At 68.2% G+C, this 57671-nt stretch carries 45 protein-coding genes and 1 pseudogene (1 of these 46 only partly in view); 33 read left to right on the plus strand and 13 right to left on the minus strand.

Annotation, left to right across the window (positions count from 1 at the left end):
• From treY to ABIB26_RS06960, 4 genes are all read left to right on the plus strand, one after another.
• Positions 1–2092, plus strand: partial view of a malto-oligosyltrehalose synthase gene (gene treY / locus ABIB26_RS06945; protein WP_354240806.1) — the 3' portion only. Its footprint begins 233 nt before the window's first position; the window shows 2092 of its 2325 coding nt (coding positions 234–2325); its start codon lies off the left edge, out of view; it ends in the stop codon at positions 2090–2092.
• Positions 2093–2133: 41 nt separating this feature from the next.
• Positions 2134–3978: a malto-oligosyltrehalose trehalohydrolase gene (treZ, locus tag ABIB26_RS06950; protein WP_354240808.1), complete on the plus strand. Its 1845-nt coding sequence runs from the start codon at positions 2134–2136 to the stop codon at positions 3976–3978.
• 57 nt (positions 3979–4035) lie between these two features.
• Complete coding sequence (mgrA, locus tag ABIB26_RS06955) at positions 4036–5073, plus strand: L-glyceraldehyde 3-phosphate reductase (RefSeq protein ID WP_354240810.1); 1038 nt, start codon at positions 4036–4038, stop codon at positions 5071–5073.
• Positions 5074–5242: 169 nt separating this feature from the next.
• Entirely contained in the window at positions 5243–6328 is a 1086-nt protein-coding gene (locus ABIB26_RS06960; RefSeq protein ID WP_354240812.1) for an inositol-3-phosphate synthase, read from the plus strand.
• Between the two features lie 266 nt (positions 6329–6594).
• On the opposite strand, the gene ABIB26_RS06965 is transcribed toward ABIB26_RS06960, so the two are convergent.
• The 3 genes from ABIB26_RS06965 to mshA form a co-directional block, all read right to left on the minus strand.
• On the minus strand, positions 6595–7542 hold the full coding sequence (locus tag ABIB26_RS06965) for a hypothetical protein (RefSeq protein WP_354240814.1): 948 nt from the start codon (positions 7540–7542) through the stop codon (positions 6595–6597).
• A gap of 192 nt (positions 7543–7734) precedes the next feature.
• On the minus strand, positions 7735–9468 hold the full coding sequence (locus tag ABIB26_RS06970) for a formate--tetrahydrofolate ligase (RefSeq protein ID WP_354240816.1): 1734 nt from the start codon (positions 9466–9468) through the stop codon (positions 7735–7737).
• 74 nt (positions 9469–9542) lie between these two features.
• Positions 9543–10829 (minus strand): D-inositol-3-phosphate glycosyltransferase, encoded by a 1287-nt coding sequence (mshA, locus tag ABIB26_RS06975; RefSeq protein WP_354240817.1) that lies wholly within the window; start codon positions 10827–10829, stop codon positions 9543–9545.
• A 140-nt stretch (positions 10830–10969) separates the two neighbouring features.
• On the opposite strand from mshA, the gene ABIB26_RS06980 reads away from it, so the two are divergent.
• Positions 10970–11506, plus strand: coding sequence for a GNAT family N-acetyltransferase (locus ABIB26_RS06980; protein WP_354240819.1), 537 nt, complete (start codon positions 10970–10972; stop codon positions 11504–11506).
• A gap of 90 nt (positions 11507–11596) precedes the next feature.
• Here ABIB26_RS06980 and ABIB26_RS06985 read toward each other — a convergent pair whose 3' ends face one another.
• Positions 11597–13000 (minus strand): family 4 glycosyl hydrolase, encoded by a 1404-nt coding sequence (locus ABIB26_RS06985; protein WP_354240821.1) that lies wholly within the window; start codon positions 12998–13000, stop codon positions 11597–11599.
• 122 nt (positions 13001–13122) lie between these two features.
• Between ABIB26_RS06985 and ABIB26_RS06990 the strand changes: the two genes are divergently transcribed.
• Positions 13123–14214, plus strand: coding sequence for a carbohydrate kinase family protein (locus ABIB26_RS06990; RefSeq protein WP_354240823.1), 1092 nt, complete (start codon positions 13123–13125; stop codon positions 14212–14214).
• A 552-nt stretch (positions 14215–14766) separates the two neighbouring features.
• Positions 14767–15975: pseudogene (gene alr / locus ABIB26_RS06995) on the plus strand (alanine racemase); the annotation flags it as partial.
• Here alr and ABIB26_RS07000 read toward each other — a convergent pair.
• Complete coding sequence (locus ABIB26_RS07000; protein ID WP_354240824.1) at positions 15957–16100, minus strand: pentapeptide repeat-containing protein; 144 nt, start codon at positions 16098–16100, stop codon at positions 15957–15959. The pseudogene alr and the gene ABIB26_RS07000 overlap by 19 nt on opposite strands.
• On the opposite strand from ABIB26_RS07000, the gene tsaE reads away from it, so the two are divergent.
• From tsaE to tsaD, 4 genes are read left to right on the plus strand one after another with little or no spacing between them, the layout of a single operon-like run.
• Positions 16044–16739 carry a tRNA (adenosine(37)-N6)-threonylcarbamoyltransferase complex ATPase subunit type 1 TsaE gene (tsaE, locus tag ABIB26_RS07005; protein WP_354240826.1) on the plus strand — a complete coding sequence of 232 codons (696 nt, stop codon included), beginning with the start codon at positions 16044–16046 and terminating at the stop codon, positions 16737–16739. The genes ABIB26_RS07000 and tsaE overlap by 57 nt on opposite strands.
• Positions 16739–17410, plus strand: a complete 672-nt coding sequence (gene tsaB / locus ABIB26_RS07010) for a tRNA (adenosine(37)-N6)-threonylcarbamoyltransferase complex dimerization subunit type 1 TsaB (RefSeq protein WP_354240828.1) — start codon at positions 16739–16741, stop codon at positions 17408–17410. Before tsaE ends, tsaB begins: the two co-directional genes overlap by 1 nt.
• 53 nt (positions 17411–17463) lie before the next feature.
• Positions 17464–17940 carry a ribosomal protein S18-alanine N-acetyltransferase gene (gene rimI / locus ABIB26_RS07015; RefSeq protein WP_354240950.1) on the plus strand — a complete coding sequence of 159 codons (477 nt, stop codon included), beginning with the start codon at positions 17464–17466 and terminating at the stop codon, positions 17938–17940.
• Positions 17937–19052 carry a tRNA (adenosine(37)-N6)-threonylcarbamoyltransferase complex transferase subunit TsaD gene (gene tsaD / locus ABIB26_RS07020; protein WP_354240830.1) on the plus strand — a complete coding sequence of 372 codons (1116 nt, stop codon included), beginning with the start codon at positions 17937–17939 and terminating at the stop codon, positions 19050–19052. The genes rimI and tsaD overlap by 4 nt, the downstream gene beginning before the upstream one ends.
• Positions 19053–19121: 69 nt before the next feature.
• Here the strand turns inward: tsaD and ABIB26_RS07025 are convergent, their stop codons facing one another.
• Entirely contained in the window at positions 19122–20273 is a 1152-nt protein-coding gene (locus tag ABIB26_RS07025) for a glutamate--cysteine ligase (RefSeq protein WP_354240832.1), read from the minus strand.
• Positions 20274–20512: 239 nt separating this feature from the next.
• Here ABIB26_RS07025 and ABIB26_RS07030 point away from each other — a divergent pair, with 239 nt between their 5' ends.
• Positions 20513–21352, plus strand: a complete 840-nt coding sequence (locus ABIB26_RS07030; protein ID WP_354240834.1) for a shikimate 5-dehydrogenase — start codon at positions 20513–20515, stop codon at positions 21350–21352.
• Between the two features lie 597 nt (positions 21353–21949).
• On the opposite strand, the gene ABIB26_RS07035 is transcribed toward ABIB26_RS07030, so the two are convergent.
• Positions 21950–23182 (minus strand): THUMP-like domain-containing protein, encoded by a 1233-nt coding sequence (locus ABIB26_RS07035; protein ID WP_354240836.1) that lies wholly within the window; start codon positions 23180–23182, stop codon positions 21950–21952.
• Between the two features lie 56 nt (positions 23183–23238).
• Here ABIB26_RS07035 and ABIB26_RS07040 point away from each other — a divergent pair, with 56 nt between their 5' ends.
• The 3 genes from ABIB26_RS07040 (at position 23239) to groL (ending at position 25969) form a co-directional block, all read left to right on the plus strand.
• Positions 23239–23700, plus strand: a complete 462-nt coding sequence (locus ABIB26_RS07040; RefSeq protein WP_354240837.1) for a hypothetical protein — start codon at positions 23239–23241, stop codon at positions 23698–23700.
• 285 nt (positions 23701–23985) lie between these two features.
• Positions 23986–24282, plus strand: coding sequence for a co-chaperone GroES (gene groES, locus ABIB26_RS07045; RefSeq protein WP_354240839.1), 297 nt, complete (start codon positions 23986–23988; stop codon positions 24280–24282).
• Positions 24283–24358: 76 nt separating this feature from the next.
• Complete coding sequence (groL, locus tag ABIB26_RS07050) at positions 24359–25969, plus strand: chaperonin GroEL (protein ID WP_354240841.1); 1611 nt, start codon at positions 24359–24361, stop codon at positions 25967–25969.
• 79 nt (positions 25970–26048) lie between these two features.
• Here the strand turns inward: groL and ABIB26_RS07055 are convergent, their stop codons facing one another.
• On the minus strand, positions 26049–27017 hold the full coding sequence (locus ABIB26_RS07055) for a DUF389 domain-containing protein (RefSeq protein ID WP_354240842.1): 969 nt from the start codon (positions 27015–27017) through the stop codon (positions 26049–26051).
• 292 nt (positions 27018–27309) lie between these two features.
• Between ABIB26_RS07055 and ABIB26_RS07060 the strand changes: the two genes are divergently transcribed.
• The 3 genes from ABIB26_RS07060 (at position 27310) to ABIB26_RS07070 (ending at position 33051) form a co-directional block, all read left to right on the plus strand.
• On the plus strand, positions 27310–29310 hold the full coding sequence (locus ABIB26_RS07060; RefSeq protein ID WP_502913632.1) for an acyltransferase family protein: 2001 nt from the start codon (positions 27310–27312) through the stop codon (positions 29308–29310).
• Positions 29311–29509: 199 nt separating this feature from the next.
• Positions 29510–31021 (plus strand): IMP dehydrogenase, encoded by a 1512-nt coding sequence (guaB, locus tag ABIB26_RS07065; RefSeq protein WP_354240844.1) that lies wholly within the window; start codon positions 29510–29512, stop codon positions 31019–31021.
• Positions 31022–31200: 179 nt separating this feature from the next.
• Entirely contained in the window at positions 31201–33051 is a 1851-nt protein-coding gene (locus tag ABIB26_RS07070; RefSeq protein WP_354240846.1) for an ABC transporter ATP-binding protein, read from the plus strand.
• Between the two features lie 59 nt (positions 33052–33110).
• On the opposite strand, the gene ABIB26_RS07075 is transcribed toward ABIB26_RS07070, so the two are convergent.
• Both ABIB26_RS07075 and ABIB26_RS07080 read right to left on the minus strand, forming a co-directional pair.
• The gene (locus ABIB26_RS07075; protein ID WP_354240848.1) at positions 33111–33818 is read right to left on the minus strand and encodes a DUF305 domain-containing protein; all 708 of its coding nucleotides are present in this window, start codon (positions 33816–33818) and stop codon (positions 33111–33113) included.
• Positions 33815–34459: a thioredoxin-like domain-containing protein gene (locus ABIB26_RS07080; RefSeq protein ID WP_354240850.1), complete on the minus strand. Its 645-nt coding sequence runs from the start codon at positions 34457–34459 to the stop codon at positions 33815–33817. The genes ABIB26_RS07075 and ABIB26_RS07080 overlap by 4 nt, the downstream gene beginning before the upstream one ends.
• Before the next feature lie 260 nt (positions 34460–34719).
• On the opposite strand from ABIB26_RS07080, the gene ABIB26_RS07085 reads away from it, so the two are divergent.
• The 8 genes from ABIB26_RS07085 to ABIB26_RS07120 all read left to right on the plus strand — a co-directional run bounded on the left by ABIB26_RS07085 (position 34720) and on the right by ABIB26_RS07120 (position 48650).
• Positions 34720–35856, plus strand: coding sequence for a GuaB3 family IMP dehydrogenase-related protein (locus tag ABIB26_RS07085; protein ID WP_354240852.1), 1137 nt, complete (start codon positions 34720–34722; stop codon positions 35854–35856).
• A gap of 74 nt (positions 35857–35930) precedes the next feature.
• A complete protein-coding gene (locus ABIB26_RS07090) occupies positions 35931–37682 on the plus strand; it encodes a glycerol-3-phosphate dehydrogenase/oxidase (protein WP_354240853.1) in 1752 nt (583 codons plus the stop codon).
• 77 nt (positions 37683–37759) lie between these two features.
• A complete protein-coding gene (locus ABIB26_RS07095; RefSeq protein WP_354240855.1) occupies positions 37760–38248 on the plus strand; it encodes a PTS sugar transporter subunit IIA in 489 nt (162 codons plus the stop codon).
• Positions 38249–38840: 592 nt separating this feature from the next.
• Complete coding sequence (locus tag ABIB26_RS07100; RefSeq protein ID WP_354240857.1) at positions 38841–40688, plus strand: HNH endonuclease signature motif containing protein; 1848 nt, start codon at positions 38841–38843, stop codon at positions 40686–40688.
• Positions 40689–40830: 142 nt separating this feature from the next.
• The gene (locus ABIB26_RS07105) at positions 40831–41709 is read left to right on the plus strand and encodes an SURF1 family protein (RefSeq protein WP_354240859.1); all 879 of its coding nucleotides are present in this window, start codon (positions 40831–40833) and stop codon (positions 41707–41709) included.
• Positions 41706–42218, plus strand: coding sequence for a DUF3817 domain-containing protein (locus ABIB26_RS07110; RefSeq protein ID WP_354240861.1), 513 nt, complete (start codon positions 41706–41708; stop codon positions 42216–42218). The genes ABIB26_RS07105 and ABIB26_RS07110 overlap by 4 nt, the downstream gene beginning before the upstream one ends.
• Positions 42219–42453: 235 nt before the next feature.
• A complete protein-coding gene (guaA, locus tag ABIB26_RS07115; protein WP_354240863.1) occupies positions 42454–44043 on the plus strand; it encodes a glutamine-hydrolyzing GMP synthase in 1590 nt (529 codons plus the stop codon).
• A 296-nt stretch (positions 44044–44339) separates the two neighbouring features.
• Complete coding sequence (locus ABIB26_RS07120) at positions 44340–48650, plus strand: AAA family ATPase (RefSeq protein ID WP_354240865.1); 4311 nt, start codon at positions 44340–44342, stop codon at positions 48648–48650.
• 41 nt (positions 48651–48691) lie between these two features.
• Here ABIB26_RS07120 and ABIB26_RS07125 read toward each other — a convergent pair whose 3' ends face one another.
• Positions 48692–49528, minus strand: coding sequence for an RcpC/CpaB family pilus assembly protein (locus tag ABIB26_RS07125; RefSeq protein ID WP_354240866.1), 837 nt, complete (start codon positions 49526–49528; stop codon positions 48692–48694).
• A 417-nt stretch (positions 49529–49945) separates the two neighbouring features.
• On the opposite strand from ABIB26_RS07125, the gene ABIB26_RS07130 reads away from it, so the two are divergent.
• The 3 genes from ABIB26_RS07130 (at position 49946) to ABIB26_RS07140 (ending at position 52866) form a co-directional block, all read left to right on the plus strand.
• Positions 49946–50170, plus strand: coding sequence for a hypothetical protein (locus ABIB26_RS07130; RefSeq protein WP_354240868.1), 225 nt, complete (start codon positions 49946–49948; stop codon positions 50168–50170).
• Positions 50171–50266: 96 nt separating this feature from the next.
• Positions 50267–52048, plus strand: a complete 1782-nt coding sequence (locus ABIB26_RS07135) for a glycoside hydrolase family 15 protein (RefSeq protein ID WP_354240870.1) — start codon at positions 50267–50269, stop codon at positions 52046–52048.
• Between the two features lie 173 nt (positions 52049–52221).
• Positions 52222–52866 (plus strand): NADPH-dependent F420 reductase, encoded by a 645-nt coding sequence (locus ABIB26_RS07140; RefSeq protein WP_354240872.1) that lies wholly within the window; start codon positions 52222–52224, stop codon positions 52864–52866.
• Positions 52867–52929: 63 nt separating this feature from the next.
• Here the strand turns inward: ABIB26_RS07140 and ABIB26_RS07145 are convergent, their stop codons facing one another.
• Positions 52930–53193 carry an FmdB family zinc ribbon protein gene (locus ABIB26_RS07145; protein ID WP_354240874.1) on the minus strand — a complete coding sequence of 88 codons (264 nt, stop codon included), beginning with the start codon at positions 53191–53193 and terminating at the stop codon, positions 52930–52932.
• Positions 53194–53332: 139 nt separating this feature from the next.
• The gene (locus ABIB26_RS07150; protein ID WP_354240876.1) at positions 53333–53971 is read right to left on the minus strand and encodes a 5-formyltetrahydrofolate cyclo-ligase; all 639 of its coding nucleotides are present in this window, start codon (positions 53969–53971) and stop codon (positions 53333–53335) included.
• Positions 53972–54080: 109 nt separating this feature from the next.
• Here ABIB26_RS07150 and galU point away from each other — a divergent pair, with 109 nt between their 5' ends.
• From galU to ABIB26_RS07170, 4 genes are all read left to right on the plus strand, one after another.
• Positions 54081–54998, plus strand: a complete 918-nt coding sequence (gene galU / locus ABIB26_RS07155; protein WP_354240878.1) for a UTP--glucose-1-phosphate uridylyltransferase GalU — start codon at positions 54081–54083, stop codon at positions 54996–54998.
• A 5-nt stretch (positions 54999–55003) separates the two neighbouring features.
• Positions 55004–55624 carry a GNAT family N-acetyltransferase gene (locus tag ABIB26_RS07160; protein ID WP_354240880.1) on the plus strand — a complete coding sequence of 207 codons (621 nt, stop codon included), beginning with the start codon at positions 55004–55006 and terminating at the stop codon, positions 55622–55624.
• Positions 55625–55787: 163 nt separating this feature from the next.
• Positions 55788–56753: a hypothetical protein gene (locus tag ABIB26_RS07165; RefSeq protein ID WP_354240881.1), complete on the plus strand. Its 966-nt coding sequence runs from the start codon at positions 55788–55790 to the stop codon at positions 56751–56753.
• A 99-nt stretch (positions 56754–56852) separates the two neighbouring features.
• Entirely contained in the window at positions 56853–57653 is an 801-nt protein-coding gene (locus tag ABIB26_RS07170; protein WP_354240883.1) for an SDR family oxidoreductase, read from the plus strand.
• Positions 57654–57671: the final 18 nt, after the last annotated feature.

The raw sequence follows: 57671 nt of genomic DNA on the forward strand, positions 1-57671 counted from the left end.
GGAGGCCGGGATGGGGGTGCTTGTGGACATCGTGCCCAACCATGTCGGAGTGGCAACCCCCGCCCAGAACCCCTGGTGGTGGTCCCTCCTCAAGGAGGGCCGGCAGTCCCGCTACGCCCAGGCGTTCGACGTCGACTGGGACTTTGGCGGCGGCCGCATCCGGATCCCTGTGCTCGGCGAAGACTCTGACCTTGACGCGCTGGAGGTCCGGGACGGGGAGCTGCGGTACTACGACCACCGCTTCCCGCTCGCCGAAGGCAGCTACACCGAAGGCGATCACCCCCGCGGGGTCCACGACCGGCAGCACTACGAGCTGATCGGTTGGCGTCGGGCGGACAACGAGCTGAACTACCGCCGGTTCTTTGCCGTCAACAGCCTGGCCGGCATCCGGGTCGAGGTTCCGGAGGTCTTCGACGAGGCCCACGAGGAGATTGTGCGCTGGTTCCGCGAGGGGCTGGTGGACGGGCTGCGGATCGACCACCCGGACGGCCTGGCCGATCCGCAGGGCTACCTGCGCCGGCTGCGGGACGTCACGGGCGGAAGCTACCTGCTGATCGAGAAGATCCTCGAGCCCGGGGAAGTGCTGCCGCCCGGCTTCGAATGCGAGGGCACCACCGGGTACGACGCCCTGGCGGACGTGGACCGGGTCTTCGTCGACCCCGCAGGCCAGGGCGCCCTCGATGCGCTGGACACCGGACTGCGCGGCGGCCAGGCCGCGGACTATGAGGCCATGATCCGCGGCACCAAGCGCAGGATCACGGACGGGATCCTGCACTCCGAGATGCTCCGGCTGGCCCGCCTGGTGCCGGCCGACGCCGGCCTCACGGTCGAGGCTGCCGCTGACGCGCTGTCCGAAATCATTGCCGCGTTCCCGGTGTACCGCAGCTACCTGCCGGAGGGTGCAGACGTGCTCAAGGAAGCCTGCGAACTCGCGGTCCGCCGACGCCCCGAACTGGAAGACGCCGTCGGCGTGCTCCTGCCGCTGCTGCTGGATGCTGGTCCGGAAGCCGGCGCGGAGCTGGGGCGCCGCTTCCAGCAGACCTCCGGGATGGTGATGGCAAAGGGAGTGGAGGACACCGCGTTCTTCCGCTACACCCGGCTGGGCACCTTGACCGAAGTGGGGGCGGATCCCACGGAGTTCGCCGTGACGCCGGCGGAGTTCCACCACCGGATGGCCCGCCGCCAGGCGGAGCTGCCGCTGTCCATGACCACCCTCAGCACCCACGACACGAAACGCAGCGAGGACACCCGCGCGCGGATTTCGGTGCTCGCGGAACTGGCCCCGGAATGGAAAGCGTCCCTGGCCCGGCTGCAGGAACTCGCTCCGCTGCCGGACGGCCCGCTGGCGAATCTGCTGTGGCAGGCCATCGCCGGAGCGTGGCCCGCGGACCGTGGCAGGCTGCAGTCCTACGCGCAGAAGGTCGCCCGCGAGGCCGGAAATTCGACCAACTGGACGGACCCGGACGCGGGCTTTGAGGACAAGCTCTCCGCCGCCGTCGACGCGGCCTTCGACAATGCCGGGGTCCGCGCTGAACTGGCGGCGCTGGTGGCGCTGCTGGAACCGTACGGCGCCGCCAATTCGCTCGGCGCCAAGCTGGTGCAGCTGACCATGCCCGGGGTCCCGGACGTCTACCAGGGCACGGAATTCTGGGACCGCTCGCTTACCGATCCGGACAACCGCCGGCCGTTCAGCTTCGATGCCCGGAAGCGCGCCCTTGCCGCGCTCGACGCCGGCGAGCGGCCGGCGTCGTTCCTCGACGAAACGGCGAAGCTGCTGGTGACCTCGCGGGCGCTGCGCCTGCGCCGGGACCGGCCGGAACTGTTCGCCGGCTACGCGCCGGTTACGGCCACGGGCACCGCCGCTGCGCACCTGCTCGCCTTTGACCGTGGAACCGCCACTGTAGGGGCGCTCACGCTCGCGACCCGGTTGCCCCGCGGGCTGGAGCACAAGGGCGGCTGGCAGGACACCGCCATCAGCCTGGCCGCCGCCATGACCGACGAGCTGACGGGCCGTTCCTTTGGCGCGGGCCAGGTACGCGTGGCCGACGTCCTGGCGAGCTACCCCGTTGCGCTCCTGGTGCCCACCGCCTAAGCAGTCCTTGAAGTACCGACATTGGGGAACGGAAGAATGCCATGACCTTGCCTGCACACGGAACCGAACGCTTCGATCTCTGGGCGCCCGAAGCCCAGGCGGTCACGCTCCTCGCTGACGGCCGGAAGTATGACATGAACCGCCGCGGCGGGGAGGCGCCCGGCTGGTGGACAGCCGCCGGCGCTCCGGCAGCCGGCGCTCCGGCAGCCGGCGCTCCCGCCGCCGGCGAGGTGGACTACGGCTACCTGGTAGACGGGGACACCATCCCGCTGCCGGACCCGCGGTCGAGGCGCCAGCCCGAAGGCGTCCATTCCCTCTCGCGGACCTTCGACGCCGGAAGCCACCAGTGGTCGGACGGTCAGTGGCAGGGCCGCGGGCTGGAAGGCGCCGTGATCTACGAGCTGCACGTGGGCACCTTCACCCCCGAAGGCACCCTGGACGCGGCCGCCGGGAAGCTGGGCTACCTCGCGGATCTCGGCGTCGACTTCGTGGAACTGCTCCCGGTCAACGGCTTCAACGGTACCCACAACTGGGGCTACGACGGCGTGCTCTGGTACGCCGTGCACGAGGGCTACGGCGGACCCGCCGCGTACCAGCGATTCGTCGACGCGGCCCATGCTGCCCGCCTTGGCGTCATCCAGGACGTGGTCTACAACCACCTCGGCCCCAGCGGCAACTACCTTCCGCGGTTCGGGCCTTACCTGAAGTCGGGGGAGGGCAACACGTGGGGCGACTCGATCAACCTGGACGGCCCCGGCTCCGACGTCGTGCGCGAGTACATCCTGGACAACGCCGCGATGTGGCTGCGGGACTACCATGTGGACGGGCTGCGCCTCGATGCCGTGCACGCCTTCAAGGACGAGCGGGCGGTCCACCTGCTGGAGGAGTTCGGCGCGCTCGCGGACGAAGTGTCCGCGGAGACCGGCCGCCCCGCCACCATGATCGCCGAATCCGACCTGAACAATCCCCGGCTGCTCTATCCCCGGGACGTCCACGGCTACGGCCTGGCGGGACAGTGGAGCGATGACTTCCACCACGCCGTCCACGTCAACGTCAGCGGGGAGGCCACGGGCTACTACGCAGACTTCGCATCGCTCGGGGCGCTGGCCAAGGTCCTGCGCTCGGGGTTCTTCCACGACGGCAGCTACTCCAGCTTCCGGGAGCGGCATCACGGCCGGCCCATCGACACCGCCCTGGTCCATCCCGCGGCCCTCGTGGTGTGCAGCCAGAACCACGACCAGATCGGCAACCGGGCCACCGGTGACAGGCAGTCCCAGTCGCTGGCGTACGGGCAGCTGGCGCTCGCCGCCGTCGCCACCCTGACCTCGCCCTTCACCCCGATGCTGTTCATGGGCGAGGAATACGGGGCCAGCACACCGTGGCAGTTCTTCACCTCGCACCCGGAGCCGGAACTCGGCAAGGCCACCGCCGAGGGCCGGATCAGGGAATTCGAGCGCATGGGCTGGGACCCCGCCGTCGTGCCTGATCCCCAGGATCCGGAGACGTTCACCCGTTCCAAGCTCGACTGGTCCGAAGCCGCGGACGGGGAGCACGCCCGCTTGCTGGAGCTCTACCGCGCGCTGATTGCGCTGCGCCGTTCGACGCCGGAGCTCGCCGGCCTCGGCTTCGCAGACACCGCCGTCGAGTACAGCGAAGCGGACCGCTGGCTGGTGCTGCGGCGCGGCCGAGTCCAGGTGGCGATGAACTTCTCCGCCGAGCCGCGCCGGGTCGCCGTCCGCGGCACCTCCCTGCTGCTCGCCACGGACGCCGGCGCCGTGCTCGACGCCGGTTCCCTGCTCGACGCCGGCTCCGCCGGTCCTGCCGGCCAGGAGGCCGCCGGACGCCTCGACCTGCCCGGCCACAGCGCGGCCGTTGTCTCCGACTAAGTATTCCGAATAAGCGCTGTTTCCGGATAAGCGTTCGAATCAGACAGGATAGTACGTATGACTTATGTTGCGGCTGAGAACCGATATGACTCCATGCCCTACCGCCGCGTGGGCCGCAGCGGCCTGAGACTCCCGGCGATTTCGCTGGGCCTGTGGCACAACTTCGGCGATGACTTGCCCTTCGAGACGCAGCGGGCCATCCTGCGCCGCGCGTTCGACCTCGGCGTCAACCACTTCGACCTGGCCAACAACTACGGCCCGCCGGCGGGCTCGGCCGAGACCAATTTCGGCCGCCACCTGCGCGACGACTTCGCCCCGTACCGGGACGAGCTCATCATCTCCACCAAGGCCGGCTACAACATGTGGCCGGGCCCGTTCGGAGAGTGGGGTTCCCGCAAATACCTGCTCGCCAGCCTGGACCAGTCGCTGAACCGCATGGGCCTGGAGTACGTGGACATCTTCTACAGCCACCGTCCGGACCCGGAGACGCCGATGGAAGAGACCATGGGCGCCCTGGACCAGGCCGTCCGCTCCGGCAAGGCCCTCTACGCCGGCATCTCCTCCTACACCCCGGAGCAGACCCTGGAAGCGGCCCGGATCCTGAAGGAACTCGGCACCCCGCTGCTGATCCACCAGCCCAGCTACTCCATGCTGAACCGCTGGACCGAAAACGGCGGTCCCAACCTGTACGAGGCACTGGAGCAGGTGGGTGCCGGCTGCATTGCGTTTTCCCCGCTGGCGCAGGGCATGCTCACCGACCGGTACCTCAACGGCATCCCGGCCGATTCCCGCGCCGCCCAGGACAAGTCCCTGAACGAAGCGATGATCACCGGGGACAAACTGAACCGCGTGCGCGGGCTGCAGCGGATCGCGGAGAGCCGGGGGCAGTCACTGGCGCAGATGGCCATCGCCTGGATCCTGCGGGACCAAGACAAGGGCTCCCCGGTGACGTCCGCGCTCGTCGGGGCCTCCAGCGTCCGGCAGCTCGAGGACACGCTGGCCGCCATCAAGCAGCTCGACTTCACCGCCGGGGAACTCACGTCGATCGACGAGTTCGCCGTCGAATCCGAAATCAACCTCTGGGCCCAGAAGTAGCGGGCCGTCCCTCGTAACAGAGGCGCCGGGGCCGTCGGGAACAACCGGGGCCCCGGCGCCGTTGACTTAGAATGCTAAGGGCGCCGTATGGCGCCGTGCCCGCCTGCCGCCGTCGCACATCAGCGTGCGTCCGCGCCGGGCACATGAAGTTTGTTCTCAAAGGAGTTCCGTGTCTTCAAATCCGATTCGTGTTGCAATCGTAGGCGTAGGTAACTGTGCCGCTTCGCTGGTCCAGGGTGTCCAGTACTACCAGGATGCTGATCCCCAGGCCACGATCCCGGGTCTGATGCACGTGGAGTTCGGCAAGTACCACGTCAAGGATGTGGAGTTTGTGGCCGCTTTCGACGTCGACGGCAAGAAGGTGGGCCTGGACCTCGCCGACGCCATCAGCGCCAGCGAAAACAACACCATCAAGATCGCCGATGTTCCGCCGAGCGGCGTCACCGTGCAGCGCGGCCCGACCCTCGACGGGCTCGGCAAGTACTACCTCGAAACCATCGAGCAGTCCGCCGAGGAGCCGGTGGATGTCGTCCAGGTCCTCAAGGACGCCAAGGTCGACGTCATGGTCTGCTACCTGCCCGTCGGGTCGCAGGAGGCCGCCGAGTTCTACGCCCAGGCCGCGATCGACGCCGGCGTGGGCTTCGTCAACGCCCTGCCGGTCTTCATCGCCGGCACCAAGGAATGGGCCGACAAGTTCACCGCCGCCGGTGTCCCGATCGTGGGCGACGACATCAAGAGCCAGATCGGTGCCACCATCACGCACCGCGTCATGGCGAAGCTCTTCGAAGACCGCGGCGTCACCCTGGACCGCACCTACCAGCTGAACGTCGGCGGCAACATGGACTTCAAGAACATGCTGGAGCGCGACCGCCTCGAATCCAAGAAGATCTCCAAGACGCAGGCCGTCACCTCCAACGTGGAAGCCGACATTGCGCCGCGCGACGTGCACATCGGCCCGTCGGACTACGTGCAGTGGCTCGATGACCGCAAGTGGGCCTTCGTCCGCCTCGAGGGCCGCAACTTCGGCGATGCCCCCGTCTCGCTGGAGTACAAGCTGGAGGTCTGGGACTCGCCCAACTCCGCCGGCGTGATCATCGACGCCATCCGCGCCGCCAAGATCGGCCTGGACCGCGGCATCGGCGGCCCGCTGCTCTCGGCGTCGAGCTACTTCATGAAGTCCCCGCCGGAGCAGTTCAACGACGACCTCGCCCGCGAAAAGGTCGAGGCCTTCATCCGCGGCGACGTGGAGCGCTAACCACCGGAGGCTCCCTCACCTCTGGTGGGCTGAGACGGAACGCTCCCTCACCTCTCGTCGGGTGAGGCGGAACGCTCCCTCACCTCTGGTGGGCTGAGACGGGACGCTCCCTCACCTCTGGTGGTTGGGCGGAACGCTCCCTCACCTCTCGTCGGGTGAGGCAGAACGCTCCCTCACCTCTGGTGGGGGAGCGTTCTGGTTCGGGACGCTTCACGAGGGAACCGAGACCCTCCCTCACCTTTCGCAATCGTTAGCGCAGCGCTCCTTCAGATCGCGCGGGAGAATCCGGCTGCCGCCGCGGGGCTGAGGTAAGCGGTGCGAAGTATTCCCTTGATCCTTGCCATCGCCTTCCCGAAGCCGTCCGCAAGGTCGTCTTTTGTCAGGACGAGTACCGTCCATCCCGCTGACTCGAAGGCCTTGTCACGCCGGCGGTCGCTGAAGATCTGGGTGGGGAGCAGATGGTGGCCGCCGTCGTACTGGACGGCGAACCTCCGTCGGCGATACCCAAGGTCTGCCGTCGGGGAACCTGGGCTCTCCGGGCGCAGCGGGAGCTGCAGCTCCGGCTCCGGGAGACCGGCGTCGCACATCGCCAGGCGCAGCAGTGTTTCCGGTCCCGAGTCGGATCCCACTCGCATCAAGTCCAAGGCCGCCCGGGCGCGGACGATTCCCTGCAGATTCGGGTGTCGGCGCACCATCGAACGCAGCCCATCGATGGTCGCGAAGGCCTCGCTCCGTCCCTCCAAACCGAACCGGGGAACCCGGACGAGCTCGTCGCCCATGCAGACCAATTCGGACAGGCTCAACCGCCGGGCGAGGTCGAGCCACGTCCGGGGACGCGTGCTGATCCAGATGCCGTCCGCAGTTTCGACCTCGTCATCTAAAGCCAGAACGGTGTGCCCGATGATGCCCTTGCGCCGGACCTCGGGCAGGGCCCGCGGCTTGCTCACGTGCAATTCCTCGCAGTCCGAGAGCCATGGAGGCAGCAGCTGGCAATGCAGCCTCGCCGCCGAGACATGCGAGATCCACGCGCCAGGCGAGGCCGAGGAAAGTGCACGCGCCGCGGCCTCGAGCTCGAAATCCCAGTCAGCTGGGCGGTATAGCCCTCGGCTGATGTGCTCGACGTCGGCCCGTCTGAGCCTGTTGTCCGGCACGCCCAACGCCCTGGACGCCGTGATGGTGAAGGGTGCCGAGTTCAGCGAGCCGGGAAGTGCCATCCGCGTTTGCATAGTCGGATTGTGACCCGAAACAAACAACCGGTGCAGAAGTTATCCACAGCCTTGCCAGATGCGCCGGCCCACTGCGGCGCCGGCGGCGGTCGGAACCCGCGGGAAGTGAGGGAGCGTCCGTGGGGGGACGCAGGAGGTGCGGGGGCGTCCGTCGGGGAGGGGCGGGAAGTGAGGGAGCGTCTAGAAGAGGCCGACGGGGTTGCCGTCGGCGTCGACGTCCATCCGCATCGCCGCGGGGACCTTGGGCAGCCCGGGCATGGTCATGACGGCGCCGGTGAGCGCGACGATGAAGCCGGCGCCGGTCTTGGGAATGAGGTCGCGGACGTGCACCGTGAACCCCTTCGGGGCGCCGAGCTTGCTCGCATCGTCGCTGAAGGAATACTGGGTCTTCGCCATGCAGACGGGGAATCCGGACCAGCCGTTTTTCTCGATCTCGGCGAGCCGCTTGAGCGCCGGCACGGAGAAGTCCACGCCGTCGGCCCCGTAAACTTCCTGCACGATGGTCCGGATCTTGTCCTCCACCGACATTCCCAGCGGGTACAGGTGCCGGAACGTGTGCGGCGCGTCGATGGCGGCGGCCACCCTGGCCGCGAGTTCGTCGCCGCCGTCGCCGCCCCCGCCGTGGCCCCAGACGTCGGCCACGGCCGCCTGCACGCCCTCCGCGGCGCACCAGTCGAGCAGCCAGTCGAGCTCCTCCTGGGTGTCGGTGGCAAACTTGTTGATCGCCACCACCGGCGTGATGCCGAATTTCTCCACGTTGCGGACATGCCGCTGGAGGTTGGCGACGCCGGCGGCCAGCGCCTCGACGTTCGGTTCCTTGAGGTGGTCCGTGGCGATGCCCCCGTGCATCTTGAGCGCCCGGATGGTCGCCACCACCACGACGGCGGACGGCGCGACGTCGGCCACCCTCGCCTTGATGTCCATGTACTTCTCGGCACCCAGGTCCGCGCCGAAGCCGGCCTCGGTGACGACGATGTCCGCCAGGCTGCGCGCCGTCTGCGTGGCGATCAGGGAGTTGCAGCCGTGCGCGATGTTGGCGAACGGGCCGCCGTGCACCAGCGCGGGCGTGCCGGCGATGGTCTGTACGAGGTTCGGCTTGATCGCGTCCTTGAGCAGCATGGTCAGGGCGCCCTGGACGCCGAGGTCGGCCACGGTGACCGGCTGCCTGTCGTAGGTGTAGCCGAAGGTGATCCGGCCCAGCCGTTCCCGGAGGTCGGCCAGGTCCGTGGCGAGGCAGAACACGGCCATGATTTCGGACGCCACGGTGATGTCGAAGCCGTCCTGCCGCGGGATGCCCTGCGCCGGGCCGCCGAGGCCGATCACGACCTCCCGGAGGGACCGGTCGTTCATGTCCAGCACCCGCTTGAAGGTCATCCGGCGGGGGTCGATGTTCAGCTCGTTGCCCTGGAAGATGTGGTTGTCCACGAGCGCCATCAGGGCGTTGTTCGCCGAGGTGATGGCGTGGAAGTCGCCGGTGAAGTGCAGGTTAATCTCATCCATCGGCAGCACCTGGGAGTAGCCGCCGCCGGCGGCGCCGCCCTTCATGCCCAGGATGGGCCCCAGCGAGGGCTCGCGCAGGGCGATCATGACCTTGTGGCCGGCCCTGGCCAGGGAGTCCGCCAGCCCCACGGTGGTGGTGGACTTGCCCTCGCCGGCAGGGGTGGGGGACATCGCGGAGACCAGCACCACCTTGCCGGCAACATGGGCCGGCCCGCCGCCCTGGGACGCACGGAGCTTTGCCGGATCGATCTTGGCCTTGTAGCGGCCGTAGAACTCCAGGGCCTCGGCGTTGATGCCGGCCGCGGCTGCGATCTCCTCGATCGGCCGCATCGTGGCCCGCCGCGCGATCTCCAGATCGCTCAGGACGGCAGGGGCCGCAGCGGCGAGGTCTTCCGGCAGGGTGTTTTCAGACATCGTTGTCCTTCGGCTCGTGGCATCGGTGGGTGTTCGGGCCGGTGGGTGTCCGGCAAGGGGCGGCGGGCCGGGAGTCACCGGCCGGTTGCCCCGGCTGCGGGCGTGTGGCCCACCGGGATGGTTAGGTTTCCAAAATACTGGCTCAACGCGGTGTGATAGCTCTCCAGCGTGATGGCGGCGGTGCGCTGCCAGCCGAAGCCCTGGGCGTGCAGGGCCGCGGCCCGGCCCATATCCTCGCGCGTGGCAGGGTCGTCGTACAGCGACTCGAGCGCGTCCGCCCAGTCTCCGGGTTTGTGGCCCTCCACCAGCAGGCCGGTGCGTCCGTCGAAGATCGCCCGGGAGAGTCCGCCCACCTTGGTGGCGACCACCGGCGTCCCGCAGGCCTGCGCCTCGAGGGCCACGAGGCCGAAGGATTCGCTGTAGGAGGGCATCACCACGACGTCGGCCGAACGGTACCAGCCGGCGAGCTCCGGTGCGCTGACCGGCGGATGGTGGGTGACGACGTCGTCCATCCCGGCGGAGCTGATCAGGGATTTCAGGTCAAAATCCTTGGCCCCGCTCACCGCGCCCACGATGGTCAGCTGCAGCTCGATGTCCGGGCGGCGGGCCCGGAGCACGGCGGCTGCCTTGATCAGGATCTGGGGCCCCTTGAGCCGCTGGATCCGCCCGGCGAACAGCAGGTGGAAGCGGCCCGGCGGCACACCGTGGTCCGCCCGGGCCCGGCTCCGGAAGGCGGGGGTGAACACGCCCAGGTCCACGCCCGGCGGGGCCACATCGATGTGGTCGTTGTCCGCGTTGTAGTGGGAGACGAGCTCGGCGGCCTCGGTGCCGGTGTTGGCGATGAGACGGGTGGCGCCGTCGACGATCCGGTGTTCGCCGTCCTCGCGCCGGCGCGGTTCCGGCTGCTCACCGGATTCCAGCAGCAGGTTCTTCACCTTGGCCATGGTGTGCATGGTGTGCACCAGCGGCACCCCCCACAGGCTGGCGAGCTCGAGCCCGGCCACGCCGGAGACCCAGTAGTGCGAATGGATCACGTCGTAGCGGCCGTGCGGCTGGAGCTGGCGGATCCTGTCGATCTCGGCCACCATGCTGTGCAGCAGTTCGGGCAGCTCTTCCTTGGGCAGCTTCCGCGGCGGCCCGGCCAGGACGTTGTGGACGCAGACTCCCGGGGACGGGTGCTCGACGGCGGCCTGCCCGGCGGCGGTGGACCTTGTGAAGATCTCCACCTCGACGCCGGTCTCCGCGAGGGCCGCGGCCAGCGCGCGGATGTACACGTTCATGCCCCCGGCGTCGCCGGAACCGGGCTGCTCCATGGGTGAAGTATGGAGGGACAGGAAGGCGACACGGCGAACCAGTGACATCCCTCTCCTCCCTTGACAGGTCCTGGCGGACATTGCCGGAACTGCGTTTCGATAAAACACTACTCCTGAAGTTCCCGCGGATTCACCGGCGTTTTCGCGGCGCCGGTCAGCGGTCCCCGCCTGCTGCTAACGTGGCGGCTGTGAGTGCGAACGCAGAAGCTGAACCAACCGTGGCCGCGTGGGACATCCGGGAGGCCTCCGGCCAGGACTGGCCGGCGATCTGGGAGATCCTGGAGCCCGTCGTCAGGGCGGGGGAGACGTTTACCTGGGACCTGGACACCACTCAGGACCAGGCCCGTGAACGGTGGTTCAAGCGGGCCCCGGGGCAGACTTTTGTGGCGGTCGGCCGAGGCGGGCTCGACGGCGTGGTCCTCGGCACCGGCGAACTGCACGCCAACCAGGGCGGCGGCGGAAGCCACGTCGCCAACGCCGGCTACATGGTCCACCCGGCCCACGGGGGCAAAGGCGTGGCCCGGGCCCTGTGCGCCTACTCGCTGGACGCCGCCCGCGCCGCCGGTTTCCGGGCCATGCAGTTCAATGCCGTTGTGGAAAGCAACGCCCGCGCCGTCGCCGCCTGGACGTCCATGGGCTTCGAGGTTCTCGCGACGATTCCGGAAGCTTTCCACCATCCGCGGCTTGGCTACGTGGGCCTGCACGTGATGTACCGCAGGCTCTGACGGCCGGGTGAATAAGCTGCCGGGTGCTTGGCGGCCGGGTGAATCAGCGGCCGGGCGCTTGACTGCCGGGTGCTTTGGCTGCCAGGTGCGTCAACTGCCGCCGCCGCGCCAGAGCTGCTGCAGCTCCGGGAACGCGGCCTCATAGCCGGCGAGCAGTTTGCCGCCCAGGGCGTCCGAATCGACGAGGGGATGCCGGGCGAAGGCTGCCAGGGCGGCCTCCCGCCGCCCCTCCGCAACGGCCTCCACGACGTGCCGTTCAACGTCCTTGACCCGTTGCATGAGAGCGAGCTGCGCGGGCGCCGGAAGCTGCTGCGGGAGCGGCACCACGCCGTCGTGCGTCACCAGGCAGGGAACCTCGACGACGGCATCCACGGGCAGCCCCGGAATCGCAGCGACCGGACCGCCCGGGCCGGGCCCGGCGTTGGGCGCGTTCAGGATCAAGTCCGTCGCGCCGCCGCCGGACAGGGCCCGCATCGCTGCCAGGGCCACCCGTTCGTAGCCGCCGCCGGCGAGGGCCGTCTCGTCCCGGCGCTCGCCGGCCGGCCGGGCCTCGGCCAGGTACCCCTCCTCGCGGGACCGGCGCGCGGCCTCCCAGAGCGGATACGCCTCGGCCCCGGCGTCGGCAAGCCGCGGGTAGAGCTCGGACTGCTGCCGGTCGATGGACTCGCCCCGGGTCTGGGCGGCTGAGCGGATGCCGGCCAGGGCGCGCCCGGTCTCATAGTAGTAATAAAGGTATTCGTTCGGCAGACACCCCAGCTCGGCGAGAAACGGCTGCCGGAACAGCCTGCCTTCCTCGAAGCCGGAGAGGGCGGCGGCGTCCGCCAGCAGCCCGGGCAGGGCATCCCGGCCGCCGGACTCCAGCCGGTAGAGCCAGCCGAGGTGGTTGAGTCCGTAGTAGCCGACGCCGTCGAGCCGGCCCTCGGGCAGCGCGACGCCGGCCGCCCGCGCCGCGCGGTGCGCGAGCCCGCTGGCGGAATCGCAGATGCCGACCACTTTGCGGCCAAGCACCGGAACCAGGGCCTCGGTGACCATACCGGCCGGATTCGTGAAGTTCAGCAGCCAGGCCTCCGGGCAGCGGTCCCGCATTTCCGCGGCGAGCCCCAGCATCCGGGGAATGGACCGCAGCGCATAGGAGATGCCGCCGGCGCCGGTTGTCTCCTGGCCGAGCAGCCCCAGGTCCAGGGCGATCCGCTCGTCGGCGGTCCGGCCGGCAGTGCCGCCGGGGCGGATGGCGGCAAACACCATGTCCGTGCCGTCGAGGGCCTCCGGCAGGGAGGTAGTGGCCCGGACCGTGGGAGAGGTCCCCGTGGACACGCCGGCGGGTGCCTGCCGCGCCGCCAGCGAGGCCAGCACCGCGTCGATCGCGGCCAGCCGGCCGGGGTCGACGTCGTACAGCACGAGTTCCCGGACCAGCCCGGCGAAAGGCCCGGAGCAAAGCGCCCGGTAGACCAGCGGTACCCGGAATCCGCCGCCGCCGGCAATCATGAGCCGCATGCGCACAGTCTATTCACACCCGCCTGTTCATGCCTGCCTTTTAGTGCCTCCTTATTCATGCCTGCTCCGCAGGCATCGGGGGCGCCTTTCCACCCGTACCGGGACGGCGTAGTGTGCCATACATGGACGCGACTCCGACGCGGCGCTTCGACCCGCTTTCCTCCGTCCGTACCCCTGCGGCGGAGGGTTTCGACCTGCTCCTGACCGGTACCGTGTTCCAGGACATCATCTTCACCGGGCTGCCGCACGCACCTGTTGCCGGCACCGAAATCTGGAGTGACGGGATGGGCAGCTGCCCCGGCGGGGTCGCCAATCAGGCCATCGCCGCGGCCCGGCTGGGATTGCGGACCGGCCTTGCGGCCGCCTTCGGTGACGACGGCTACGGTGACTACAACTGGAAGATCCTGGCCGCGCAGGAGCACGTGGACCTGTCCCTTTCCCGGCGGGTACCGGGCTGGCACTCTCCCGTGACGGTGTCGCTGAGCGTGGAGCAGGACCGGTCCATGGTCACGCACGGCCATCCGGCTCCGGTGACCTCCACCCAGCTGATCGGCTGCCCGCCGCCCGCGCTCGCCGCCGTCGCGGAACTCAACGAGGAGATGGAACCCTGGGCCCTCGACGCCCACAAGGCCGGAGTCCGCCTGTTCGGCGACGTCGGCTGGGATCCCACCGGGGCCTGGTTATCGACCCGGCTGGACAACCTGCAGTACTTCCACGCTTTCATGCCCAACCAGCACGAGGCGATGGCGTTCACCGGGCGGGACAATCCGTGGTCGGCGTTGTACTCGCTGGCGGACAAGGTACCGGTGGCCGTGGTGACCCTGGGCCCTCAGGGTGCCATGGCCGTCGATTCCGAAACGGGCGAAGAGGAATGGGTGCCGTCCCTGCCGGTTTCCGCCTACGATCCGACCGGTGCCGGGGACTGCTTCGGCGCCGCCTTCATCGTCGGCTGCCTCGCGGGCTGGCCCCTCGGCGACAGGCTGCGCTTCGCCAACCTGTGCGCCGCGCTGGCCGTGCAGGAAGTCGGCGGTTCGCTCGCCGCGCCCGGCTGGGGCGACATCGCCGACTGGTGGCAACGCGCCAACGCCCGGAAGGAACGCCAGAGCAGCCAATGGCTGCGCCGCTACTGCTTCCTGGACGACATCGTCCGCGACGTACCGGCCGAGGCGCAACGGCGGGCGACGGCGACCATCGCGCACCTCTCCGACGCTTAGTTTGGGCTCGCGCGGGCTCGCGGCGCTCGCTACCGCGCCGCTGTCTGCCCATGGCGCGCTGCTTGCCATTGGACATGCCCTCCGCCTGGGCTCTGGCGTGGACATGATGCCCTTGTGCTCAGTCCTTGGCATGAAGATTGGGCATGCTCCCCCGGACGGGAGGGCATGTCCATTGATGGCCGTGGATGCGGGGGTGTGGCGGGCCTGGCGCCGCGGCGGAAAAGTGGGCATGTCCTCCGCCCGGGCCTTGGCATGGACATGATGCCCTTGTGCCCAGTCCTTGGCGTGAAGATTGGGCATGTCCTTTGTGAGGGGAGGCTATGTCCAATGTCGTCGGCGGGGGACGCGGTGCGTGAACCTGGACTCGGTGCGTGAACGGTGGACATGCGCTCCGCCCGGGCCGTGGCGTGGACAGGATGCCCTTGTGCCCAGTCCTTGGCGTGAAGATTGGGCATGCTCCGCGGGACGGGAGGGCATGTCCATCCCTGGCGCCGGGGCAAGGCACGACGGCCGGAATTAAGCCGGATGCGTTGCCACCCCTAGAATCGTTAAGTGACTTACCCAGCAGCTACAGGCGATTTCCGGTCCGTTTCACACACCGTTTCACACGCCGCGCCGGCCTTCGCCGAGGAACGCTCGGCAGTGATCGATCTCGAAGCCATCCGGCACAATGTGCGGCACCTGGCCGCCGTGGCCTCTCCCGCGCAGGTCATGGCGGTGGTCAAGGCTGATGCCTACGGCCATGGTGCCGTCCCCGTTGCCCGCGCAGCCCTCAGCGCCGGCGCCAGTTGGCTGGGAGTGGCCCACATCTCCGAGGCCCTGGCTCTGCGGGCAGCCGGTATCGAGGCCCCGCTGCTAGCGTGGCTGCACACCCCCGAGAGCAACTTCGCCGCCGCCGTGGCCGCCGGGATCGACATCGGCTGCTCCGGCTGGGAGCTCCAGCGAATTGTGACGGCGGCCCGCGAGCAGGAACGGCCGGCCCGGGTCCACCTGAAGGTGGACACCGGACTCGGCCGCAACGGCGCGACCCTGGATGCCTGGGACAGCCTCGTCGGCGAAGCCATGGAGTACCAGGACCAGGGCCTGCTGCGGGTGGTGGGCATCTTCTCCCACCTCGCCGTCGCAGACGAACCCGAGCGGCCCGAAACCGACGAGCAGCTTGCGGCCTTCCGGGAGGTTCTCGCGATCGCCCGGGACGCGGGCGTCGACCCCGAGGTGCGGCACCTGGCAAACACTCCGGCCACCCTTTCCCGTCCCGACACGCATTTCGACCTGGTCCGGGTGGGCCTGGGCCTGTATGGCCTGTCACCCTTCGAGGAGCAGAGCGCCGCAGAGCTGGGCCTGCGCCCGGCCATGACGGTCCGCACGGTCGTCTCGCACTGCAAGGACGTGCCCGCCGGCCAGGGCGTCTCCTACGGACTGAACTACCGCACCAGTGGCACCAGCACTCTCGCGCTCATCCCGCTGGGCTATGCCGACGGCGTTCCACGCATCGCCACCGGCGGGCCCGTCCGGGTGGAGGGCGTGACCTACCCGGTGGTGGGCCGGATCGCGATGGACCAGATGGTGATCGACCTGGGACCACTGAACGTCTCCGCCGGCGGCCGCAGCGTGCTCGGTGCCGAGGCAGTGCTGTTCGGCAACGGCGCCGACGGCGGGCCAACGGCGGAGGACTGGGCCCGGGCCGCCGGCACCAACAACTACGAAATCGTCACCCGGATCAGCCCACGGGTACCGCGCCGCTACGTCAACGAGGAGCCCGTCAACGAGGAGCCAGTGAGCGAGGCACCCCGTAACGAGGCGCCCCGCAGCAGCGGGGAGCAGGGGCAGTGAGCGCCCCGGAGTGGGAGCGGACGCTGGAAGTCCGGACCGCGGACCAGACGCACGCCCTCGCCGCGGGCCTCGGCACCACGCTGGAGGCCGGGGATCTGCTGATCCTCACCGGCGAACTGGGAGCGGGGAAAACCACGTTCACGCAGGGTCTCGGGGAGGGTCTGGGCGTCCGCGCCGGGATCATTTCACCCACCTTCGTGCTGGTCCGCATCCACCCGAACCTGCCCGGCGGGCCTCGGCCGGGCGGCCCGGACCTCGTGCATGTGGACGCCTACCGGCTCGGGTCCGCCGCCGAGATCGACGACATCGACCTGGAAAACACCATGGACAGCGCGGTGACCGTGGTGGAGTGGGGCCGCGGACGGGTGGAGCACCTGAGCGACAGCCGGCTCGAGGTGGACCTGGTCCGCACCCTCGGCTGCGCCAGCACGGATACCCTCGGCGGCCCCACCCCGGCTGCCCCCACCCGGCACGCTGATGCCTCGGACGCGGAGACCCTTGATTTCGACACCGAGGACGACGACGAGCCCCGCACCGTGGTGATCCGCGGCTACGGTCCGCGCTGGGTCAACCCCCCGGCCCTGCCCGAGGCACTGCCCGGGGCCGGCCCCGGTACCGAGCCTGAGAAGCCCGGGACCTTGCCCGGTACCGAGCCCGGACCCCTGCCTGAGCCAACGGAACGGAGCTCCTGATGCTGATCCTCGCAATCGACACCTCGGCCGTGGCCAGTGCCGCACTCGTCTCCGATGATGCCCCGGAGTCAATGGTGGGCAGCTTTGCCACCGAGGACACCCGGAGCCACGCGGAGGTCCTCGCCCCGGGAATCGAACGGCTCCTCGCCGAGGCGGGACTGAGCGGCGACGACGTCGACGCAATTGTCACCGGGGTGGGCCCGGGCCCCTTCACCGGACTGCGCTCCGGCATTGTCACCGCCCGCACCCTCGCCTTCGTCTGGGGCAAGCCCCTGTACGGGCTGATGAGCCTGGACGCCGTCGCCCTTGAAGTCGCCGAGTCCGTGGACGCGGCGCCGGAGTTCATCGTGGCCACGGACGCGCGGCGCAAGGAGGTCTACTGGGCCCGGTATGCGCTCACGGACGGCCAGTTGCCGCAACTGCTCGACGGGCCGCATGTGGGGTTCGCCGCCGATCTTCCGGATCTCCTTGTCTACGGTGCCGGTGCCGGGATCTACGCCGACGCCGTCAAGGCAGTCCCCGAATTCAGCTCGCGCAAGCCGGAGGCGCTCTCGCTGGGCCAGTTTGCGCTCGCCCGGCTCGCCGCCGGGGAGCGGCTGCTCGACTCGACCCCGCTCTACCTGCGCGAGTCCGACGCCCAGGTTCCCGGCCCCCGGAAGCGGGCGCTGTGAGCGGGCCGGACGCTGTGCCGGCGTCGTTGCCCGGCGGAATAGCGCTGCGGGACATGACCGCGGCTGACATCCCGGCAGTGCACGAACTCGAGCGGCGGCTGTTTCCGGTGGACGCCTGGCCGTTGCGGATGTTCCTTGATGAGCTGGCGCAGGCGGAAACGCGACGATACCTGATCGCCGAACATGCCGGGCACATTGTGGGCTACGCCGGACTGATGTGCATCGAGCCGATCGCGGACGTCCAGACCATCGCCGTGGTCCCGGAGCAGGAAGGCAAGGGCATCGGCTCCGCCCTCCTCACCGAACTCATCCGGGAAAGCCGGCTGCGGCACGCGGACGCCGTGCTGCTGGAAGTCCGCGCGGACAACCCCCGGGCCCAGCAGCTGTACCGCCGCTTCGGTTTTGAACAGATCCACGTCCGGCCCCGGTACTACCGCGACGGCGTCGACGCCCTGATCATGAGCCTCCGGCTGGACGCCGCAGCCAACACCCCCGACACCCCTGAGCCCCGGGAAGCAGGCCGCCCATGAACCGCACCCAGCACATCGACCAGCCGCTGGTCCTTGGCATCGAGTCCTCCTGCGACGAGACCGGCGTCGGGATTGTCCGCGGAACCCGGCTGCTGACCAACACCGTCGCGTCCTCGATGGAGGAACATGTCCGGTTCGGCGGGGTCATCCCGGAGATCGCTTCCAGGGCCCATCTGGACGCCTTCGTGCCGACTCTCCGGGAGTCGCTCGCGGAAGCGGGTGTGACGCTGGCGGAGATCGACGCCATCGCCGTCACCTCGGGTCCCGGACTCGCGGGAGCCCTGATGGTCGGAGTCTGTGCCGCGAAGGCGCTTGCCGTTGCCACCGGCAAGCCGCTGTACGCGATCAACCACCTCGTGGCGCACGTCGGCGTCGGACTGCTCCAGTCCGACGGCGGACCGGAGCCGTTTCCGGGATCGCTGCCGGGGACTCCGCCGGAAAACCTGGGCGCGCTGCTGGTTTCCGGCGGCCACACCGAAATCCTGCGGATCCGGAGCATCACCGATGACGTCGAACTGCTCGGCTCCACGATCGATGACGCGGCCGGCGAAGCGTACGACAAGGTGGCGCGGCTGCTCGGCCTGGGCTACCCGGGCGGACCGGCCATCGACGCGCTGGCGCGCACCGGCAACGCCAAGGCGATCCGTTTCCCGCGCGGGCTCAGCCAGCCCAAGTACATGGGAACCGCGGAGGAACCCGGCCCGCACCGCTACGACTGGTCCTTCAGCGGACTCAAGACCGCCGTGGCCCGCTGCGTCGAGCAGTTCGAAGCTCGCGGCGAGGCGGTGCCGGTGGCGGATATCGCCGCAGCCTTCCAGGAGGCTGTGGTGGACGTGATCACGGCCAAGGCAGTGCTGGCCTGCCGGGAGAACGGCATCACCGAGCTCCTGCTGGGCGGCGGCGTGGCCGCAAATTCCCGGTTGCGCCAGCTCACCGAGCAACGCTGCAGCGCGGCCGGGATCCGGCTGACGGTCCCGCCGCTATCGCTGTGCACCGACAATGGCGCCATGGTCGCGGCCCTCGGCGCCCAGCTGGTCATGGCAGGGATTGCACCGAGCGGCATCGGCTTCGCACCGGATTCGTCCATGCCGGTCACCAGCGTTTCCGCCTGAGCGCGGCGGCGGCTCCGGCCGCGCTTCCGGGCGGCACGGGAGGGCGGCCGCCCTGGAGGGGAAGCGGAGTCAGGCTTCGGTGCCCTTGCGCATCTGCTTGACGAGGTCCAGGACGACGGCGCGCAGGTCGCCGCCGTGCTCGGCGGCGACACGGCGCTGCCGCTGGTAGCCGGCGCCGCGCTCGATGACCTTCAAGACATCGGCCAGCTCGGCGGTGCAGCCGAGTTTCGCGGCGACCGGCTCGAGCCGCTTGACCGTCTCGCGGAGGTGTTCGGTGACGAGCTGTTCGTTGCCGTCGGCGTCGAGGATGATGATCGCGTCCAGGCCGTAGCGGGCGGCGCGCCACTTGTTTTCCTGCACATGCCACGGCGGCATGGTCGGGATGGTGCCGCCGTTGTCCAGGGTGGTGGAGAACTCGTCGACGAGGCACTGCGTCAGGGCGGCGATGGCGCCGACCTCCTCGAGGGTGGCCAGGCCGTCGCAGATCCGCATCTCGATGGTGCCGAGGTTGGGCACGGGACGGATGTCCCAGCGGATCTCGGACAGCGTGTCGATCACGCCGGTGGTGAACATGTCCTGGACGTACGTCTCGTAGTCCGCCCAGCTGGAGAACTGGAAGGGCAGGCCAGCGGTGGGCAGCTGCTGGAACATCAGGGCGCGGTGCGAGGCGTAGCCGGTGTCTTCGCCGCCCCAGAACGGGCTGGAGGCGGAGAGCGCCTGGAAGTGCGGGAAGTAGTTGACCAGGCCGTCCAGGACGGGGAGGACCTTGTCCCGGCTGTCGAGTCCGACGTGCACGTGCACGCCGTAGATGACCATCTGGCGGCCCCACCACTGGGTGCGGTCGATGAGCTTCGCGTAGCGGGCCTTGTCCGTCACGGGCTGGAGCTGGGGCGGGCTGAAGGGGTGGCTGCCGGCGCAGAAGATCTCGACGCCCATGGGGTCGGTCACGTCGCGGACCGCGGCGAGCGAACTGTCCAGGTCGGCTTTCGCTTCCGCCACCGTGGTGCAGATTCCGGTGACCAGTTCCACCGTGTTCAGCAGCAACTCCTGCTTGATGTGGGGGTGTTCGTCGTCCTCGTTCAGCTCGGGATGCGCAGCGGCAACCCCCCGGAGCACCTCGTTGGCGACGGAGGCCAGTTCGCCGGTTTCTGCATCGACGAGGGCGAGCTCCCATTCCACACCAAGAGTTGATTGCCTGGATGAAGCGAAATCAATCTTCATGTGGTCCCTTCACTGTTCTGCTGTCCGTTGCCGTGACCCATCTGGCAGCGGTACTGGCAGGGAAGTTGGCGGGGGGCAACGGTGGTCCAAGTCTAGTGCAGGGGCCGCATCGGGTCCGTGGCCAGGTTGCCGCGGGAACGTGAAAGTGTTCACAACAGGACTCTGACCGCAGCGGTAGTGACGGCAGTTCTGGGATGTCGGCGCTGCTGGCGTCTAATGGACTGGCGTTTAATGGAGGGGTGCCCATCCTGAATAAAGACATGACGCTGTGCATCTCCCTCTCGGCCCGTCCGAGCAACAACGGGACGCGCTTCCACAACCATCTGTATGAACAGCTTGGCCTGAACTGGATCTACAAGGCCTTCGCACCCACCGACCTGGCCCAGGCGATTGCCGGCGTGCGGGGCCTGGGAATCCGCGGCTGCGCCGTCTCCATGCCGTACAAAGAGGATGTCATTGCCCTCGTGGACGTGATGGACCCGTCCGCCAAGGCGATCGATTCGGTCAACACCATCGTTAACGACGCCGGACGGCTCACCGCGTACAACACCGACTACACGGCGATCGAGCAGCTGCTGCAGCGCAATGCCGTCCCAACTGACTACTCGGTGTGGCTCCGCGGCTCCGGCGGCATGGCCAAGGCCGCCGTGGCGGCGCTGCGCGACGCCGGCTTCCGGGACGTGACCTTGATAGCCCGCAACGAGGACTCCGGGCGCACCCTGGCCGAACAATACGGGTTCGCCTGGAGCGCGGAATTGGGCTCCGCCCGGTCCGGCGCGGCGGACCTGCTCATCAACGTCACGCCTATCGGTATGGCAGGGAGCATGGCCGGCGGACCGGACGCCGATTCGCTGTCCTTCCCGCAGGAGGCCGTGGACGCCGCGACGGTGGTGTTCGACGTCGTCGCGCTGCCGGCGGAAACCCCGCTCATCAAGTCCGCCCGCGCGGCCGGCAAGAGCGTTATCACCGGGGCCGAGGTGGCCACCATCCAGGCGCTGGAGCAGTTCGTGCTGTACACCGGCATCCGGCCCAGTGATGAGCAGGTCCGGGCCGCCGAGGAATTCATGCGGGCACAGTAGCCCCGCGCGAGAGTCCGCCGTCCGACGTGGAGCTGGTGGTCATTTTCGTTAGTTCGTCGTGGGTTGAGGCCCAGTCTTCGCGCCCGGGAGGACATGCCCAGTTTTCGCGCCCGGGACAGGGCATAGCCGGAATATGTCCATGCGCCGGCGCCGGCGCGGGGCATGTCCTGATCCGGGGGCACGTGCAGTGGCTCCGCTGGGGGCGTTGGGCCACTTCCCCGGGAGGAGATGTCCAGTCTTCGCCCCGGGGACCGGGCATATCCGGAATATGTCCATCGGCGGGACCCGGCGCGGGGCATGTCCGGTCCGGTGGTCTTTTTCGTTTAGGCCGTCGTGGTCTGGCTGCCGGTGCGTGCTCGCGGCTGCTCAGGCGTAGCAGCGAGTGGTTGAGGCAGGTGGGTGCATTCCGGCCGACCCGGCAGGCTGGTCGAGGTCCTTGAAACCGCCGCCCGTGATGGCCTGGCGCGATACCGCCTGCGGCCTCTACCCCAACGCCCCCAGCGCCTGGACCTGACCCCGACGAACTAACGAAAATACCCACCGGCCTTTGTGCCCTTGATGGGACGCCCGTTCCGGGCTGAAAATGTTATTTTCGCGCTAGACGGGCTCCACCGAAATGGCCACCCGCTCCTCGCCGATCCTGGTGAGGACCAGGGTGGCCGTCTCTTTGCTCTTCTGCTTGCCAGCTGTGTTCTTCCCAGGAGGGAGAAGCTGCTTCCGCAGCTCCTCCGGCGTCACCGAGGTGCCGCGCTTCTTGATGTCCAGCACTCCGATGCCGCGGTCCTTGACCCAGGCCTTGAGCGCCTTGACGTTGTAGGGCATCACTTCCAGGACCCGGTACGCCCGCGCGAACGGGGTGTCCTTGAGCTCCGGGGCGCAGATGTAGGCGATATGCTCGTCCACCAGATGCCCGCCCAGCTGGAGCGCGACGTCGGCCACCAGCCCGGCACGGATGACGGCGCCGTCGGGCTCGTACAGATATCCCTCGACGGGTCCCACCGGGGCAACCGGGCCGCCGTCGAACTCCTCGGCGCTGGTGAGTTCCGCGGCACCCTGCGGGCCGAGCAGGAGGGCGGCACGCCGTACCCCGGGACGCCGCACGGCGTTGAACCACAGCGCCACCTCGGTGACGTCCCCGCCGGACGAGACCCATTGCGCCTCACAAGCTGCTGGGACCGAGTCGTGCGGCATGCCGGGGCCCATCTTCACGCCGACGGCGCGCCCGGACCCGGCCAGGGACTCGGCGAAGGACAGCGGCGGGGAGAAGTCCTCCGGGTCCCAGAGCCGCTTGGTCCCCGAGGTGGAGGTGGTGCGGCGGGCGGGATCCAGCCAGACGCCGTCGATTCCCTCGAGCGGCACCGCCATGGCATCGGAGTGGACCACGGTGGCGTTCCGGAACGGGATCAGGTTCATGGTGGCGCACGCGGCGGTGGTCTCATCCATCTCCACCGCGGTGACCTGGATGTCCAGGGACGCCAGTGCCATCGAGTCGGCGCCCAGGCCGCAGCCCAGGTCCGCTACGTGCCGGATGCCGGCCTCCGCGAAGCGCTGCGCGTGCCGGGCCGCCACGGTGAGCCGGGTGGCCTGCTCCAGCCCCGCCTGGGTGAAGATCATCTGCCGGGCAAATTCGCCGAACTTGGCCTCGGCCCTGGTCCGGAGCCGGGACTGGGTGAGTACCGCCGAAACGAGTTCGGGGGAGTGGCCGGACTTCCGGAGCGAGGCGTTGAGCCGGAAAGCCTCATCCTCCTCGTACGGCCCCAGCGATGCCAGCAGCTCCCAGCCCTCGGGGTTGAGGAGCGGGGCGATCTGGTCCTGCGGTGCGTCAGCCATGGAATCAAGCCTAGTTCAGGCGCCGGTGCCCCGATGCGCCCGCTAGGCTGGAAGGCATGGAAGACAGCGGTACGGCAGGCGACGGCACGGACGAAGGTCCCCTGGAGGACGACTCCGCACAGCGGGACGCCGGCGGCCGTCCCGCCCGGCAGCGTCGTGCCGAAAACGGCGTTGCCGGACACGGCCTTGCCCGGTACGCCCGGCCGGCGCTGGTCGCGGGCTGCGTCATCGCCGTCGTCTGCGTGGCGTTGCTCGTCATCATCTTTTTCCTCGACTCCTTCAACGCGACCGTCTATTCGGTCGGCGGCAAGGACGTCAAAGACGCCACCGACGAAGCCCGGTCCATCCGTGAGAGCTACGTTGCCGCCAAGGTCGGCGGCACCATCTCCCTGGTTATCGGCCTCGCACTCGCCGCCGCGGGCGGATTCCTGCTGTACCGCCAGCGGAATGAACCGGGCCGGAATGACGAGGCGGACGACGGCGAGGAAGTGGACTTCGAGGACCTCGGGGGACAGTAATCCTGCCCCCGCCGGCGCTCACCCAGGCCGCCCCCCGGGCGTTCATCCTGGCCGCCGCCGGCGTTCACCCCGGCCGCCCCGGGCGTTCACCTGGAACGAAATTCTGGCACTCGCCTTGACCGAGTGCTAACCATGTACATAGAGTCGTCATTAGCACTCTCCCTAGGAAGGTGCTAACACCTGAAGCTTCACAGCCAGGCTGCTGCCGGCACCGCGACGACGGTTTGCACGCCTTGGCACCACAGCTTTAAAGTCCATGAATTTGCTGACGAATAGGAGAGGTCCTTGTCGGTCTCTATTAAGCCTCTTGAGGATCGTATTGTTGTCCGCCCGCTCGAAGCCGAGCAGACCACGGCCTCCGGCCTGGTTATCCCGGACTCCGCGCAGGAAAAGCCGCAGGAAGGCGAAGTTGTCGCAGTAGGCCCCGGCCGCTTCGACGACAACGGCAACCGCGTTCCGATCGACGTCACCACCGGCGACGTTGTCATCTACTCCAAGTACGGCGGAACTGAAGTCAAGACCGGCGGCACCGAGTACCTCGTGCTGTCCGCCCGCGACGTTCTGGCGATCGTCGTAAAGTAACTCTCTTGGACCCCGCGCCGCCGATCCTTCTTTGACGGGTCAGTTGCGCGGGGTTCTGTCTTGAAAGGACAAAACCATGGCAAAGCAGCTTGCGTTTAACGACGCTGCCCGCCGGTCGCTTGAAGCCGGCATCGATAAGCTCGCCAACACGGTCAAGGTGACGCTTGGCCCGCGCGGCCGCAACGTCGTGCTGGACAAGAAGTGGGGCGCCCCCACGATCACCAACGATGGCGTCACCATCGCCCGTGAAGTCGAGCTGGACGACCCGTTCGAGAACCTTGGCGCTCAGCTCGCCAAGGAGGTCGCCACCAAGACCAACGATGTTGCCGGTGACGGAACCACCACCGCCACGGTGCTGGCGCAGGCCCTCGTCAAGGAAGGCCTCCGCAACGTTGCGGCAGGCGCCGCCCCGGGCCAGATCAAGCGCGGCATCGAGGTCTCTGTCGAGGCCATCGCCGCCCGCCTGCTCGAAAACGCCCGCCCGGTCGAAGGTACGCAGGTCGCCAACGTCGCCTCCATCTCCGCCCAGAGCGACGAGGTGGGCGAGCTCCTGGCCGAGGCATTCGGCAAGGTCGGCAAGGATGGTGTGATCACCATCGAGGAATCCTCCACCACCCAGACCGAACTGGTCCTCACCGAGGGCATGCAGTTCGACAAGGGCTACCTGTCCCCGTACTTCGTCACTGACGCGGAACGCCAGGAAGCCGTCCTCGAAGACGCCCTGATCCTGATCAACCAGGGCAAGATCTCCTCCGTGCAGGATTTCCTGCCGCTGCTGGAAAAGGCGCTGCAGAGCTCCAAGCCGCTCTTCATCATTGCCGAAGACGTCGACGGCGAGGCCCTCTCCACGCTGATCGTCAACCGCATCCGCGGCACCCTGAACGTGGTTGCCGTCAAGGCTCCGGGCTTCGGTGACCGCCGCAAGGCCATGCTGCAGGACATCGCCACCCTCACGGGTGCACAGGTTGTCTCGCCGGAACTGGGCCTTAGCCTGGACACGGTGGGCCTCGAGGTGCTGGGTACCGCCCGGCGCATCACCGTCACGAAGGACAACACCACCATCGTGGACGGCGCCGGATCGGCCGAGGACGTCGCAGCCCGGGTTTCCCAGCTGCGCGCCGAGCTGACCCGCACGGATTCCGACTGGGACAAGGAAAAGCTGCAGGAACGCCTGGCCAAGCTGGCCGGCGGCATCGGCGTGATCAAGGTCGGCGCAGCCACCGAGGTCGAGCTGAAGGAAAAGAAGCACCGCATCGAAGACGCCGTGTCCTCGACCCGCGCTGCCCTCGAAGAAGGCATCGTGGCCGGCGGCGGCGCCGCCCTCATCCACGCCCTCAAGGCGCTCGACGAGGATCCGGCCGTCCAGGCTCTCGAAGGTGACGCGGCAGCAGCTGTCGGCATCGTCCGCCGGGCACTGACCCAGCCGCTGCGCTGGATCGCCCAGAACGCCGGCTTCGACGGCTACGTGGTCGTCGCCAAGGTGGCCGAATCCGCCAACAACCAGGGCTTCAACGCCAAGACCGGCGAATACGAAGACCTGATTGCGGCCGGCGTGATCGACCCCGTGAAGGTGACGCGGGCGGCCCTCCGCAACGCGGCCTCCATCGCGGCACTGGTTCTCACCACGGAAACCCTCGTGGTCGAGAAGCCTGCCGATGAAGGCCAGCACGCGGGCCACCAGCACTAGCTCCAAGTCGCTGTAGTCAAGGCCGGTCCGGCATCATCCGGGCCGGCCTTTTCTATGCCGTCCGGCCCGGAAACGAGGCTCAGCGCTGGGACCGCAGGGCCTTGCGCCGCAGACGCAGCGCGGCGTCCCGGGGGAGCCGCTTGGTGATGAGCCGGTAGAAGACCAGTACGGCCACCGCCGAAACCACGATGCCCACCAGATTCAGGAACAGCTGTAGGGCGGAGCCAGCGGCTTTCCCGTATTCACCCAGTACCAGGGCGACGGCGACGAAGCCGGCGGCCGGAACAGTCGTCACCGAAATGAACACCCCGATCAGTGCCGAGGACCTCTGGCTGATCACGGACAACATGCCTGCGGTCCCGGCCAGGACGGCGACGATCAGCGAGTAGGGCCCCGGGTGGTAGATGAAGTCGACGGCGGAGCCATGGTCCAGGGCATCGGCGGGGAAGAGTCCGAGGGGCAACGACAGCCAGGCGCCCAGGGCGGCCGCCAGCATCGCGACCGGGAAGCCGACGCCGAGAGCCAGCGCCGCGCCGCGTCCCAGCGGCCCTTGCCGGCGCACAAGGGCCACGGCCAGGGCAGCCAGCGGGCCGAACTCCGGCCCGACCGCCATGGCGCCGACGATGGCGATGGTCGAATCCGTGACGATGCCGATGGCTGCGAGCTGGGTCGCCAGGACCAGGAAGGCCAGAAAGCTCCACGTCAGCCGCGAGTCTTCGCCCGTCTGCTGGGAGACCTCGTCCCAGATCACGGCGTCGGCACCTTCGCCCGGGGCGGCCGCCATCGCCTGGTCGGCGCGGTCGGAGAGCACCAGGTCCGGCATGGTGACCGCAATGGAGCCGACTTCCTGGACGTTAAGGGCGTGGAGTTTCTCCACCAGACCCTCGACCGACTCCCTCGCCAGCAGGACGTGGATGACGTCCCCCGGAGGGAGCACGGACGCCCCGGGGTGGCGGGCGACTTCCGCCACACCGAGCTCGCCGGAGCAACACTCCACCACGACGCCGGACAGCTTTTCCGGGACACAAATTCGCAGTTGCGCGATCACAATGCGGCCTCCTCTGACTTGTAACAGACTAGCCGCCGGCCCGGCCTCGGGCCGCGGAAAACCCCGCACCGCCCTGCCGCACGTCCCGCACCGCCCCCCACCGCCGGCCCCCACGATTGGCCAGACAAATTACGGTTCGGTAACATTGATGCTTTGGAAACCGGCCTGAGGGGTCTTTGTGTCTAACGAGCGAACCATTGCCGGCCCGCGCACCGCGGACGCGGGTTCCCCGGCGCGCCGAAAATCCAGCTACCGCCCCGAAGTCCAGGGCCTCCGGGCCCTCGCCGTCCTCATGGTGGTCACCTACCATGTGTGGCTCGGCCGGGTCTCCGGCGGGGTGGACATCTTCCTGCTGATCTCTGCCTTCCTGATGACGCTCAGCTTCGCCCGGAAGGTGGAAAGCGGTAAGCCGCTGCGGCTCCTGAGCCACTGGCTCCACCTGCTCAAGCGGCTGCTGCCCGCCGTCGTCGTGGTCATCCTCGGCGTCCTGGCCGGCACCTGGGCCATCCTCCCGCAAAGCCGGTGGCCGGATGTGCTGGACCAGGCCTGGGCCTCCCTGCTGTACCGGCAGAACTGGCTCCTGGCGGACACCGCCGTCGACTACTACGCGCAGGACCATTCCGGTGCCAGTCCCTTGCAGCACTTCTGGTCCTTGTCCATCCAGGGCCAGGTCTTCCTGCTGTGGCCGCTCGTGTTTGCCGGTGCCGCGCTGCTCCGCAAGCTGCTCTGCCGCGGCCGCGGCCTCGGCCGCTGGACTCCTGGCCGCTGGACTCCTGTGCAGGACCGGCTGAACTATCGGGTCCTGCTGGCCGTGGCCTTCGGCGCAATCTTCGTTGCCTCGCTGCTGTACTCGATTGAGCAGACCGCCACGAACCAGGCCTACGCCTACTTCGACACCCGCGCCCGGCTCTGGGAATTCTCCCTCGGCTCCCTGCTGGCGCTCGCCGTGCCCTACCTCAAGCCCGGCAGGATCCTGCGGGTGGCGCTGGGCTGGACCGGCCTTGCCGCCATGCTCTCCTGCGGTCTGCTGCTGACCGTGGACCGTTCCTTCCCCGGCTTCATGGCCCTGTGGCCCACCCTCGCCGCGGCCGCCATCATTGTGGCCGGGCAGCGCGGCAGCCGTTTCGGCGTGGACCGCTTCCTCACCTGGAAGCCGCTCGTTGCCCTCGGCGACAACTCCTACGCCCTCTACTTGTGGCACTGGCCTCTCCTCGTGCTGGCCCTCGCCGGAATGGGGATCAGCTCGCCGAACCTCGTGCAGGGCCTGGCCATCGTGGCCACGTCCGTGGTGCTGGCCGTGCTCACCACCCGGTTCGTGGAGAAGCCCTTGCGTGAATGGCACTGGCCGCAGCGCCGCGCCTGGCGGAACGCCGTCGTGATCGTGGCGTGCGGCGCCCTGCTCGCGGGACCCGTGTCCGTGTGGCAGAGCAAGCTGTTGGCCGAGGAGGCCGCCGCGGCGTCGCAGCCAAGGGAACTGACGCCGGGAGCCGCCGCCTTGTCGCCCGGGTATGCGGGCAAGTCGACGCCGGATGCCAAGATCATCCCCGCCCCCGTCGCGATGAAAAACGAGTGGGCGGACATCGACGGGCTGTGCACGGACGGGAACGTCCCGAGCGACCCCCTGCTCGCCGGTTGCCTGCAGAACAGCCGGCCGGATACCGTCACCAAGCGGATCGTGGTGCTGGGCGACTCGCATGCCCAGCAGTACATGGCGGCCCTCGGCCCCATCGCCCGGAGCCACGGCTGGGAAGTGGTCACCCTCCTGAAGGGCAACTGCCGCTTCGGCGGGGAATCCCCGGACCGTGACGCCGAATGCAACGCCTTCAACAAGGCCAGCGCCGCGTACGTCCAGGAACACCGCCCAGACGCCGTCTTCACTGTCGCCTCGCAGACGTACAAGGACGCACCGTTCGAAGCTGAAGTGCCCCAGTATCTGGAGGGCATCAAGCCGTTCACCGACGCCGGCATGGAAGTGGTGGGGATCCGCGACAACCCGCGCTTCAGCATGAACATGCCCGAATGCGTGCAGAAGAACGGCCCGGACGCCCCGGAGTGCAATGTGCCGCTGCAGGAATCCCTGGCCGAGTCCTCGCCGCTGGACGCGTACCGGGGCAAGGTCCCCGGGCTGCACCTCATGGACCTGAGTGACTTCATCTGCGCCGGCGGCATCTGCCCCGCCGTCGTCGGCAATGTGTACGTCTACAAGGACGACAACCACCTGACCAAGACCTATGTCCAGAGCATGATCCCCATGTTCGAACAGCGGCTGCTCGCGGCCACCGGCTGGACGTGACGGCCCGGGTGTCGCACGGTAAAAGACGTGGCGGGGCGGGTGCCGTTGCTCACATTGCTGCCCCGGAATATGGCGGACGCCGCCAAGGTTCTACTATTTATTCAACACTTCTGCACAGGCCACGCCCGTAATGACTGGCTGGTCATCTGCTGCAACCCCTACCCGTGAAACCCGGTAACCCAAGGTAAGAGGCGCACTCATGACCCAGCCCGAACACAACCCCTTCGGCTTCATTGGCCTGACCTACGACGACGTCCTGCTCCTGCCCGGCCACACGGACGTCATCCCGTCCGAGGCGGACACGTCGTCCTGGATTTCCAAGCGGATCTCCGTCCGCACACCGTTGCTGTCCGCCGCCATGGACACCGTCACCGAATCCCGGATGGCGATCGCCATGGCACGCCAGGGCGGCCTGGGCGTCATTCACCGCAACCTGTCCATCCAGGACCAGGCGGACCAGGTGGACCGCGTGAAGCGCAGCGAGTCCGGGATGATCACCAACCCGCTGACCATCGGCCCTGAAGCAACGCTGGCGGAACTGGACGAGATCTGCTCGCAGTACCGGGTTTCCGGCCTCCCCGTTGTGGACGAGGGCATGCGGCTCCTCGGTATCGTCACCAACCGCGACACCCGCTTTGTGCCCGAAGCCGACTTCCCGCTGCGGCTGGTCAGCGACGTCATGACCAAGATGCCGCTGATCACAGGGCACGTTGGCATCAGCCGTGAGGAAGCCTCCCACAAGCTCGCCACGAACAAGATCGAAAAGCTTCCGCTCGTTGACGAGCAGGGCCGGCTCAAGGGCCTCATCACCACCAAGGACTTCACCAAGGCGGAGCAGTATCCGCTGGCCACCAAGGACGAGGAAGGCCGGCTCCGAGTTGGTGCCGCCATCGGCTTCTTCGGTGACGGCTGGGAACGCGCCATGGCCCTGATCGACGCCGGCGTCGACGCCTTGTTCGTTGACACTGCCAACGGCCACTCGCAGGGCGTGCTGGACATGATCCGCCGCCTGAAGTCGGATCCTAGGGCAGCCCACGTGGACATCATCGGCGGCCAGGCCGCCACCCGCGAAGGCGCCCAGGCCCTGATCGACGCCGGTGCCGACGGCATCAAGGTGGGTGTGGGCCCCGGTTCCATCTGCACCACCCGGGTGGTGGCCGGTGTGGGTGTCCCGCAGATCACCGCCATCTATGAGTCCGCCAAGGCGGCCATCCCCGCCGGCGTGCCGCTGATCGCCGACGGCGGCCTGCAGTATTCGGGCGACATCGGCAAGGCGCTGGTCGCCGGCGCGGACACCGTCATGCTCGGCTCCCTCCTGGCGGGCTGCGATGAATCCCCGGGTGACCTGATCTTCGTCAACGGCAAGCAGTTCAAGCTCTACCGCGGCATGGGTTCCCTCGGCGCGATGCAGACCCGCGGCAAAAACACGTCCTACTCCAAGGACCGCTACTTCCAGGCCGACGTCTCCGGCGATGACAAGCTCATCCCGGAAGGCATCGAAGGCCGCGTGGCCTACCGCGGCCCGCTCGCCTCCGTGGCCTACCAGCTGGTGGGCGGCCTCCGCCAGACCATGTTCTACACCGGCGCCCCGACCATCCCCGAGCTCAAGGCCCGCGGTAAGTTCGTCCGGATCACGCCGGCCGGGCTGAAGGAATCCCACCCGCATGACATCCAGATGACGGTGGAGGCACCGAACTACGGTTCGCGCTAATCCCCACCCGCTCCCTAACCTCGCAAGCTCGGCCAGGGAACCCGGCGGGCGTGGCCCCAGCGCAAATACCGGCCGCGCCAGGCCAACGCGAGTGGCCACGGGATTCGTCCCGTGGCCCCTCGCGTCTGTGCCGTGCCCATCTGGGTGGCGTCGCCGGAGCCCGCAACTAGGCTGAAGGCATGTCCGAACTCCTTCCCGCGCGTGAGCCCAAGCGCAAGCTTGCGCTGAGGCCGTATGCGCTGGCCGTCGCGCAGGTGCTCCGGGTCAGTTTCCGGGCCTCGCCGGCCGCAGTGGTGATGAAGATCGTGGGCTCGCTGATCTCGGCCCTGCTGCCGCTGGTCACCACCTACTTCGCCGCCCTGACCACCACAGCGCTCGCGGCCGCCTACTCGGGCAACGCCGCGGCCGGGCAGCAGGCCATCGTCTACGTCATCATCACCGCCGCGCTGGGGCTGTTCTGGGGTTCCTTCAGCAGCGTGGACCGGTACATCCAGCAGCTCATGAGCTTCCGGGTCGGAGCGATCGTGGGCGACCTCATGTATGAGCGGTTCCTGGCGCTTGAGTTCTGGCGCTACGACGACAAGGAAACGATCGACCTCTACGACCGCGCCAAGCGCTTTTCCGATTCCTACGGCCGGGTGCTGGACCGGATCGCCGCGATCTTCACCCAGTTCGTCTCGGTGATCCTGGCGATCGGCGCGCTGCTGCTGGTCAGCTGGTGGATCGCGGTGATCGTCCTGGTCGCGATCGTCCCCAGCGTCTACCTGCAGTTCAAGCTCTCCCGCGAACAGATCGCGCACTGGAATACCCAGGTCGACTCGCGCCGGCAGCGCCGGATGATCGAGACCAACCTGCTTCGCCCGCAGCACATTGCCGAGATGCGCCTCTACGGGATCGTCGGCTACCTGATGGACCTGCGCTCCCGGCTGCGGGACGCGGACGAGAAGCGGCGGCTGGATTTCCAGAAACGCTACATCCCGAAGCAGCTCGCCGCCGACGCCCTGCAATACGGCGCGGAGGTGGTGTCCCTGATCTGGGTCGTGGGCCAGATCATCGCCCGGGCGCAGCCGGTAGGGCAGTTCCTCTATGTCCAGCAGATCGTCAGCCGCGCCCTGTCCACCGCCAACAACCTCGTGTCCTCGCTCAGCTCCATCGACGAGGACCTCGCGAACCTCAAGGACTACGAGCTGTTCATGGCGATGCCGGTGCACTCCAGCCATGCCCCGCCCCTGCTGCAGGCGCCGAAGACCGTGGAACTGCGGGACATCCGCTTCACCTATACCGGCAGCGAACTGGAGGTCATCAAGGGCATCTCGCTGACCATCAGGGAAGGCCAGCACATCGCCATCGTGGGGGAGAACGGTGCCGGCAAGTCCACCCTGATCCGGATCCTCGCCGGGCTCTACCGCCCCGATTCCGGGCAGGTGCTGCTCGACGGCGTCGACCTCGCCGCCGTCGACGTCACGTCCTGGCACCGCCATCTGGCGGTGCTGAGCCAGGAATTCCTCAAGTACGAGTTCGCCACCGCCGCGGAGAACATCTTCTTCGGCGACGTCGACTCGCCCCGGGACGGCGGGCGGATCCGCCGGGCCGCCGCCGACGCCGAAGCCCTGGACTTTCTCAACAAGCTGCCCAACGGACTGGACAACCACGTCAGCAACTGGATGGAGGACCCCCGCGGGCGCAAGGGCAGCGGCCTGTCCGGCGGCCAATGGCAGCGTCTCGCGATGGCCCGGAACTTCTACCGGAACGCCTCTTTCATGGTGATGGACGAGCCCACCTCCGCCATCGACGCGCTGGCCGAGCACCGGATTTTCACGCGGCTCTTCGCCGACCGCAGCAGCACGATTATTGCCATCAGCCACCGGCTCGCGACCATCGAGAAGGCGGACATCGTGTACATGCTCGAGGACGGCCGCGTGGTGGAACAGGGCACCCACAAGGAACTCGTGGCGCTGCGGGGCCGGTATTTCCGGATGTTCGAATCGCAGCTTACCGTTCCGGATACCGAGAACGTCAGCGGGGAGTGACGCGGGCGCGGCGGCTTATGATGCGGGGCTGGGCGGTCGCGGAAGAGTCCTGGTAGCCGCTACCGGGCCGTGAGGAGCTGGAACATGTAGTCGATCTCGGACTGCTGGGCGGTCACGATTGACCGCGCCAGGGAGGTCACGGCCACGTTGTCGCTGCGGTCCACGATGGCCCGGGCCATGACCACTCCGGCCTGGTGGTGCCGGATCATCAGCTCCAGATAGAGGCGTTCGGCCGCCGCGCCGGTGGAGGCTTCGAGTGCCGCCAGCTCCGCAGGGGTGGCCATGCCGGGCATCAGGGTTTCCGTTGTGGGGGTGGAGGCGTCCGCGCCGCTGCCGTGCGCAGCGTGGCCGCCGTCCTGCGTGGCGAGGCCGCCACCGTCGGACATCCACGCCATGGCGGGCGCGGTGGGCGCCTGCGGCAGCCCCCAGACGGAGAGCCAGCCGAACATTTGTCCGGCCTGCTGCTGCTGGGACCGGGCGATGTCATACGCGAGCCGGCGGATGTCCGGGTCGTCCGTGCGGTCCCGGACGAGCGTGCTCATCTCCACCGCCTGCAGGTGATGGACCTGCATGTCCCGGGCGAAGCCGGCCTCGGCGCTGCCCCCAGCGGGAAAAGCAGGGGGGAAAGCAGGGGCTGGTGCGGTGAGGCGGCCCAGGGCCCAGCCGGCGACGACGGCGAGCACGACGGCGGCGAGGACGGCGGCGAGGACGGCCAGCGGCCGCCGCACCCGGCTCCCGGCCGTACTGGCGGCAGCCTCTGCGCTCACGCGGTGCGGCCGGGCGCGTCAATGCCTCCGGTGCAGGCGGCACCGGGTTCGGGGGCATTCGGCGACTGCCAGAATTTGGTGACGAAGGCCTTGATCCGCTCGTCGGTGGGGGAGTCCACGCCCACCTGGGCGCCCCAGGCGGACAGCATGATCGGTGAGGCGGTTCCTGCCAGCGGGGAGAGGACGGTGTAGGTGCCGGGCAGCGCCTTCCGCAGGGTCTCAACGTCGGCCTCCGAGACAGCGGCCGGGTCATAGCTCGCCCAGACGGCGCCGTGCTCCAGCGCGTGGACCGCGTTCTCGGCCGGAACCGGCTGGGAGTAGACACCGCAGTTAAGCCAGGCGCTGGCATGGTCCCCGCCGACGGGCGGGGACTGCGGGTAGGACACCGGGGTGGCCACATGGGCGGAGGTCAGGTTCTCGAACGTCTGAAGGCCGGCGATCTCGATGCTCGCTGCCGAGGGCGGGGGCGGATCATTGATCAGCGCCACCGCGACCAGGGATCCCACCAGCGCCACGGCGACGGTACCGCCGCCGGCCCAGAGCAGCTTACGCTTCCGTGATTGCCGGGCCTGGGCCGCTTTGACGGCCTGAAGCCGGGCTGCCGTGTTCTCCCGCGCCTGTTTCGCCTTGCTGCCGCTCATGAAGATGGCCTCCCTTACCTGCTGCGTATTATTTGAACGTTCAACTGTGCATCTTATCGTCGATGCGGGTGCGGAGAAAGTCCCAGCCCCGCAGGCCAGGCGGGACCGACGGCGCCGTCGTCTTGGCCCCGCCGGGCGTGACCGGCCCCGGGCCGCGGCGCCGGCCCCGGGCCGCGGCGCCGGCCCCGGGACAAGGGCATCGCAGCGCAGCCGGGCGGGCCATCGGTACCTGGCCCCGCCCGCTGGGATAACCTAGAGCAGTGACTTACGAGATTGAAATTGGCCGTGGCAAGCGTGGGCGTCGTGCCTACTCCCTGGACGACATTGCGATTGTCCCCAACCGACGTACGCGTGACCCCAAGGACGTATCCGTCTCCTGGCAGATCGATGCCTACAAGTTCGACATGCCAGTCATCGCGGCGCCGATGGATTCGGCCATGTCCCCGGAAACCGTGATCGCCCTTGGCCGCCTCGGCGGACTCGGTGTCCTCGACCTCGAGGGCCTCTGGACCCGGTACGAGGACCCGCAGTCCGTGCTGGACCAGATCGCGGCGCTCCAGGACGAGACCAACAGCCCGGCCGTCACACGCCGCATGCAGGAGCTCTACCGGGCGCCCATCCAGCCCGAGCTGATCACCTCCCGGCTCGCCGAGATCCGGGCCGCGGGCGTGACGGTGGCAGGCTCGCTGACCCCGCAGCGGACCCAGGAACACTACAAGACCGTGGTGGCCGCCGGCGTCGACATCTTCGTGATCCGCGGAACCACCGTCTCGGCCGAGCACGTCTCCAAGGACCACAAGCCGCTGAACCTCAAGCAGTTCATCTACGAACTGGACGTCCCGGTGATCGTCGGCGGCGCCGCCGGCTACACCCCGGCGCTGCACCTGATGCGCACCGGCGCGGCCGGTGTGCTCGTCGGCTTCGGCGGGGGTGCCACCACGACCACCCGCCGCGCCCTCGGCATCCACTCGCCGATGGCCTCCGCCATCTCCGATGTCGCAGCGGCCCGCCGCGACTACATGGATGAGTCCGGCGGACGCTACGTCCACGTGATCGCCGACGGCGGCATGGGATCCTCCGGCGACATAGTCAAGGCCATGGCCATGGGCGCCGACGCCGTGATGCTGGGCAGCGCCCTGGCCCGCGCCGACGAAGCCCCCGGAAAGGGCTGGCACTGGGGCCAGGAGGCGCACCACCTTGAGCTTCCCCGTGGCGACAGGGTCAACGTCGGCACGGTGGGCCCGCTCGAGGAAGTCCTCTTCGGACCGGGCCACCACACCAACGGAACGTCCAACCTGATCGGTGCCCTGCGCCGTTCGATGGCAACCACGGGCTATTCGGACCTGAAGGAATTCCAGCGCGTCGACGTCGTCGTCTCGCCCTACGCCGGCAACTGACGTGCCCCTGCCCATCCGGAGAACTTGGACGTAGTCTGGTGCCCTACGAGGTTTGATCCCGATGGAGGCGTGACATGAACAGTTTTCCCGGCGGTTCTCCCGTGGCTGGCGGTGCCCTTGGGCCCGCGGAACGCGAAGCTTCACTCGCGGTGCTCAAGGGCACAACGGACCCCGGCAAGGAGCTCGACATCCTGATCGTCGGCGGAGGCATCGTCGGCACCGGCGCCGCCCTGGACGCCGTCACGCGCGGACTGAGCGTCGGGATCGTGGAGGCCAACGACTGGGCCGCGGGGACCTCCTCGCGGTCCTCGAAGCTCATCCACGGCGGCCTCCGGTACCTCGAAATGCTCGACTTTGGGCTGGTCAAGGAGGCATTGCACGAACGCGGACTCATTCTCTCCGTGCTGGCACCGCACCTTGCCCGGCCGGTTCCCTTCCTGTACCCGCTCACCAAGCCGTTCCTTGAGCGGCCCTATGTCGGCGCCGGGATCGCCCTGTATGACGTGATGTCCATCACCGGCGGGCACAGCCGCGGTGTCCCCTTCCACAAACACCTGAGCCGCCGCGGAACCCTGCGCGCCGCCCCGAGCCTCAAGGACGACGCCTTCGTCGGGTCCATCCGCTACTACGACGGCCAGGTCGACGACGCCAAGTACGTCGCCAACCTCATCCGCACCGCCGCCTACTACGGAGCCCACGCGGTGAACCAGATGTCCGTCGTGGACTTCTTGCGCGAGGGCGAACGCGTTGTTGGGGCCAAAGTGATCAACCACGAGGACGGCTCCACCTTCAACATCCACGCCAAACAGGTCATCAACGCCACCGGTGTCTGGACGGATGAGACCCAGGCCATGGTGACCGACCGCGGCCAGCTCAAGGTCCGCGCGTCCAAGGGGATCCACCTGGTGGTGCCGCGGGACCGCGTCCAGTCCACCGTGGGGCTGATCCTGCGGACCGAGAAGTCCGTGCTCTTCGTCATTCCGTGGGGCAGGCACTGGATCATCGGGACCACCGATACCGACTGGCATCTGGACAAGGCCCACCCGGCGGCCTCCAGCAAGGACATTGACTACATCCTGGAGCACGTGAACAAGGTCCTGAAGCGGCCACTCACCCGCGAAGACGTCGAGGGTGTCTATGCCGGGCTGCGCCCGCTGCTGGCGGGGGAGAACGATTCCACCGCCAAGCTCTCCCGCGAGCACGTCGTGGCGCACCCCGTGCCCGGACTTGTGGTGGTGGCCGGCGGCAAATGGACCACCTACCGGGTGATGGCCAAGGACGCCGTCGACGAGGCGACCCGCAGCATGGACGAACGCGTCCCGCCAAGCTGCACGGAATCCATACCGTTGCTGGGCGCCAGCGGCTTCAAGGCCGCCTGGAACAAACGGAACCGGATGGCGGAAGAAACCGGCGTCCACGTGGCACGGATCGAGCACCTGCTCAACCGCTACGGTGCCATGGCCCCCGAAGTGCTGGCCCTCATCACCGCACACCCCGAACTGGCGGAACCACTGCCGGGCGCGGACGACTACCTCGCCGCCGAGGCCGTCTATGCCGCCACCCACGAAGGGGCCCGCCACGTGCAGGACGTGCTGACCCGGCGTACCCGTATTTCCATCGAGGCCTGGGACCGCGGTGTGTCCGCCGCTCCGGTAGTCGCTAAACTGATGGGGGAAGTTCTCGGCTGGAGCGATGTGCAGCGCGAGAGTGAAATCAAGCATTACCTGGCCCGGGTTGACGCCGAACGGCTGAGCCAGGAGCAACCGGATGATGAGTCCGCCGACGCCGCACGAATGGGCGTCGAGGACATCGTTCCGCTGCGCTGACCGGCAACGCCGGACGGCAGCCCGAATCCCCAGGCTGCCGGACGGCGCGCACTCACGCCACTTCGAAGGGACACCTCTTGGCGGAACCACTGGACAGGTATGACGCCGGACTCACCACCCCCGAGATGGTGGTCCTTGAGATGGATGCCACGGACAAGCTCGACGCCACGTCGCAGCTGGCGGAACGGATGTATGCCGCCGGACGGATCTCCGATCTGGAGGGTTTCCTCAAGCACGTCAACGCGCGCGAGCATCAGCTCGCCACCGGGCTTCCGGGCGGCATCGGCCTGCCCCATGCCCGCAGTGAATTCGTCGCACGGACCTCGATTGCCGTCGGCATCACGAAGTACGGCAGGTCCCTCGACTTCGGCGCCGCCGACGGCCCGGCAACGGTGGTCCTTCTGATCGCGACGCCGGCCAGCTCCTTCTCAGACCACCTGGAAGTACTTGCCACGCTGGCGCGCTCGCTGTCCAAGGAATCGTTCCGCGAGTCGCTCCGCCGGGCCTACGATCCCGAAGTGATCGCGGAGCTCATCAACTCAAGCCTGGTCTTCTTCGACCACTGACAACATCTGTGCCACCGGCCCGTTTCGTGTCGGCTTCGTCGCCACGCAGGGACCCGGCCGCCACGCAGGGACCCGGCCGCCCGTTAGGGACCCGGCCGCCCCGCTCTAGGGGAGTTTCCTAGCTAGCGGTTTCTACACTCGGAAGGAATCGGGCCGCATCCGTGGTCTCGTGTACCGACGTGGCTGAATTCTCCGCCATCGTCGATGAACTCACCGATCGCTACACCGCTTGGCCGGCACCACCGGACTCTCCGTCGTCTTCGATGCCGGACGCATTCACCGAACTTGCAGGCAAAAACAATGACGGGGATTCGACCAGACTCTGGCCAAAGCCACCCGCCAGTTGTGCCAAGCCGCCGCGACCTGGCCCGTGGCGGACCCGGCGCGGCGACAGCCAGGTCCAGGCCGGACCGAAACCCCTTGCTGACCAGGGCAAACGCCGCTGCCCCCGCCACAGCCCGGAAACTCCCGCTGGACATGGCCAGCGCGAACTGACGGCGACGACCATTGGTCGCCGGCGCCGCCCATAAATGTCGCCGCCTCTTAAATGTCAGCACCTCTTACTGTCGGTGCCTCCTGATGTACTGAGTGTATGGAAAGCAGAGCAGCCTGGAGTGTGGAGAGCAGGGACGCCCTGACGGCCGTCGCCGCGTCCGCTGCCGTGCTTGCCGCCTTCACCGGCCCAGGCGTTGATCGGACTGATCCGCCCGGCGCCGATCCGCTGCGAGACGTCGATCCGTTGCGAAGCGCTGATCCGCCCGCCGATCCGTTGCGGGATCTGGCGGATGCCTGCCTGGACGGGCTCGCCGACCTGGCCCGGCTCGAAGCCCGGACCGCCGCGCTGAAGGTCAGGCTGGCCGCCGAATACCTGCAGGCAACCAGGGCCCTGGCCTCCCCGGCGGCGTCCCCGCAGCAACGCACCGCCCGGGAGATGGCCCTGGTCGCCGAGGTCGCCTGTGTCCTGACCGTCAGCGAACGGACCGCCGGAGCCCTCCTGTCCGAATGCCAGGCGCTGACGACGGCGCTGCCGCTGACCCTGCGGGCCCTTCAGGCCGGGACGATCTCCTGGCAGCACGCCCGGATCATCGTCGACGAAACCACCAGCCTGGATCCCGCCGGAGCGGCCGCCCTCGAAGCGCACTTCCTGGACCCCGCCGCACCGAACCCCGCCCGCGGCTGCCCGGCCGGGGACCTCGTCCCGAACCGGTTCCGCGCCAAGGCCCGCACCTGGCGGGAACGCCACCACCTGGCCAGCATCGAAAAACGCCACACCAAAAGCGCCGCGGACCGGCGGGTCGAATACACCCCGGACCGGGACGGCATGGCCTGGCTCTCCGCCTACCTCCCGGCCGATACCGCCGCCGGGATCTGGGAACGGACCACCGCCGCCGCCCGCGCCCTCCAGGGCCCGGCCGAGGCCCGGCCCCTCTCCCAGCTCCGCGCCGACATCGCCGCCACCTGGCTCCTCACCAGCCACACCCCCGGCACCGGAACCACAGGCGGAGCGGCCGACGGCGGCACCGGCATGCCCGGCGACGGCACCCGCACGGGCGGGAGCGGCATGGGTCAGTGCGTGGCCGGGGGTGTCCCGTCCCCGCGGGCGCAGGTCCTGATCACCGTCCCGGTCCTGTCCCTCCTCGGCCTCACGGACGAACCGGCCACCCTGGACGGGTACGGGCCTATCCCGCCGTCGATGGCCCGCCGCCTGATCGCCGACGGCGCCGACTCCTTCTACCGCGTCCTGACCGACCCCCGTGACGGCGCACCCCTGGAAATCGGACGGACCAGCTACCGCCTCAACAAGGCCCAGCGTCAATGGCTCCGGCTCCGCGACGCCAAGTGCCCCTTCCCCGGCTGCAACAACCACTCCCTGGACAACGAGGCAGACCACCTCCTGGCCTGGGCCGACGGCGGCACCACCGGCATCTCGAATCTCGGACAGCCGTGTCCCCGTCACCACCGCCTCAAACACGGCTCCGCCTGGCAACCAACCGGCGCCAGCAAGAACGAACCACCTGGCTGGATTTCACCGTCGGGTCGGCACTACCCCAGCGAACAGCAGGACTGGGAACCACCCCGCTGGCGGCACCACATCCCGACCACAGACATAGACACAGACACGGACACAGGCCTGGGCCGAGGCCCGCCCGCGGATCGAGGACAACATCCGGACCCGGATCCAACCAGGCACCTGTGCCCGGACCCCGGCCCAGACCCCGGCCGGGATCCCGAACTGGAACTGCCCCCGGACCCCTTCCCGGACTGGCACTCATTCCCGGACCGGCCCCAATTCACCGCCTGGCACCCATTGCCCGCCGAAGACCCGGACGATCCGGGCTGGCCAGCACCCCTCGACGACCCCATCCCGGAATGGCTCATGTTCCTCACTTCAGACAGCGCCTACCAGGGTTGCCGGGTTATCGGGGTTCTGATCGTTTGAACCGAACCAAAAACAGCTGTCTGCCGTGAGTGTCCGGTGTGTCGGATGATCGTCGCCACGTAGGGACCCTCCTGCCCACTCTTGGGGCAGGCTCCCGGGGCCCGTTTCGTTGTTCTACACGAGGACGAAGTACGGTTAAGGGGTGCTGAAAACTGCCCTTAGACCCCGATGGATTGCAGGCCTCTTGTTTGCGATCGTCATTTCCGGGGTGTTTGTGCTGCTGAGCCAGTGGCAGTTCGGCCGCTCCACGCAGGCCGAGGTCCCGGTCGCGACGACAACCGAGGAACACAAGCCGCTGACCTCAGTGCTGCAGCCGGGAAATTTCTTCCCGGGATCCGTCGCGGACCAGAAAACGACGGCCACGGGCAGCTATGACCCGCAGAAGCAGGTCCTGGTTCCGGGCCGCCTGCACGACGGCGCGAAGGGTTACTGGATCGTGTCTGCGTTCGCCGTCACGGATGCTCCTGCCCTGGCCGGCGTGGGCGCCTCGCCGCAGACCTGGATCCCGGTTGCCCGCGGCTGGGTGGCAGATCCTGCGGATGTCGTGGCGCCGCCTTCGGGCACCATTAAACTCACCGGCCGGCTCATCCCGTCCGAGGCCCCGCTTCCCAACACCGATGCCGGCCCCGGACGGGCCACCGCCGTCTCCGTCGCCGAGCTCATCAACATCTGGGAGGTCAGCAGCTACCCCGGGTTCATCGCCGCAGACACCGAGCTGGCCGGCACCACGGATGTCGGTGCGGCCGCCGTCGGCGGCGATCTGAAGCCGCTGAACATCGGGCCGCAGCCCCCCGCCCAGAAAGTCAACTGGCTGAACCTCTTCTACGCCGCCGAGTGGGTAGTCTTTGCTGGCTTCGCGCTCTTCATCTGGTGGCGCCTGGTCAAGGACGACTACCGCCGCGGGCTGGAAGACGCACTCGACGAGGAGCAGGCCGCGCAGGCGTCCGCCGCCGACGAGAGGCACCCCGCCGGACCACACCCCACCGAAGCCCGTCCCACAGAACCGAAAGTGCAATCATGATCGAGCCCCAGCCGGCCATCCAGCCGCAGCAGTCCCACGGAACGGGAAGCGCCAACGGCAAGAAACGCCGCTTCGGCGGAACCGAGGCACAGATCCGCTCCGCCCTGAAGTTCTACAAGGTGCTTGCCTACCTCACCGGAACCATGCTGCTGCTGCTCTGCGCCGAACTGATCGCCCGGTACGCGTTCGGCCAGTACCTGTTTGCGGGCGGCACCAACGCCGCCACCGGACAGGCCCACGGATTCGGATTTGCAGATGCCGAGCCGGCCGGTGTTATTGGCGGGCTGAACCTCTCCGTTGCAGTCCTGATCGTGCATGGCTGGATGTACGTCGTGTACCTCATTTCCAACTTCCGCCTGTGGTCCCTCATGCGCTGGCCGTTCGCCAAGCTCATCGCGATGGCGCTCGGCGGCGTCGTCCCGTTCCTGTCCTTCTTCGTCGAGAAGAAGTTCCACGCCGACGTTGACGCGGAGCTCGCCGCGAACCCGCAGGCGCCGCAGCGCTACTGAACGGGAGCCGCCCGGGCCGGAAGCGGCAGCCCGCCGGCCGTCGTCGGACGCCGTCGGCCGCTGGGGTGCAGATCAGGGCGCTTCGGCGTGTCCGAACCGCCCTGATCTGCCCCCGCGGCGGGTCCGGACTTTCCGGAGCGGCGCCCGTGTGAGTTCGCTCACCCGGCGGCTCATTGCGGGGCCGGACCGTCTTTTCAAGGTGCGGGCGGGCGGCGGTGCAAAGTAGGCTAGTACGGTGACTACTCCCACTGCATCCCAGACGTCCCACAAGCCCGTGCTGGTTGTTGACTACGGTGCCCAGTACGCGCAGCTGATCGCCCGCCGCGTCCGGGAAGCGAATGTGTATTCGGAAGTGGTTCCGCATACCTACAGCACCGAGCAGCTGCTGGCCAAGAATCCGGCCGCCATCATTCTCTCCGGCGGCCCCGCGAGCGTCTACGCCGAAGGCGCCCCCAGCGTCGGCGCGGACCTCTTCGAGGCCGGAATCCCGGTCTTCGGCATCTGCTACGGCTTCCAGGCCATGGCCAATGCCCTCGGCGGCAAGGTGGCCCAGACGGGGCTCCGCGAGTACGGCGCCACCGAAACCACGACGGTCGGCGAGGCCCGCTCCATCCTGGAGGGCATGCCCCAGCACCAGAGCACGTGGATGAGCCACGGCGACTCCGTGCACGAGGCCCCGGAGGGCTTCGAGGTCCTCGCGACGACGGCGGGCGCCGACGTTGCCGCCTTCGCCAACGAGGCGAAGGGCCTCTACGGCGTGCAGTGGCACCCCGAGGTGAAGCACTCCGCCTACGGCCAGGAGGTCCTGGAGAACTTCCTGTTCAAGGGCGCCAAGCTGGAACCGAACTGGACCACGGGCAACATCCTCGACGAGCAGATCGAGCGGATCCGCGAACAGATCGGCGACGCCCGCGTCATCTGCGGCCTGTCCGGCGGCGTCGATTCCGCCGTCGCCGCAGCCTTGGTCCAGCGTGCCGTAGGCGACCAGCTGACCTGTGTTTTCGTGGACCATGGACTGCTGCGCGAGGGCGAAGCCGAACAGGTCGAACGCGACTTTGTGGCCGCGACGGGCGTCAAGCTCTACGTTGCCAACGAGCAGGAGCGCTTCCTGGCCGCCCTGGCCGGCGTCAGCGACCCGGAAACCAAACGTAAGATCATCGGCCGCGAATTCATCCGCGCGTTCGAGGAAGCCGAGCTGGCCATCATCTCCGAGGCGGCCGCGCACGGCGAGAAGATCAGGTTCCTCGTCCAGGGCACCCTGTACCCCGACGTCGTCGAATCCGGCGGCGGCGAAGGCTCGGCGAACATCAAGAGCCACCACAACGTGGGCGGCCTGCCGGAGGACCTGCAGTTCGAACTCGTGGAGCCGCTGCGGGCCCTGTTCAAGGATGAAGTCCGTGCCGTCGGCGCGCAGCTTGGCCTGCCGCAGGAGATCGTCGGGCGCCAGCCGTTCCCGGGCCCGGGCCTTGGCATCCGGATTGTTGGCGAGGTCACCAAGGAGCGCCTGGACCTCCTGCGCAAGGCGGACGCCATTGCCCGCGCCGAACTGACCGCCGCCGGGCTGGACAACGAGGTATGGCAGATGCCGGTGGTGCTGCTGGCAGATGTCCGCAGCGTCGGCGTCATGGGCGACGGCCGCACCTACGGCCACCCGATCGTGCTGCGTCCCGTGTCCTCCGAAGACGCGATGACCGCCGACTGGTCACGGCTTCCGTACGATCTGCTGGCCCGGATCTCCAACCGGATCACGAACGAAGTGGACGGGGTCAACCGTGTAGTGCTGGACGTGACCAGCAAGCCGCCGGGAACCATCGAGTGGGAATAGCCTGGTGAACACAGGCGTCTGAAATGGCCGGCCTCCTGACGGGGCCGGCCATTTTGTGTGTGTACGGTATTTTGAGCCGGGTAGTCTCATAGGGCCATTTCCGGTCCAATTTGACCGGCGCCAGTGTTGCGGGCTCTTCCTCGCGGCCGATTCGGGCTACGCTCGAAGGCATGCCGGTATGGACCAAGGCGCCGCGCGCGAGCACCGAAAACGCTAGCACCGGAAACGCGAGCACCGAAAACGTGAGTACCGGCAACGCGAGCCCAGAAAAAGCGAGCACAGAAAAGAAGGCAGCAGTGTCAGTTGGTCAAGGCCACCCCGGCGGCTCCGAGGAGCTCAGGAAATGGCTGTCGGGGCTCAAGCCCGTCACCGGAGCAGATACGATGCTGCGCTTCACCAAGACGCCCGAAGGCTCCATCGACCTGACCAACGCGCACCCGTCCGGCCTGGCCCAGCTGATGGCGGGACGGCGTACCCGGCTTTCCACCCTGATCCGCGACCGCCAGCAGTATGTCGTCGCCGCCCGCGCCTCACGGAACCTGCGCTCGAAGATCTTCGAGCTGGCCAACGACCGCGGCATCGATGCGGGCTACTTCTCCGCCGGTACGGTCGTCTGGACTTCCGCCGTCGGGGGCAAGCCGCAGCGCGTCTCAGCCCCCGTCATGCTCATCGCCATTTCCCTCACCGTCCGGCCGGGTGAGGACGATTACGAACTGCAGCTGACCGAACAGGCCCGGATCAACCCGGCCCTGATCCGCCATCTGAAGACCATTCACGGGATCGTCTTCGACGTCAGTGCCGTGACCCGGATGGCCTACAGCACCGCCCGCTTCGATCCGCAGCCGGTCCTGGACCGCCTCGGCACGCTCATCCAGCCCATCCATGGTGCCGACATTGAACACAACCTCCTCGTGTCCACGTTCTCGGACCTGTCCGGCAACCTGGAGGACCCCTGGATCAACGAGAACAATGCGCTCGTCTCGGCCCTGGCGCGTGCCGCCGCGGGGGTGCCACTGAAGCTGCCCGAACTCAAGACCGGCCGCTTCCCGAGCACCGATGCACGCAATCCCGCCGAGGAACTGCTGCTGCTCGACGCCGACGCGGAGCAGCAGTACGTCGTGGATGCGGTCCGGGCGGGGGACTCGCTCGTCGTGAGCAGTCCGCCGGGGACCGGCCAGACCCAGACCGCCATCAACACCATCGGCGCCCTCGTTGATGAAGGAAAGACCGTCCTGGTGGTGGGGGACCGGCGCGCCAGCCTGGGCGAGCTCTCCTCCCAGCTCGAGACGCTCGGACTAGATTCGGTGCTCTTCCAGGTTTCCGGCAACGCGACGCCGCTGCAGCTCAAAGGCCAGCTGGTCCGGGCGATTGTGCGCAATGAGAAGTCCCTCGAGCCGCAGCTGAGCAACCTTCACACCACCCTGACCGAGCACCGCCACGCCCTCATGGACCACGTCGCGTCGCTCCATAACGTCCGCCAGCGCTGGGGGTGCTCGCCGTACGAGGCGATGCAGTCGCTGGCCGAGCTGACGTCGATCCAGCCGGCGCCGGCCACCACGGTGCGGCTCAAGCGCAGCGTGCTGGACAGCATCCGGGACCGCGAGGAGCTCGCCGGGCGGCTCCGCCGGGCTGCCGAACTGGGCAGTTTCAACCGCGCCTCCACCACCAGCCCCTGGCACGGGGCCCGGCTCCTGACCCGCAAGGAAACCCAGGAAGCCCAGCAGGTGGCCGGGTCCGTGGCAGAGAAGCTGCCGCTGTTGCGCGAGCGCATGGACGGCGTCGCCGAACACGCCGAGATCCGCCTCGGCAGCACGTTTGCCGAATGGGGCGAGCAGATCGAACTCCTGGTCGCCGTGCGCGAAAGCCTCGACAAGTTCACCCCGGACATCTTCGACCGGCCGGTCCACGACCTCATTTCCGCGACCGCAGCCTCCTCCTGGCGGCGTGAACGGAACATCGAGATGCCGTCCATGCAGCGCTCCCGGCTGCGCCGCGTCGCCAAGGAATACGTCCGCCCGGGCGTCCACATCGCCGATCTCCACAGTTCGCTCGTCCTCGTCCAGGATCAGCGGGCCGCCTGGTCCGGCTACGCCACGACGCAGCGCCACCCCGCGGTCCCTTCGGGCCTCGCCGAGATCACGGCGCTCTACCGCGAGCTCGGGGCGGAGCTGTTCGACCTGGGCCTGGCCGTAAAGCACACAGATGCCGGCGGCGAGCTGCTGTCCACGCCCTACGAACAGCTCATGGCACGCCTGGAAGGGCTGGTCGCCGACACGGGCACCCTGGAAACGCTGCCGGAGCGCACGCTGCTGGTGGAAAACATGCGGGAACACGGCCTGGGCGAACTGCTTGCCGACCTGGCCGAACGCGAGGTGCCGGCGGAATCGGTGGCGGCGGAACTCGAGCTGGCGTGGTGGCAGTCCGCGCTGGAGGCCATGATCAGCGGCGACGACTACCTCGCCATGTCCGACGGCGACGCGCTGCGCCAGCTCGAGGCGGAGTACCGCCTCGCAGACAATGCCCACATCGCCAGCGGCGCTGCCCGCCTGCGCTGGAAGCTTGCCGAACGCTGGCGGGCGGCCGTCGCGGAGAACCCGCGCCAGGCGGACCTCTTGCGCAGCCTGCTCAAGGACGGCCGCGTAACCCTCGCCGCCCTGACCGGACAGGCCCCGGAACTGCTGCCGATGCTGGTGCCGGTGTGGTCGGTCAGCCCCTACCTGATGTCCGGCCTGCTGCCGATCGAGCAGACGTTCGACGCCGTGGTCATCCTCGACGCCGAGTCGACCTCACTGCAGGCCGTCCTCCCCGCCATCGCCCGGGCCCAGCAGGTCGTTGCCTTTGGCGACGACCGGATCTCCAGCCCCAGGACGTTTACCGTCGGCGTGGAGCGGCTCGCCGCCGGTGAAAGCTCCCACCAGGGCGTTGAAAGCGCCTACCGGGCCCTGGCCGCTGTGGTGCCGGTCTGGGAGCTGCGGACTGTGTACCGCGCGGTCGATGAAGACCTCGTCCGGCAGCTGAGCAAGGGCTTCTACGACGGCGGGCTCCGCCGGCTTCCGGAGGGCCAGTCCGCGACCGGGCTGGACCGTGCCCTGACCCTGGAATACCTGCCGGACGGTACCGGGCTGCCCAGCGCGGACCAGGACGGGGTCGAATCTGTCGTCGCCGAAGTGAACCGCGCCGTCGAGCTCGTCTTCGAGCACGCCCGCCTCCGGCCCCGGACCTCCCTGGCGGTTGTCACGGGCAGCCTCCGCCACGCCGCCCGAATCGGTGAGTCCATCCGGCTGCAGCTACCCAACTATCCGCTGCTGGCAAGCTTCTTCACCGCAGGGGACGAATCCTTCCGGGTGGTGGATCTGGACCGCGCCCAGGGCCTGGTCCGCGACCACGTGATCTTCTCCCCGGGCTATGGGCGGACCCCGCACGGGCGTGCCTTGCACAACCTCGGCCCGCTCTCGGCGGAGGGCGGCCGGGCCAAGTTTGCCCTCGCCATGACACGCGCCCGCCGCTCCCTGCACGTGCTTAGCTGCTTCCGTCCCGAAGATCTGGACGTGACCCGGCTCAGCCACGGAGCGGTGGACTTCTACGAGCTGCTGGACCGTGAGATTGCAGGCAACTCTGATCTGGGCAGCCCCGCATCCCGGGCCGCCGCCAGCGAGCAGGCCCTTGGCGCCGACCCGTTGGTGGCCGACCTGGGCGACCGGCTCCGGGCCCGCGGCGCACGGGTCTGGCACCAGTACGACGGAGTCTTGAACATGGTGGCCGCAGCGGACCCGCTGAACACCATCGGCCAGGACGACGCCGAGATCCCACGCCCCGTGGCCATCGAATCCGACGGAACCGAGCAGTACCGGCGGATGACCGTGCGCGAACGCAGCAGGCTCCGGCCGCAGCAGCTGGAGCGGCTCGGCTGGCGCTACATGCCGCTGTGGACCATAGAGGTTTTCACCGACCCTTCGGCATGTGCCGACCGGATCGGCGGATACCTTGGGCTGGAGAAGCCGGCGGTGTCCAGCCGAAACAGGACCTCGCCGGGCTTCTTCGACGATGACGTGGAGAACCTGGCAGTCAACGATGCACAGGCCGCCGAAGAGCGGGCGACATCCGAGCGGACCACGTCCGGGCGGGCCACGTCCGGCTGGCCGGACAACGCGCGACAGCAAGCAGCAGCAACAATGGGCAGTAAGGAGGCCGACGGCATGAGTGCAGACGGCGATATCCAGAACAACAGCATCCCGGACACAGGCAAGGGCGGCAGTTCCCCGGCCGAGCACCACGGCAACCCTGCCGCCGAGCAGAACGCAGCCGAGCCTGGCGCGCCGCAAGCCGCGGGCGATTCCGCCGCGACCGCCAACAGTGTCTTGCCCGACGGCGGTTTGCCCGAAGGCGGTGTGCCGAGCGGTGTGGTGCCGAACGGTGTGCCCGGCGCCGCGACTGCCGGCGGTGTGCCGAACGGTGTACCCGACGCCGCGACTGCCGACGGTGTCTTGCCCGACGGCGTATTGCCGAACAAGGCGGCTGAGGACGACCCTCGCCGCTGGGGCGACCAGCCCGACAGCTACGATCACGACTCCTGGCTGCAGGAACAGAAGCCCCCGCACTGGGGGTAGCAACAGGCGGGCCGGCTGCGCCGCCCCTAGCCTGAAGATGCCTAGCCAGGGGCGGCGGCTACGAGGACGAAGAACAGCTTTCCTTGGGTCGAGGCGCCGGCCAGCCGCCGCGCCTGACCGGCATCTGCCGCGACGACCATGAGGCCATCCGTCTCTCCGGCCGCGAGCCAGGGGCCTGCCTTGCCACCCTGGGCGGAGGTCCACAGTACGGGCACGGCGGCCGCCAGGACCTCGGATGTTGCCGGTTGGTCAAAGCCGTTGCCGGCGGACATCACCACGTTGATCAGTTGTCCTGGGGAGACCAGTTGGATGGAGGCCGGGTCCGCCATCCGGAGCGGCACGGCAGCCGAGCCCGGCGGGCTGCCGGCGAGCAGGCCAGGACCCAGGAGCTGCGCGTCGGAAATCAGCTGCCCCTGCCGCAGCGCTACGGCCAGTTGCTTCCCTTGGAGCGCCGCGGTGTTGCTGAAACTGCCGCCGGGCAGCAGGCCCTGAGGGATGTTGAGAACCCGCAGATCGTCAGCCTCGAGGGCCTTGCCGGCCGGTAGATCCCGGGCAGCGGCGAGGGCGACGACGGTGTCGGCCGGCGGCGGCGTGAGTTGCTGGACGGCGATGCCGGCGGCGACGCAGAGCAGGAGCGCCACGGCAAGCCGCCGGTTGCGGTTCAGCCACCCGGTCAGTCGGCGGCGCCTCAGCGGTCCGCCCCGGGGCCAGGATCCCGCCGGGCTTCCGGAGTGCGGCCGATAGACGCGCGGGCGGGGGGAGCGGCCGGCCGTGAGCACGGAACGAGTGCGGAAGACCGCACTCAGGAAGACCGCACTCAGGAATGGCGCAGGGAGCAAAAGCTTGTGCGGGGAAACGACGGTTCCGGCGGTGACCATACCGCCACGCTAGCCGTAGGCGCAACGCAGGTCCGGGGCGTGCAGTCCTATGTGGATAAGCAACGTGTGGATAAGCAACGGTCCGGGAGTCTGAGGAGGATCGGTACGGAAATTAGCGTTTGGCTCCTGTGCATGGGCGCTGAGGCGGCGCGAATACGGACATATCCGGTCCGTGGCGCTGCCGCCTCTTGCCATGGACAATGACAGAACGTGGACAATGGCAGAATACGGGGACGGCGCGTTCAGCGCCGGGGGCACGGCTGAGGCAGGCGGAACCAGGATGGACTGGGCAGGATGGGCGCTTTTCGGGATGCTGGCCACCAGCATTCTGACTGTGGTGATGATCGCCGCCCAGATGTCGGGGCTCACCAGGCTTGACCTTCCGCTGGTGCTCAGGCGACCTGGTGGCTCGGGACGTTGCTGGGACTGCTTCATTTCGCGGTGGCCCTGGGCGTGATCCTTCCGCTGCTGCCGGGAGTGCACCCCCGGATGGCATCGAGCCGGGCCGGTCCGGCCAGCAGATCAGGCTTGGAACCGCCGGGACTGCTCGGCCTCAATTACGGAATCCAGACGCCAGCGGTGGCCTTGGGCGCGCATCTGCTCTACGGCACTGTCCTTGGCCTACTACTTCAGGCCCGCTGACCGGGCCCACCCGCACCGGCCGTGCGAAGAGGCCGTGCGAAGAAAGGAGCCCAGCTTGGCTGATCAGGATCGCGTGGCCAGCCATCCCGCCCGACGGTGCCGATTGGGGATTACGGCCTGCTCGGCGATACCCGCACCGGCCTTCTCGTCTCCGGCGAGGGTGCGATCGACTGGTTCTGTGTCCCAGCTTTCGACGGCGAGCCTGTCTTCGGCTCGCTGCTGGGCGGCCCGGAAGGGGGAACCTTTCGTGCGGGTCCTGCCTTGCCCGCGCAGCGGGTAGGGCGCCGCTACCGTGACCAGTCCGCCACGTTGGAGACGGTGCGGGCCGTGGGAAACGGCAGGCTAATTCTGACCGAGGCGATGGTGTCCGAAGTAGCAGGACAGCTGTTGCCTGCCACGGTACTTATACGCAAGCTCTCCGCCGAGGGCTCCCCAGTGCAGGCTGTGATCGAGTTCGACCCGAGACTGGGGGAGGACCACCTTCGCCCGAGGACTCGTGCGGGCCAGAACCTGGTCTGCCAGTGGGGACCGTTGGCCCTATCCCTCAGCTCCCACCCCGGGATAGATCTTGGAACCGGGCGGCCTGTTCCTATCACGGTTGTGCCCGGTGAGCCGGTCACCCTGGTGTTGTCCGTTGCCTACGGCGAACCTCTCATCTACATCAACCCGGAAACCGCCTGGGAACTCGTTGAAGCGGACGAATCCCGGTGGCGAAGCTGGGCAGCGGAGATCGACCAGGACCTCCCGTTTCGGGAAGAGGTGGTGCGAAGTCTGCTGACACTTCGGTTGCTGACCTACTCGCCCTCGGGGGCACCAGTCGCCGCACCCACAACGTCCCTGCCCGAGGATGTCGGCGGGATCCGCAACTGGGACTATCGGTATGCCTGGCCGCGGGACGCGAGCATCGGCGTCGGTGCTTTTTTGTCAGTCGGCAAGATCGACGAGGCCCGCAGCTTCCTTGGCTGGTTGCTGCACGCCAGTCGGCTGCAGCGGCCCAGCCTGCCGGCTCTCTTTACGCTGACGGGGTGCCATGTGCCTATGGAGCGGGAACTGACGGGCTGGCCGGGCTATGCGGCCGGCAAACCCGTCCGGGTGGGCAACGGAGCCGCCAACCAGCACCAGCTCGACGGCTACGGCTGGGTTCTGGATGCTGCGTGGCTGCTCGTACTGAGCGGACACCGGCTCTACTCCGAAACGTGGCGCACGATGCGCGGATTCGCCGATTTCGTGGCGCGCCGATGGCAGGAACCCGACGCCGGGATCTGGGAGATCCGCGGAGACGCCGCCCACCATGTCCACTCGAAACTCATGGGCTGGCTCGCCTTGGACCGGGCGTTGCGCATCGGCGAGAGCCATCATCTGGGCCATCGGCAGCGGGAACGGTGGCAGTCCGTGCGGGACGACATGGCCCAGGAAATCAAGAGGAAGGGATTCAACTCCGACATGGGGAGCTACACGCGCAGTTACGGATCGGCCGACCTTGACTCAGCCCTGCTGGTGCTCCCTCTGCTCGGCTTCGAAGACGCCGCATCCGCTAGGGTGACAGGGACAGTCGACGCAGTCCGGCGAGAGTTGTCCGCAGGCGGTCCGCTTCTCTATCGGTACCCTCCGGGCCAGGACGGACTGCCAGGCTCGGAAGGCGCCTTCCTGCCGTGTTCGTTTTGGCTGGTCCAGGCTTTGGCTCTCAGCGGGAGGCCCACAGAAGCGTCTGAGCTCTTCACGGATCTGCTCCAGAGGTCAACGCCGTTAGGGTTGTACAGCGAAGAAATGGACCCCGCCAGTCAAACCCACCTCGGTAACTTTCCCCAGGCACTGACCCACTCCGCCCTCGTCCAGGCCGCGCTGGCGCTCCGTGACGCAGGCAACGCAGAGGCTTAGGGGCCGGCAGCGCTAGACCTGACGCCGGGAATAACGGCCGGGCTCGGCACCCCTGCCTTCCTGAACCGCAGTCTCTCCGGCGCCCCGGCTCACAGCAGGCTTGCCAGACACCATTTACGGGCGGGACATCCAGCCATAGTCTTGCTGTCATCACCGACAATCTGGAGGCTGCCATGGCAACAGCAATTATCGGAATCGGCAACATCGGTTCCCGGGTCGCGCGCAATCTTGTTCAGGGTGGCGAGCGGGTCATACTGGCGGCCAGCGACCAATCCGGGGCGGACTCGTTGGCGGGTGAACTGGGTGCGCTGGCGAGTTCGGCAACCGTTGCCGATGCCGTGTCGCAGGCGGACGCCGTCCTCTTCGCCGTATGGCTGGACACGGAGAAGGAACTCATCTCCCAACTGTCGGAAGCACTGACCGACAAGTTGGTCATCGACCCGTCCAACCCGATCGGGCCCGATGGACAAGGCGGCTTTACCAATACGCTGCCGGAGGGCGAATCGGCTGCCTCTGTCGTCTCAAGCCTGCTTCCAGCCGGCACCCATTTCGTGAAGGCCTTCGGCTCTCTGGGGGCTGACGCCCTCGGCTCGGCGGCCAATCGGCCATCCGAGCGGGCGGTTCTGTTCTATGCAACCGATGACGACACTGCGGCCGAAGCCGCCGAGAGGCTCATCAGCGCGTCCGGCTTCGATACGGTGAAGGTCGGGGGCCTTGAGGCGGCCGGCCGGATCGAGCTGATGAGGGGCGACCTGCATCAGCACGGCGGGCTCGGCGGAAAGCTGCTAAACGTCGACGAGGCCCGGGCAGCCCTCTAATACTTTGGTGAGAATTTCCGTACCGATCCTGCTCAGGCCCGGTCCGGAGCGGGCGGCGGTTGCCTAGCCCGCGGCGGCGGGTGCGGGGGCAGGAGCTGCCGCCGGGGTCGCAGCGGGGGCCGCTGCCGGGGGCACGGAGCTGCCCTTGGTGTCGCGGGAGTCGTTCCGGTAGAAGCCGGAGCCCTTGAAGACGACGCCGACGCTGTTGAACTTCTTGCGCAGGCTCCCCTGGCACTCGGGACAGGACGTCAGCGAGTTGTCGGTGAACGGCTGCACGATCTCGAAGGCGTGGCTGCAGTCCTTGCAGGCGTATGCATACGTGGGCACTGGAAATCCTCCTCAGGGACAAACGAGCAGGTCCCGTGCCGTCAAGGTCCGGAACACTGCCGATATGTCTATCGACGGGTTCCGTCCCTTAGCAGTCGCAGGGCCTGAGTGCTAATTCTATCATCCCGGGAATGTGGCTTCAGAGCAGCCGGATCAGCCCGCCCGGGGTCAGCGCGGCGGACACCTTCCGGTCGAACGACTCCGCCGGAATGCTCCTGGCGGGCAGCACCTCGGCGTCGTAAACGACTGCGGCGGTAGGCAGCGCAAGAGGAGGCCCTCCGCCGTCGTCCGGCTGGTTGTGGCCGGGCCAGATCGACGCCAGCCGCGCGAGGAACTTGTCGTAGTAGCCGCCGCCCTGGCCGATGCGGTTGCCGGAGAAGTCCACGGCGGTGGCCGGCAGGACGATGCCAAGGGCGGATTGCATGATCTCCGGCCCGTGGCGTTCCCCGACGGGTTCCCGGATCGGCGCGTAGCGGCTGCGGACAAAACCGGATGCCGGAGTCCAGTACACCCAGCTCAGTTCGAGGCCCGGCTCGCAGACCGGCAGCAATACATGGTGTCCGGCGTCGTGCAGGGCCGACAGAAGCGGCAGGGTTGGCGGTTCGCTACCCACCCCCAGGTAGGCCGCGAAGGTTCCCGTCCCGCCGCCGGCGAGTTTATTTGCCCACGTCAGGCCGTGCCTGGCAATGGCTGCACCCGCGGCGTCGAGCATTGTCGGTGAAAGCCCGGCGCGCCGCGTCCGGTGGCTGGCGCGGATCTCTTCCTTTGATGCCTTCAATGCCCGGCCCTCCACCTGTTGCAGTCCCGTGCCGAGCCGCGGCGTCGTCCGGGCTCATTGCGGCTGTAGCTAATTACCGAAAGTTTGGTACCTCCGTTAGATTAGTCGAGTGACTACACCAATCGCTTCCGTCCGCAAGGCCGTCATCCCCGCTGCGGGCCTCGGCACCAGGTTCCTTCCGGCCACCAAGGCCATGCCGAAGGAAATGCTTCCCGTCGTTGACAAGCCGGCCATCCAGTACGTCGTCGAGGAAGCCGTCAATGTCGGTTTGAGCGACATCCTGATGATCACGGGCCGAAACAAGCGTGCGCTCGAAGACCACTTCGACCGCGTCCCCACGCTGGAGGCCACCCTCGAAGCCAAGGGGGACACCGCCAAGCTGGAGTCCATCCAGGCCGCCAGCAACCTCGGCGACATCCACTACGTGCGCCAGGGCGATCCGTTGGGCCTGGGCCACGCCGTCCTGCGTGCAAAGCAGCACGTGGGCTACGAGCCGTTTGCTGTCCTGCTGGGCGATGACCTGATCGACGCCCGTGACGAGCTGCTCAGCACCATGATCGAAGTCCAGGCCAAGACGGGCGGATCAGTGGTGGCGCTGATCGAGGTGGACCCCTCCCAGATCAGCGCCTACGGCTGCGCCGACGTCCATGCGATCCAGGGCGAAGAGTACGTCCGGATCAACCACCTCGTGGAGAAGCCCGATGTTCAGGACGCTCCGTCCAACCTGGCCGTGATCGGCCGCTACGTCCTCCACCCGGCGGTGTTTGAGGTCCTGGAACGCACCGCGCCCGGCCGTGGCGGGGAAATCCAGCTCACCGACGCGCTTCAGGAACTCGCTGCCGGTGACGGCGAAGGCTATGGAGTGTACGGCGTCGTCTTCCGCGGCCGCCGCTACGACACCGGCGACAAGCTGAGCTACCTCAAGGCCTGCGTTCAGCTCGCCTGCGACAGCGAGGACCTGGGCCCCGGCCTGCGTGAATGGCTGCCCGAGTTCGCCTCCAGCCTCACCTCCAGCCTGACCAAGTAACTCCCGTGGGGGGCAGCTTCAACTGGCCGGTGACGCTGGAATGCGGCGACATCGTGCTGCGCCCGATCCGGTACCGGGACCGCAAGGAGTGGACGGAAGTCCGCTCCCGCAACAGCGAGTGGCTGGCCCCCTGGGAGGCGTCGAATCCGATTCCGGGGGGCGGTCTGCCCGACTACCGGCAGATGGTGCGCTCCCTCAAGGCCCAGGCCGCCCAGGCCTCCGCACTGCCGTTCGTCATCACGTCCAGGACGCCCGGTTTCCGGGAGCCGCTGATGGTGGGCCAGCTGACGGTGTCCTCCATAGTCTGGGGGTCGGCGATGATGGCCACCCTCGGCTACTGGGTGGACCAAGAGCGGGCCGGCCAGGGCATTGCCCCCACCGCCGTAGCGCTGGCCACCGACTACTGCTTCCGCACCCTCGGGCTGCACCGGATGGAAATCAACATCAGGCCCGAGAACGCGCCCAGCCTGCGAGTAGTCGAGAAGCTCGGGTTCCGGGACGAGGGCTACCGGCCGCGTTTCCTGCACATCAACGGCGAATGGGCTGATCACCGCACCTTCGCGCTGACCTCCGAGGAAGTGCCCGAGGGCCTTGTTGCCAGATGGCGCAAGGACCGCCCGTCGTGACCGGCCGGCCCCCGTACTGACCGGCCGGCCCCCGAGCTGACCGGCCGGAACGTCATAAATCAAGTCATTTGCCGGTTGCCTCGCGACACACCGGGGACAATGCGGGCCCGCCAGCCGTGTTGCTCATACCGTTTTGATTGTGGACTTCCCTCTTAGCAGCTCTGTGATCCTTGTCATTGCTGTTGCGCTCTGGATCGTGTGGGTGGCCCCCTACGTGCTCCGGAACGGACGCCACCAGTTGCAGCCTGCGGGCGAGCTCCTGGCGGATGTCGTCGACCTAGCAACAGCAGACCCCCAAGCCGGGAAAGTCATGATGATGACGCCCCAGCAGGAGAAACCGATGACCAGTACACAGCGCACCGTCCCTGCCGCGAGTCCCACAGAGTTCGACGGCGCCCGGCAACCGGCGGCGCCGGGACCGGTCTTCAGGATCCGCTACGGGCGCCTGGCCCTCGCGCTGGCAGGGTTGCTCTCCCTGCTCACAGGTGTCATCTCGGCAGCGCTGCGACTCTTCGGCCTGGGTTCCGCCTGGCTGCCCGCTGTGACTCTGCTGGGCGCCATCGGCGCCGTCGTGTTGCTCCGGCGGCTCGCCGTGCGTGACCGCAGACGTAAAGTGAAAGCGGCTTTCCGGTCCGCCATGAGCGAGCCTGCGAGAACGGCCCCGGTGCCGTCCGCCCAGCAGCGGACGGTTCCCCGCGAGCCGGCGAAGCGGGCGGAGAGTCCTCTCTTCGATGCCCAGGCCGTCGCTGCGTCGGCCGAGCCGGCCCCGAAACCGCTCACCGCCCTGGAACTCCGGCAGGCCGCTCTGGCCGAGGCCGCGGCGTCCAGTGACGAATCGGTCCGCGCGGGTCAGGGTCCCGCGTTGCCGGCGTCTGAACACGTCAGCTGGGATCCGGTGGAAGTTCCCAAGCCCACCTACGTGGAAGCGCCCAAAGCGGAGCGTGCAGCTCCCGAGCCGCTGGATCTGCCGGAGGCCCCCAAGGCTGTCGGCAGGCCGTCGCTCAAGCAGGGCCTCGAGCAGGCAGCATCGTCCGCGTCTCCCAGCGCCGACGCCGACTCGAAGCCCGTCGGGAAGGGCCAGCGCGCCTTGAGCAACCTCGACGACGTCCTCCAGCGCCGCCGCGCCTGAATCCTTCGTCCGAGCCCCGGGCAGTCCACCACGGCTGCCCGGGGCTTTCCTGTGGCCGGGGACTGCCCCGGAGAGCGTACCTGGCGGTAGCCTCGGGACATGACTCGAATCTGTGTGGCCGGCGGAACCGGCCAGGTGGGCCGCGAGGTAGTCCGCCAGGCTGTTGCCCGCGGACTCGCGGTGGCCGTCCTCAGCCGCAACCCGCCGTCGTCCCGTTCGTCCGCAGGGCCCGACGGCGCGGCGTATTTCCGCGGCGACGTCACCACGGGGGAGGGCCTGGCAGCGGCACTTGACGGAGCCGACGTCGTGATCGACTGTCTTGAGGGCAAGTCGGGCAAGGCCCTGAAGAACTTCGCCGACGGCGGGGCTCGGCTTCTGGCCGCTGCCCGGGACGCCAGGGTGCCCAAGGCCGTGGTGCTGTCCATCATCAATTGCGACGAGAGCAGTTTCGGGTACTACCGTTCGAAGGCGGCCAAGGAGCGGGTTTACGAGCGGTCCGGCCTGGAGACGGTCGCGCTGCGGGCGACGCAGTTCCATTCGCTGCTGGCGAGGATGTTCGCGGCCGGCTCCAGGGTCCGGATGATCCCGGTGGTGAAGGGCGCCCGGTTCCAGCCGATCTCGCCCTCCGAAGTAGCCACTGCCCTGCTCGACGCCGCGCTGGAGCCGCCAGCGGGCGTGCGGCACCGCGTCCGGACCATCGGGGGCCCGGAGATCGCGGGGATGGCAGAACTGGCGCGGGAATGGCAGCAGGCGAGTGGATCCCGGGGACACCTGGTGCGGCTGCCGCTGCCGGGCCCGATGGGAAAATACCTGCGGGAGGGCCTGAACCTGGTCCCCGAGGAGCGACACGGCAGCGAGACATTCGCGCGCTGGCTGGCAAAGAACGCAGATACTTTGTAGCCTAGGGACACCGGCAAC

This window comes from Arthrobacter sp. UYEF20, assembly GCF_040546335.1.
Taxonomy (GTDB): domain Bacteria; phylum Actinomycetota; class Actinomycetes; order Actinomycetales; family Micrococcaceae; genus Arthrobacter.

Bases quoted from the DNA above. Each gene is read 5' to 3' on its own strand.
- guaB (WP_354240844.1), top strand. From the start codon at position 29,510: ATGACCCAGCCCGAACACAACCCCTTCGGCTTCATTGGCCTGACCTAC.
- ABIB26_RS07035 (WP_354240836.1), bottom strand. From the start codon at position 23,182: ATGGCTGACGCACCGCAGGACCAGATCGCCCCGCTCCTCAACCCCGAG.
- ABIB26_RS07060 (WP_502913632.1), top strand. From the start codon at position 27,310: ATGGTGGTCACCTACCATGTGTGGCTCGGCCGGGTCTCCGGCGGGGTG.
- mshA (WP_354240817.1), bottom strand. From the start codon at position 10,829: ATGTCACTGGTTCGCCGTGTCGCCTTCCTGTCCCTCCATACTTCACCC.
- ABIB26_RS06985 (WP_354240821.1), bottom strand. From the start codon at position 13,000: ATGCGGCTCATGATTGCCGGCGGCGGCGGATTCCGGGTACCGCTGGTC.
- treZ (WP_354240808.1), top strand. From the start codon at position 2,134: ATGACCTTGCCTGCACACGGAACCGAACGCTTCGATCTCTGGGCGCCC.
- ABIB26_RS07080 (WP_354240850.1), bottom strand. From the start codon at position 34,459: ATGAGCGGCAGCAAGGCGAAACAGGCGCGGGAGAACACGGCAGCCCGG.
- ABIB26_RS07140 (WP_354240872.1), top strand. From the start codon at position 52,222: ATGGCAACAGCAATTATCGGAATCGGCAACATCGGTTCCCGGGTCGCG.
- tsaD (WP_354240830.1), top strand. From the start codon at position 17,937: ATGAACCGCACCCAGCACATCGACCAGCCGCTGGTCCTTGGCATCGAG.
- ABIB26_RS07100 (WP_354240857.1), top strand. From the start codon at position 38,841: ATGGAAAGCAGAGCAGCCTGGAGTGTGGAGAGCAGGGACGCCCTGACG.
- tsaB (WP_354240828.1), top strand. From the start codon at position 16,739: ATGCTGATCCTCGCAATCGACACCTCGGCCGTGGCCAGTGCCGCACTC.
- ABIB26_RS07125 (WP_354240866.1), bottom strand. From the start codon at position 49,528: ATGGTCACCGCCGGAACCGTCGTTTCCCCGCACAAGCTTTTGCTCCCT.
- ABIB26_RS07170 (WP_354240883.1), top strand. From the start codon at position 56,853: ATGACTCGAATCTGTGTGGCCGGCGGAACCGGCCAGGTGGGCCGCGAG.
- ABIB26_RS07025 (WP_354240832.1), bottom strand. From the start codon at position 20,273: ATGAAGATTGATTTCGCTTCATCCAGGCAATCAACTCTTGGTGTGGAA.
- groL (WP_354240841.1), top strand. From the start codon at position 24,359: ATGGCAAAGCAGCTTGCGTTTAACGACGCTGCCCGCCGGTCGCTTGAA.
- ABIB26_RS06970 (WP_354240816.1), bottom strand. From the start codon at position 9,468: ATGTCTGAAAACACCCTGCCGGAAGACCTCGCCGCTGCGGCCCCTGCC.
- ABIB26_RS07070 (WP_354240846.1), top strand. From the start codon at position 31,201: ATGTCCGAACTCCTTCCCGCGCGTGAGCCCAAGCGCAAGCTTGCGCTG.
- rimI (WP_354240950.1), top strand. From the start codon at position 17,464: ATGACCGCGGCTGACATCCCGGCAGTGCACGAACTCGAGCGGCGGCTG.
- ABIB26_RS07110 (WP_354240861.1), top strand. From the start codon at position 41,706: ATGATCGAGCCCCAGCCGGCCATCCAGCCGCAGCAGTCCCACGGAACG.
- ABIB26_RS06990 (WP_354240823.1), top strand. From the start codon at position 13,123: ATGGACGCGACTCCGACGCGGCGCTTCGACCCGCTTTCCTCCGTCCGT.
- ABIB26_RS07090 (WP_354240853.1), top strand. From the start codon at position 35,931: ATGAACAGTTTTCCCGGCGGTTCTCCCGTGGCTGGCGGTGCCCTTGGG.
- ABIB26_RS06965 (WP_354240814.1), bottom strand. From the start codon at position 7,542: ATGGCACTTCCCGGCTCGCTGAACTCGGCACCCTTCACCATCACGGCG.
- mgrA (WP_354240810.1), top strand. From the start codon at position 4,036: ATGACTTATGTTGCGGCTGAGAACCGATATGACTCCATGCCCTACCGC.
- ABIB26_RS07040 (WP_354240837.1), top strand. From the start codon at position 23,239: ATGGAAGACAGCGGTACGGCAGGCGACGGCACGGACGAAGGTCCCCTG.